Origin of the sequence: Qipengyuania nanhaisediminis, assembly GCF_900115585.1 — a bacterium.
Taxonomy (GTDB): Bacteria; Pseudomonadota; Alphaproteobacteria; order Sphingomonadales; family Sphingomonadaceae; genus Qipengyuania; species Qipengyuania nanhaisediminis.
The window spans coordinates 569,403-625,262 of sequence record NZ_FOWZ01000002.1 but is presented as its reverse complement, the minus strand read 5'-3'; the positions used below and the strand labels follow the sequence as shown (position 1 = coordinate 625,262).

The 55,860-nt window shown below is 60.6% G+C and carries 55 protein-coding genes and 3 tRNA genes (2 of these 58 running past the window's edge); 38 read left to right on the top strand and 20 right to left on the bottom strand.

The genetic code is table 11. From position 1 onward, the window contains the following. Window positions 1–799, top strand: partial view of a trypsin-like peptidase domain-containing protein gene (locus BM173_RS08670; protein ID WP_090480040.1) — the final stretch only. It extends 815 nt beyond the left edge of the window; the window shows 799 of its 1,614 coding nt (coding positions 816–1,614); the start codon falls outside the window, past its left edge; its stop codon occupies window positions 797–799. 418 nt (window positions 800–1,217) lie between these two features. Beyond that, window positions 1,218–4,139 (top strand): MobA/MobL family protein, encoded by a 2,922-nt coding sequence (locus BM173_RS08665; RefSeq protein ID WP_177201847.1) that lies wholly within the window; start codon window positions 1,218–1,220, stop codon window positions 4,137–4,139. A gap of 27 nt (window positions 4,140–4,166) precedes the next feature. Here the strand turns inward: BM173_RS08665 and BM173_RS08660 are convergent, their stop codons facing one another. Next, entirely contained in the window at window positions 4,167–4,748 is a 582-nt protein-coding gene (locus BM173_RS08660; protein WP_090480033.1) for a recombinase family protein, read from the bottom strand. 291 nt (window positions 4,749–5,039) lie between these two features. On the opposite strand from BM173_RS08660, the gene BM173_RS14440 reads away from it, so the two are divergent. From BM173_RS14440 to BM173_RS14435, 3 genes are all read left to right on the top strand, one after another. Continuing rightward, window positions 5,040–5,564: a hypothetical protein gene (locus BM173_RS14440; protein WP_143089607.1), complete on the top strand. Its 525-nt coding sequence runs from the start codon at window positions 5,040–5,042 to the stop codon at window positions 5,562–5,564. A 179-nt stretch (window positions 5,565–5,743) separates the two neighbouring features. Next, window positions 5,744–6,064 (top strand): hypothetical protein, encoded by a 321-nt coding sequence (locus BM173_RS14680; protein WP_218152634.1) that lies wholly within the window; start codon window positions 5,744–5,746, stop codon window positions 6,062–6,064. 114 nt (window positions 6,065–6,178) lie between these two features. Next, complete coding sequence (locus BM173_RS14435; protein ID WP_143089606.1) at window positions 6,179–6,559, top strand: hypothetical protein; 381 nt, start codon at window positions 6,179–6,181, stop codon at window positions 6,557–6,559. A 193-nt stretch (window positions 6,560–6,752) separates the two neighbouring features. Here BM173_RS14435 and BM173_RS08640 read toward each other — a convergent pair whose 3' ends face one another. From BM173_RS08640 to BM173_RS08630, 3 genes are read right to left on the bottom strand one after another with little or no spacing between them, the layout of a single operon-like run. Next, window positions 6,753–7,205, bottom strand: coding sequence for a hypothetical protein (locus tag BM173_RS08640; protein WP_090480021.1), 453 nt, complete (start codon window positions 7,203–7,205; stop codon window positions 6,753–6,755). Next, window positions 7,202–7,744 carry a hypothetical protein gene (locus BM173_RS08635; protein WP_090480018.1) on the bottom strand — a complete coding sequence of 181 codons (543 nt, stop codon included), beginning with the start codon at window positions 7,742–7,744 and terminating at the stop codon, window positions 7,202–7,204. The genes BM173_RS08640 and BM173_RS08635 overlap by 4 nt, the downstream gene beginning before the upstream one ends. Further along, entirely contained in the window at window positions 7,741–8,154 is a 414-nt protein-coding gene (locus tag BM173_RS08630) for a hypothetical protein (RefSeq protein WP_090480015.1), read from the bottom strand. Before BM173_RS08630 ends, BM173_RS08635 begins: the two co-directional genes overlap by 4 nt. A gap of 776 nt (window positions 8,155–8,930) precedes the next feature. On the opposite strand from BM173_RS08630, the gene BM173_RS08625 reads away from it, so the two are divergent. From BM173_RS08625 to BM173_RS08620, 3 genes are all read left to right on the top strand, one after another. Further along, a complete protein-coding gene (locus BM173_RS08625; protein ID WP_177201846.1) occupies window positions 8,931–10,244 on the top strand; it encodes an AAA family ATPase in 1,314 nt (437 codons plus the stop codon). A 62-nt stretch (window positions 10,245–10,306) separates the two neighbouring features. After that, the gene (locus BM173_RS14430) at window positions 10,307–10,687 is read left to right on the top strand and encodes a MerR family transcriptional regulator (protein ID WP_143089604.1); all 381 of its coding nucleotides are present in this window, start codon (window positions 10,307–10,309) and stop codon (window positions 10,685–10,687) included. Continuing rightward, complete coding sequence (locus tag BM173_RS08620) at window positions 10,678–11,667, top strand: tyrosine-type recombinase/integrase (protein ID WP_090480010.1); 990 nt, start codon at window positions 10,678–10,680, stop codon at window positions 11,665–11,667. The genes BM173_RS14430 and BM173_RS08620 overlap by 10 nt, the downstream gene beginning before the upstream one ends. Window positions 11,668–11,763: 96 nt before the next feature. On the opposite strand, the gene BM173_RS08615 is transcribed toward BM173_RS08620, so the two are convergent. Next, a tRNA-Pro gene (locus tag BM173_RS08615) sits at window positions 11,764–11,840 on the bottom strand. 117 nt (window positions 11,841–11,957) lie between these two features. Here BM173_RS08615 and thyA point away from each other — a divergent pair. The 5 genes from thyA to BM173_RS08590 all read left to right on the top strand — a co-directional run bounded on the left by thyA (window position 11,958) and on the right by BM173_RS08590 (window position 17,020). After that, window positions 11,958–12,884 (top strand): thymidylate synthase, encoded by a 927-nt coding sequence (gene thyA, locus BM173_RS08610; RefSeq protein WP_090480008.1) that lies wholly within the window; start codon window positions 11,958–11,960, stop codon window positions 12,882–12,884. Window positions 12,885–12,961: 77 nt separating this feature from the next. Then, on the top strand, window positions 12,962–14,293 hold the full coding sequence (locus BM173_RS08605; protein WP_090480005.1) for a 3-methyl-2-oxobutanoate dehydrogenase (2-methylpropanoyl-transferring) subunit alpha: 1,332 nt from the start codon (window positions 12,962–12,964) through the stop codon (window positions 14,291–14,293). Continuing rightward, window positions 14,290–15,351, top strand: a complete 1,062-nt coding sequence (locus BM173_RS08600; protein ID WP_090480002.1) for an alpha-ketoacid dehydrogenase subunit beta — start codon at window positions 14,290–14,292, stop codon at window positions 15,349–15,351. Before BM173_RS08605 ends, BM173_RS08600 begins: the two co-directional genes overlap by 4 nt. Before the next feature lie 5 nt (window positions 15,352–15,356). Next, entirely contained in the window at window positions 15,357–16,652 is a 1,296-nt protein-coding gene (locus tag BM173_RS08595; RefSeq protein WP_090480000.1) for a dihydrolipoamide acetyltransferase family protein, read from the top strand. A 291-nt stretch (window positions 16,653–16,943) separates the two neighbouring features. Beyond that, window positions 16,944–17,020: transfer RNA gene (locus BM173_RS08590), tRNA-Asp, on the top strand. Window positions 17,021–17,084: 64 nt separating this feature from the next. On the opposite strand, the gene BM173_RS08585 is transcribed toward BM173_RS08590, so the two are convergent. From BM173_RS08585 to BM173_RS08565, 5 genes are all read right to left on the bottom strand, one after another. Further along, window positions 17,085–18,536, bottom strand: a complete 1,452-nt coding sequence (locus tag BM173_RS08585; protein ID WP_245755827.1) for an MFS transporter — start codon at window positions 18,534–18,536, stop codon at window positions 17,085–17,087. A gap of 47 nt (window positions 18,537–18,583) precedes the next feature. Next, window positions 18,584–18,817 carry a DUF2842 domain-containing protein gene (locus tag BM173_RS08580; protein WP_090479997.1) on the bottom strand — a complete coding sequence of 78 codons (234 nt, stop codon included), beginning with the start codon at window positions 18,815–18,817 and terminating at the stop codon, window positions 18,584–18,586. After that, window positions 18,814–19,386: a 5-formyltetrahydrofolate cyclo-ligase gene (locus tag BM173_RS08575; RefSeq protein WP_090479994.1), complete on the bottom strand. Its 573-nt coding sequence runs from the start codon at window positions 19,384–19,386 to the stop codon at window positions 18,814–18,816. Before BM173_RS08575 ends, BM173_RS08580 begins: the two co-directional genes overlap by 4 nt. Window positions 19,387–19,645: 259 nt before the next feature. Continuing rightward, the gene (locus BM173_RS08570; RefSeq protein ID WP_090479991.1) at window positions 19,646–19,987 is read right to left on the bottom strand and encodes a cell division protein ZapA; all 342 of its coding nucleotides are present in this window, start codon (window positions 19,985–19,987) and stop codon (window positions 19,646–19,648) included. Then, window positions 19,984–20,175, bottom strand: coding sequence for a hypothetical protein (locus tag BM173_RS08565; RefSeq protein ID WP_090479988.1), 192 nt, complete (start codon window positions 20,173–20,175; stop codon window positions 19,984–19,986). The genes BM173_RS08570 and BM173_RS08565 overlap by 4 nt, the downstream gene beginning before the upstream one ends. Before the next feature lie 176 nt (window positions 20,176–20,351). Between BM173_RS08565 and tkt the strand changes: the two genes are divergently transcribed. From tkt to BM173_RS08550, 3 genes are read left to right on the top strand one after another with little or no spacing between them, the layout of a single operon-like run. Beyond that, entirely contained in the window at window positions 20,352–22,331 is a 1,980-nt protein-coding gene (gene tkt, locus BM173_RS08560) for a transketolase (protein ID WP_090480338.1), read from the top strand. 15 nt (window positions 22,332–22,346) lie between these two features. After that, a complete protein-coding gene (gene gap / locus BM173_RS08555) occupies window positions 22,347–23,354 on the top strand; it encodes a type I glyceraldehyde-3-phosphate dehydrogenase (RefSeq protein ID WP_090479986.1) in 1,008 nt (335 codons plus the stop codon). Window positions 23,355–23,365: 11 nt separating this feature from the next. After that, complete coding sequence (locus tag BM173_RS08550) at window positions 23,366–24,565, top strand: phosphoglycerate kinase (RefSeq protein WP_090480334.1); 1,200 nt, start codon at window positions 23,366–23,368, stop codon at window positions 24,563–24,565. Here the strand turns inward: BM173_RS08550 and BM173_RS08545 are convergent. Then, a complete protein-coding gene (locus BM173_RS08545) occupies window positions 24,562–25,320 on the bottom strand; it encodes a flavodoxin family protein (RefSeq protein ID WP_090479983.1) in 759 nt (252 codons plus the stop codon). The genes BM173_RS08550 and BM173_RS08545 overlap by 4 nt on opposite strands. A 120-nt stretch (window positions 25,321–25,440) precedes the next feature. On the opposite strand from BM173_RS08545, the gene BM173_RS08540 reads away from it, so the two are divergent. The 4 genes from BM173_RS08540 to BM173_RS08525 are packed head-to-tail and all read left to right on the top strand — an operon-like array spanning window position 25,441 to window position 28,971. After that, window positions 25,441–26,334, top strand: coding sequence for a fructose bisphosphate aldolase (locus BM173_RS08540; RefSeq protein WP_090479980.1), 894 nt, complete (start codon window positions 25,441–25,443; stop codon window positions 26,332–26,334). Window positions 26,335–26,387: 53 nt separating this feature from the next. Beyond that, window positions 26,388–27,017, top strand: a complete 630-nt coding sequence (gene thiE / locus BM173_RS08535; RefSeq protein WP_090479976.1) for a thiamine phosphate synthase — start codon at window positions 26,388–26,390, stop codon at window positions 27,015–27,017. A gap of 50 nt (window positions 27,018–27,067) precedes the next feature. Further along, on the top strand, window positions 27,068–28,279 hold the full coding sequence (locus tag BM173_RS08530) for a L,D-transpeptidase family protein (RefSeq protein ID WP_245755826.1): 1,212 nt from the start codon (window positions 27,068–27,070) through the stop codon (window positions 28,277–28,279). 17 nt (window positions 28,280–28,296) lie between these two features. Next, window positions 28,297–28,971: a M23 family metallopeptidase gene (locus tag BM173_RS08525; RefSeq protein ID WP_090479972.1), complete on the top strand. Its 675-nt coding sequence runs from the start codon at window positions 28,297–28,299 to the stop codon at window positions 28,969–28,971. Between the two features lies 1 nt (window position 28,972). Here BM173_RS08525 and BM173_RS08520 read toward each other — a convergent pair whose 3' ends face one another. Then, on the bottom strand, window positions 28,973–29,344 hold the full coding sequence (locus BM173_RS08520) for an elongation factor P (protein WP_245755825.1): 372 nt from the start codon (window positions 29,342–29,344) through the stop codon (window positions 28,973–28,975). 162 nt (window positions 29,345–29,506) lie between these two features. Between BM173_RS08520 and efp the strand changes: the two genes are divergently transcribed. The 7 genes from efp (at window position 29,507) to BM173_RS08485 (ending at window position 35,432) form a co-directional block, all read left to right on the top strand. Then, window positions 29,507–30,070 carry an elongation factor P gene (efp, locus tag BM173_RS08515; RefSeq protein WP_090480322.1) on the top strand — a complete coding sequence of 188 codons (564 nt, stop codon included), beginning with the start codon at window positions 29,507–29,509 and terminating at the stop codon, window positions 30,068–30,070. 3 nt (window positions 30,071–30,073) lie between these two features. Then, complete coding sequence (locus BM173_RS08510; protein WP_090479969.1) at window positions 30,074–30,427, top strand: hypothetical protein; 354 nt, start codon at window positions 30,074–30,076, stop codon at window positions 30,425–30,427. Between the two features lie 9 nt (window positions 30,428–30,436). After that, window positions 30,437–31,255 (top strand): inositol monophosphatase family protein, encoded by an 819-nt coding sequence (locus BM173_RS08505; protein WP_090479967.1) that lies wholly within the window; start codon window positions 30,437–30,439, stop codon window positions 31,253–31,255. A 59-nt stretch (window positions 31,256–31,314) separates the two neighbouring features. Then, window positions 31,315–31,399: transfer RNA gene (locus tag BM173_RS08500), tRNA-Leu, on the top strand. A gap of 83 nt (window positions 31,400–31,482) precedes the next feature. After that, the gene (locus BM173_RS08495) at window positions 31,483–32,079 is read left to right on the top strand and encodes a hypothetical protein (RefSeq protein WP_090479964.1); all 597 of its coding nucleotides are present in this window, start codon (window positions 31,483–31,485) and stop codon (window positions 32,077–32,079) included. Between the two features lie 63 nt (window positions 32,080–32,142). Continuing rightward, a complete protein-coding gene (locus tag BM173_RS08490; protein WP_177201845.1) occupies window positions 32,143–33,978 on the top strand; it encodes an SLC13 family permease in 1,836 nt (611 codons plus the stop codon). A 119-nt stretch (window positions 33,979–34,097) separates the two neighbouring features. Next, the gene (locus BM173_RS08485) at window positions 34,098–35,432 is read left to right on the top strand and encodes an amidohydrolase (protein WP_090479961.1); all 1,335 of its coding nucleotides are present in this window, start codon (window positions 34,098–34,100) and stop codon (window positions 35,430–35,432) included. Between the two features lie 113 nt (window positions 35,433–35,545). On the opposite strand, the gene BM173_RS08480 is transcribed toward BM173_RS08485, so the two are convergent. Together BM173_RS08480 and BM173_RS08475 are read right to left on the bottom strand one after the other, a co-directional pair. Further along, window positions 35,546–35,728 (bottom strand): hypothetical protein, encoded by a 183-nt coding sequence (locus BM173_RS08480; RefSeq protein ID WP_006832439.1) that lies wholly within the window; start codon window positions 35,726–35,728, stop codon window positions 35,546–35,548. 21 nt (window positions 35,729–35,749) lie between these two features. Continuing rightward, on the bottom strand, window positions 35,750–37,348 hold the full coding sequence (locus tag BM173_RS08475) for an isocitrate lyase (RefSeq protein ID WP_090479957.1): 1,599 nt from the start codon (window positions 37,346–37,348) through the stop codon (window positions 35,750–35,752). Between the two features lie 148 nt (window positions 37,349–37,496). On the opposite strand from BM173_RS08475, the gene BM173_RS08470 reads away from it, so the two are divergent. The 7 genes from BM173_RS08470 (at window position 37,497) to BM173_RS08440 (ending at window position 47,000) form a co-directional block, all read left to right on the top strand. Next, complete coding sequence (locus BM173_RS08470; protein ID WP_090479955.1) at window positions 37,497–38,882, top strand: helix-turn-helix domain-containing protein; 1,386 nt, start codon at window positions 37,497–37,499, stop codon at window positions 38,880–38,882. Between the two features lie 75 nt (window positions 38,883–38,957). Beyond that, window positions 38,958–39,251 (top strand): hypothetical protein, encoded by a 294-nt coding sequence (locus BM173_RS08465; protein ID WP_090479952.1) that lies wholly within the window; start codon window positions 38,958–38,960, stop codon window positions 39,249–39,251. Between the two features lie 135 nt (window positions 39,252–39,386). Then, the gene (locus tag BM173_RS08460; RefSeq protein WP_090479950.1) at window positions 39,387–40,775 is read left to right on the top strand and encodes a TIGR03013 family XrtA/PEP-CTERM system glycosyltransferase; all 1,389 of its coding nucleotides are present in this window, start codon (window positions 39,387–39,389) and stop codon (window positions 40,773–40,775) included. Continuing rightward, entirely contained in the window at window positions 40,775–42,880 is a 2,106-nt protein-coding gene (gene prsK / locus BM173_RS08455) for an XrtA/PEP-CTERM system histidine kinase PrsK (protein ID WP_090479947.1), read from the top strand. Before BM173_RS08460 ends, prsK begins: the two co-directional genes overlap by 1 nt. Continuing rightward, a complete protein-coding gene (gene prsR, locus BM173_RS08450; protein WP_090479945.1) occupies window positions 42,880–44,244 on the top strand; it encodes a PEP-CTERM-box response regulator transcription factor in 1,365 nt (454 codons plus the stop codon). Before prsK ends, prsR begins: the two co-directional genes overlap by 1 nt. 43 nt (window positions 44,245–44,287) lie before the next feature. Further along, window positions 44,288–45,958 (top strand): tetratricopeptide repeat protein, encoded by a 1,671-nt coding sequence (locus tag BM173_RS08445; protein ID WP_177201844.1) that lies wholly within the window; start codon window positions 44,288–44,290, stop codon window positions 45,956–45,958. Between the two features lie 40 nt (window positions 45,959–45,998). Further along, complete coding sequence (locus BM173_RS08440) at window positions 45,999–47,000, top strand: bile acid:sodium symporter family protein (RefSeq protein WP_245755824.1); 1,002 nt, start codon at window positions 45,999–46,001, stop codon at window positions 46,998–47,000. Here BM173_RS08440 and BM173_RS08435 read toward each other — a convergent pair. Further along, window positions 46,927–48,000, bottom strand: a complete 1,074-nt coding sequence (locus BM173_RS08435; protein WP_090479938.1) for a DUF475 domain-containing protein — start codon at window positions 47,998–48,000, stop codon at window positions 46,927–46,929. The two genes, BM173_RS08440 and BM173_RS08435, sit on opposite strands and share 74 nt — an antisense overlap. 16 nt (window positions 48,001–48,016) lie before the next feature. Continuing rightward, complete coding sequence (panB, locus tag BM173_RS08430) at window positions 48,017–48,892, bottom strand: 3-methyl-2-oxobutanoate hydroxymethyltransferase (RefSeq protein ID WP_090479935.1); 876 nt, start codon at window positions 48,890–48,892, stop codon at window positions 48,017–48,019. Window positions 48,893–49,022: 130 nt separating this feature from the next. On the opposite strand from panB, the gene BM173_RS08425 reads away from it, so the two are divergent. Beyond that, on the top strand, window positions 49,023–50,453 hold the full coding sequence (locus BM173_RS08425) for a sodium-dependent transporter (RefSeq protein ID WP_090479933.1): 1,431 nt from the start codon (window positions 49,023–49,025) through the stop codon (window positions 50,451–50,453). A 55-nt stretch (window positions 50,454–50,508) separates the two neighbouring features. On the opposite strand, the gene BM173_RS08420 is transcribed toward BM173_RS08425, so the two are convergent. Further along, complete coding sequence (locus BM173_RS08420; protein ID WP_090479930.1) at window positions 50,509–50,994, bottom strand: pyridoxamine 5'-phosphate oxidase family protein; 486 nt, start codon at window positions 50,992–50,994, stop codon at window positions 50,509–50,511. Between the two features lie 147 nt (window positions 50,995–51,141). Between BM173_RS08420 and BM173_RS08415 the strand changes: the two genes are divergently transcribed. Next, window positions 51,142–51,924 (top strand): hypothetical protein, encoded by a 783-nt coding sequence (locus BM173_RS08415; protein WP_090479927.1) that lies wholly within the window; start codon window positions 51,142–51,144, stop codon window positions 51,922–51,924. Then, window positions 51,921–53,510 carry a Y-family DNA polymerase gene (locus tag BM173_RS08410; RefSeq protein ID WP_090479924.1) on the top strand — a complete coding sequence of 530 codons (1,590 nt, stop codon included), beginning with the start codon at window positions 51,921–51,923 and terminating at the stop codon, window positions 53,508–53,510. The genes BM173_RS08415 and BM173_RS08410 overlap by 4 nt, the downstream gene beginning before the upstream one ends. Here the strand turns inward: BM173_RS08410 and BM173_RS08405 are convergent. The 3 genes from BM173_RS08405 to BM173_RS08395 all read right to left on the bottom strand — a co-directional run bounded on the left by BM173_RS08405 (window position 53,507) and on the right by BM173_RS08395 (window position 55,134). Further along, window positions 53,507–53,824, bottom strand: coding sequence for a hypothetical protein (locus BM173_RS08405; protein WP_090479921.1), 318 nt, complete (start codon window positions 53,822–53,824; stop codon window positions 53,507–53,509). The genes BM173_RS08410 and BM173_RS08405 overlap by 4 nt on opposite strands. Before the next feature lie 55 nt (window positions 53,825–53,879). After that, window positions 53,880–54,278 carry a PilZ domain-containing protein gene (locus BM173_RS08400; protein WP_177201843.1) on the bottom strand — a complete coding sequence of 133 codons (399 nt, stop codon included), beginning with the start codon at window positions 54,276–54,278 and terminating at the stop codon, window positions 53,880–53,882. Between the two features lie 133 nt (window positions 54,279–54,411). Then, the gene (locus BM173_RS08395) at window positions 54,412–55,134 is read right to left on the bottom strand and encodes a carbonic anhydrase (RefSeq protein WP_090479915.1); all 723 of its coding nucleotides are present in this window, start codon (window positions 55,132–55,134) and stop codon (window positions 54,412–54,414) included. A gap of 226 nt (window positions 55,135–55,360) precedes the next feature. Here BM173_RS08395 and BM173_RS08390 point away from each other — a divergent pair, with 226 nt between their 5' ends. Then, a protein-coding gene (locus tag BM173_RS08390) for a putative DNA modification/repair radical SAM protein (RefSeq protein WP_090479912.1) crosses the window boundary here: on the top strand, window positions 55,361–55,860 show its 5' end (the start). 745 nt of this gene lie beyond the right edge of the window; only the first 500 of its 1,245 coding nucleotides appear in the window; it begins with the start codon at window positions 55,361–55,363; its stop codon lies off the right edge, out of view.

Here is a 55,860-nt window from a genome sequence, read left to right as displayed (position 1 = left end):
CGTCCGCAATATTCGCGCGGCACTTTACGAAGTGGAGAAAGACGCAGTTGCGGCTCAAGCTCGCTATGCCGCCGACTTTGGTGGCAAGGCTGACATCAGTTCCCATCTTAAAGGAAAGATTGCGTGGCTTGGCAATGTGAAAGGTCTTGCTGATCCGGTCTATCGCGCACTCGCTCTCCGGTTCAACACCGCCTTCCCCAAACGGGCCATCAAAGTCCAACCGACCCGTCACGAACGACTGGACAGGTCTGTCTGGGTGATTGAGCATCACCTCAACGATATAGAAAAATACGCGCAGGGCAGCGTGTTCTTTCTCGCAGGTGTCGGATTAGTTACAGCGGCGCATTGCGTTGCTGGGGTCAAGGACGCGATCGTTCATCACCCATCGCGGCCCTCGAATAAGTTCAAGGTCTCGGTAGCGCACTATTCAAAGCATCGCGACCTTGCGATCCTGACGCATTCAATTCCCGCAACCGATTTTTACGAGCTGAGCAAGAGTGCGGCCGCCGCTGTGACTGGCGATCCCATTGTCGCGATCGGCTATCCCGACTTCAGTCCAGCTGACAAGGTCAATTTCCGCGAAGGAACCGTCAGCTCCACGACAGTGAAGAGTTTGATCAATCTACTCGAAGTGAACTTCAAGTTCATTCAGGGCATGTCTGGCGGTCCGGTGATCAACTCCAATGATGAGGTCGTCGGGATCGTCCACAAAGGCGGCCCGAAGGAAAAGCGCGACTTTGCGATCGTCATCGAAGAGTTTGATTCTTGGAACGCCGCCGGCCTGCCTTCAGACTATTGACGGCGGCCATTTGGCCAAAGCTGTTTAAGCAAGCTGATGACTAGAATAGCAGCTTTCCTCATTTCGTGAGCTATGACCCCACGATCTCTTCCCGGCCCCCGAGCTGTCATCGTTGAACCAAACTCCGTCATCGCTGAGCCTCCCGCAGTTGGGAAAATGTTGGGCGCTGCAATCTGCGGCGGGCGCTTATCCTAGCTTGTTCCGGTGGCCGCGTGACGTAGGTGCATGAAATAGGCGCACTTACGCAAAGTTGAGGCTCAACTTTGCTGGCGGACATAAAGGGACCGAGGCCGGCGGTGCGGCTACTCTCATTTCTGGCATGAGCCAGGGTCCAATCTTCGATCGAAAATAAATGTGAAACAGGGGTTCCGAGCACTGATTCTCCATGGCTAGACTATTGCCATACAAGGAGAATGTTATGCAGACGGGACGCTTCAAGGTCATCACTGCGAAACTGCGCCGCCTTATCGAGATCGAAGAGGATGAGGCCATCAAGGGAACGATCAAATTCGGTCGCAGGGAGCGCGAACCTGATGAAGCGGGCAATCGCTTTTCCCGAAGTCCCAACTTCCTCATCCCCGTTCCGCCTTCTGAGCGGCCCGTATCTGCAGAAGGCCGAGTGGCGTTCCACTTCAAGCATACGTTCGTCGTCAAGAAGGCTCGGTACTCAAATTCGACTGCGCTCTCGACCGGAACCCTTGTTACGTCTGGCGACAAGGAAAGCTTTACCACCGATGCCGGCAACCATGAGCGATACATCAGTCGCGAAAGCGCCGTCGCTGCCATCACCCCCGGAGACTACGACCAGTATATCGAGGCGGGAGGGATGGAGAAACGGTCTGAGGCCGTATTCACAAATATCCATCCGGACCTCGAAAAACGCGTGGAGTTCTGGAATGCGGTTACCCGCTCCGAGCGAACACCGTCGCCGGATGTCGTGACCTTGCATGTGGAACGACTGCCCGCTCACCGATTGACCGAACTGCTTGACGCCGCAACCTCGGGCTCGCAGCTTTCATCTCTCTCCCGCGTTTACGAAAATGAATGTCTCAATACGAAGAAGCCGGCCAGCCGCGTCAAATGCGAGTTAGAATACTCCGAGTTTGCAAAGCTTCGTAAGTCGCTCCGGGAATCTGACGACTGGATTGAGAACGATCCGCCCATTACGATTAAACGCGGCCGTGGTGGCCGGGTTCAGCGACGTATCGTGTCTGAACTTCCCGTGGGTCTGGATGATGCCGCCCGTATCAGGATTGCGGGACAGTTTCTCGAGTGGCTTGGGTCTCGCGGTGTCATGTATACGGGCGTCATTCACGAACCCGATCACCATAACGATGCGCGCAATCACCATTTTCATGCGGCGCTCTATGACCGGCCGTGCAGATACCTCCCGGCACATGATTGCTGGGACTTCGAATATCGCGAACCTGTAGAGGGGCAGCACAAACGCACCCGGGCGACCAAACGCCAAAAGAAGGTAGCTGCCTTCACTCGCTCTACCGATGGGCGCGACCGGCGAAAGCATGGCTCTGACTTGCTCGTCGAGATGCGAAAGAAGTTTGCAGACCTCTGCAACGTCGAGTTGAAGGCGCTCGGCATCAATCGCCTCTTCGACCATCGATCATTCGCTGAAATGGGCATCAAGCAAATGCCTGGAAAACACCTCGGCACGAGAGCTGCATCGCTGGAAGCTGCTGGTGTCCCTACGTCACAAGGCATCGAGAATGCAGAGAGAAGCTGGCAAGGCTCATTCGATCGGGCTGAAGAAAACCATCTCATTCAAAAGCGAATGCAATCGGACGTCCGCGCGCATGCCAGAGAGATGCTCTCTCGTTTGCTGGAGCAGGGACTGGCCAACCCCGTCGTGGGAGAGCTCGACAGCTTGATCAAAGATTTTGATCGGCGGGTGCAACTTCTTGGAGATGAGGAGCTCGAGCTTGCTCGGCTGCACCTGACTCAGGAAATGGCATACTCCAGGGCAGATAAGACTGCCGAGGTCTGCAACCGTCTTGTCGAGGCAATCGAGAACGGAAGCGCTTCCAAGTCCGAACGCGCACAAGAAGCGAACATCCGCGCTAGGCTTCAACTTGCAGAAGCTCATGCTGAGCGGATCTGGGATGCGACCGCGAAGGACGTGCAACTAGCCCGGGATCTCGCGCAGGAGCTGTTCGAGGAAAAGAGGCAACTCGAAGGCATCATACAGTCGATGCGCAGTTCAATCGAGGTTGCAGAGGAGCTGCTGCTTCAGGATAAGCGTCAGCGTCTCGAAATGGATATGTATGCTCGCGAAGAGCATTCCTACGATTTCGGCAAAAGGTATGATCGCCAGATAGCTGCGTATTTCGAAGCTCCGCAGGATTTCGAAGATAAATGGGACCGTGCGTTTATGCGCATCCAGTACGAAGAACTGGAGATTAGGCCGCCATCCGAGAAGGTCCCCAACTATCACGTGGTCGGAATCTCCAAGGAGGATCTGGAGCGGTTAACGCACCCCTTCTTCAAAAAACGATCACAGGCCCGCTTGCAGGCGCTGCTCGAAATTCGCGAGACGAACCATCGTCGAAAGCTGCAGCGTGGCCAGCGCGCCGAAACTAGGTCTGTCGAGGCTGTTAAGCCGACCAGGAGTGAACCAAAACAAACTGTTTCATCGTCGGACCATTCATCGAAGACGGCCGGTCTGCAAGCCGCTGGGAAACAACCGGTCGTAGACCGCTCATTAGAAGTGCCCCTGACCAACTCGGTAAGTCACTACCGGCAATTGCAGGATGAAGCTGCGCGACGTCACCAGTCGGACCAAGACGAAGCCATCATGGAGTTCAGGTCGTGGTTTGAAGAGGAATACGCCGGACAGCCATTTCCGGTTATGTTCGAGAACGGAAATCTCCACATTGAGATCGAGCAACTGCCAGCCGACCGCCGACAGTTCGCTGATGTATTTTCCGTCACGATAGCCGAATGTATCTCGGAGAAGCTCGATCCTGAGAGGGTGGCATTGCGGCATTTGCTGCTTGGAACAGACTCCCCGCTTGTCGAGCTGGAGGGAAAGCAAGTTATCTACGACGTCCAGGATCGGCGGCTCAACGTTGGTCCAAATGCACACCTCCTTCTTCAGAATGATCCGGAAGTGCGTGAGTATATCACCGAGCACGTCGAGCTCTGCGCTAAGAGGGACACTTCCATGGTCCAGCGGAATGCACCTAAGGATCGCGACCAGGCTGTGCCAGCGGCAGTAGTGGTCCGAAGCCGCGCGAACCGGCCCGAGAAGGCTATTGCTGCGCCGGAAGAAGCGACAATCATCGAACAGGCGTGGCATGCGTCCCAAGGTGGGAAAGGGAGGTGATACTAGCGTCTCCTTTGCCGCATTAACTCACTTGTGGAGACGGCTGGCCCTTTTCACAGTGGAAGCACTTATGTCGAAATGACGTGCCGTGTCGGAAATGCTGGCACGGTTAGCGATCCGCCATTGCGCGACATCCTTAGGGTTGACGATCGGCTGTCGACCTAAGCTCTTCTTGCCACGGTGTGTCGTACCTCGTTCGGCAAGCGACGCTTTCGCTGCCGCGCGTCCTGCATCACAGCGCTCGAGAATTCGGTCACGCTCCATCTGTGCTATCTGAGCAAGCACAGCGACGACGAGTTCTCCAACGCCTTTGGCGATGGGGCCTATTCCGCGAACGTCTACAACAACCCCCTTGCCGATGAGGGCATGAACGTTCTTCTGTACGTCCAGCGCATCACGTCCCAGCCGATCAACCGCCGCAACGCACAAAGTGTCGCCTTCTCGTACATACTCGAGCATTGCCGAGAAACCGGGCCGGTCGGCCGCCAACGTGGCGCCGCTTACCCGCTCATCGGAAAATTCTCGATCAAAGCTTCCCCCCAATACAGCGCGCTGTGCTTCAATTGATTGATCCCGGGTGGACACACGGAAATAGGCAATGCGGCTCACTTACTTTTCCTCTTAGTTCAAAACCTACCTGCTTCCTTCTGGTCCTAGGCCAAAACCGGTACCGCTAGGTACTGACCCGGCCAGGTCTGCCTAACGACAGGTGGGTCAGAATTTGGAAGTTCTGACCTTATAGGACGAAATGCAGAAGCTAAGGCGAGAACGTCCGAAAGAAAGGATTTTTACCCAAAAGCCGACATTCCGCTAACGACCCGATTGCGGACATCTTGATAGGCTGGCTATTACAGCAAGGCCGTGTCTATAAATTAATTTATGAAGGCCTAAATTCGGCGGATGAGCACCACTTCTCGCCGCACATTTCTCGCGTCAGGCCTCGGGGCCTTAGCCCTAATACCGTTTTCGGGTTTGCGCGCATGTCTGTGGGCGGGAGATCACGCGACAATTCTTTTTCACGATCTGCCTGAAAACATACCGGCAGAACTGACTGCCACACACTTTCATCTAACTAATCAAGTCAAAGCATTTGAAGAGTGGCGAGCGCCTCGCGAATTAGACTTCAAAGAGAAGGTCAATATGCGCCACTTCAGCTTCATCGGTGTTGGCGCCGAGATCAACCCTTGGACGAATTGGCTAATCAACCTGCTGCCGGATTGGATGACCCCGAAGCGCGATTATGTTCCGGTTTTTGCCCCTACCAGCTCGTGCACAAGCAATATCCAACCGTTCGAATACGAGGTCGATATGGACATCCTGCTCGTAGGGAGAACTCTCCATTTGATCACGGGAGAGAAAGCGTTCTGCGCGGCGAGCTATCGGCCAAGGGATGGCCGATGGGATGCAGGTTTGCCGCGCACCTGACTTCTAATCTTGGGTTCGAGTTTTGGCGGTCGGATCTCGAAATATCTCAGTGTCTCCTGACCACCCACTTTGTGACAGCTTCACCCAGTTAGCGATGTGCCAGGAGCGGACCGTCGGCTAACGACCCGATTGCGGAATTTTCAGGGCCTCACTAATCAGCCCAGTACCTGAGAGAGTGATTGGCTTTGCAAAATAGTCCAAACGATAATCAACCTGCGTTCGAAACCTTTATGGAAGGCTATTGGAACCAGATGGCCGATGAGCTTTATCCAGATTTTGACGCTGGTCTATCCGACTTCAAAGACACAGAGGGTGAACGAGCATTCCGTTCTTTGAAGTTGGAGTTGCTCGCAATGCACAGAACCGGACGGTTCCCCCCACAATCCGAGATCAAAGCACATTATTCGGACTCATTCTGGAAGCGTTTTGATCGCATCGTTACCGCTGATCAAATTGAGAAGAGTCGTCTCTTGTCAGGTGGTAAATGCGCTGTCCGCTAACCACCCATCTGACGACAGTTTCACCGAGATAGCGATCTGCCAGAAGCGGACGGCCTGCTAACGAACCAATTGCGGACGTTCGAGTGGCGAACTAATGTCAGACAGGAGGCATGAATGTCGCAAGACGACCGTATGAATTCCGCTGCAAACGCTTGGGAAGCTGACCCATGGGATGCTTCCGACGAAATAGCGGACGCCCAACTCGCCGGTTTTCTAGAAAGAGCGACCAAGCCCATTCGCTGGGCATCTATAAGACAAGCTGGATCGTCGGTGTTTGGTATCGAAAGAGAAAAGCTGACGGGATACGATGTCGAGTATTATGCCACGGAGAATGGCGAAGACCTGTTGCTGATGCAGCTGGCGTGGCATGGCTTTCCCGACCCGCCAGAGTGGCGGTTGTCGAGCCGACCATCCGGCAGCGAAAATTCCTGGCAATCATGGGGTTATTTCGCCGATCTACCAGAAAACTGGCGGCTTAAACCGAACGGCAGCTGACCACCCCAGTTTATGACTGAATTGCCGAGCTTGCGCAGTGCCAGGAGCGTACGGTCAGCTAGCGACCCGATCTCCGTCATAAGTGCGGAACACTTTGATTGCTAAGAGCAGACGCTATTGGGCTGGGTCGTAATGTCGTAGAATGGGGTGAAAACGGAAATTTTTGAGAGCCAGGTTTTGCCTCCAAAATCGGTCAGCGCCTTTTGATGTGGAGCAAGGCACCATGGCCAACATCGACAACCTTCTCTTCTCCGCGCTCTAGATCAACGTGGCCATGAAAGCTGTGGTTGACGTCCTTCGGCCGCTGCCATTCGCATGGATCATTGTTGTGATCGTCGACTTCCCTTCGCTCTTCGATATTGAAATAGAGACCAGCCCTTTCCTCCGGGCGTCCATTTTCCCTCACATAAAGCGTGATCTTCCGATACCCGAATTCAACCGCCCCCTTGTCACAAGCCGGAGGAAAAACGCGGGTACGTGTCTCGGTTGCGTAAACGCCCGTGCGGACCTCTTTGCTACCCTCGACGATGGTCTCACCGTCGAGTGTGACCGTGAAATCGACCAGATAAAACGGCTGCTGCTCAGGGCTCGGAACAGGAGGAGGCGGAGCAGAAGCGGCAAGCACGAATGCAAGAAAACCGATCATTTGCGCTCCAATGTGATTTGAAAGCCCGAATAAGGCGGAAGGATCACACGCTCACCTGACTTGATGTAAAGCCTGTTGCTCATTGTCGTGATCCGGACATCAGATCGACCGTGGCAAGGGTTCCCGTTCAGCACTGAACGTTCATATTCAAAGGAAAAATCAAAGCGTTCGGGATTGGCCGCTCTAGAGTTATACGGCCGGATGTTGATCTTGAGCTTGGGCACACCAGCGTCAGCAAGAGTGTGCGATGGCGTGATCCCACCAAGGGCAGTCAGAATGATAATGCAGCCTGGATTTTCGCTGAAGCCCGACGATATCTCAATGCTATCTTGTCTTCCGTCGACTTGCCCTCTCCAGAAAAACTCCCCGTCTTTCTCGATCGTAACGCCAATTTGAATGGGTTCTTGACCCGGGTTAGTCTGTCCCCACGGCCTATGCCCAAAAGGAGCTGCTCTCATCTCTGCCTCGCTATCTTGCGCGGTCGCAGTGAAAGGTGCTGTGCAACTAAGCGCTACAAAGAGGACAAGATATCGCATCATTTGGGCGTAACCTTAAGATAAAGACCTTCATCGCCAAAGAGCGTCACTGATTGCTGCAAATCGATAGGGACCTCGCGCGCGAACGAAGTCGAATATCCCACGGTCGGAAAGCGCTTGCACGATGGAGTATCCAACCCGGTACCTTCCGGCATCCCTTTATTGGTGCGCCAGGATGCTCTTACGCTCATTAACCGCGAACGCTCGGTTTCCTCGTGTTTGCGGCGCAGAGGTGTCAGGCTCACTCTCACGCTCTGCGTTTCCGCCATACGCCGGACGTCGCGTGGCAAATCAGCTCGCCTTGCGATGCAAAATTCTTCAGCGATCAGCGGCCAAGTTCGATCATAAGTGGCATCCTCTTTGCCTGCGATTTGCAGATCAACGCGTGCAAGAATTTCGTCATCTTTGCCCATCTCAATCTGGTACGTCTTGACGTCGTTCCAAGTAAGAGATGAAGAGCCGGAATCCGATTGGAGCGACGCGCAGCTGGCTGCGAATACAGAAATACAAGAGATGAAGATTAGTCGATGCTGCAATTCGGCCTTTCCTCGCCTTGATGGGTTGTTTCCCATCGCGTTACACGCCGATGAATACCAGAGCCTTAATCAACAACAAAGTCTGAGAAATGGAGCCAATAACATTATCGGCTTCTCGCCGCAGTCCTTGCCAGCAAATGGATGAAACTGGGCCGTTTGCAGTCATGCCAGTTTGATGGCGAACGCGTCTTCTTTCTCGGGTTTCGTTTCCAGAACCGGACTTTCCGCTTCCCACCCTAGTTCTTGACGTAATCGCGGAACGCGAAAAGCACCAAAAGCGGACCGGCGGTCGCCAATCTATGTAAGGCCAATAGGCCTGAAGTTGGAATTGGGGCTCGTAAGGTCGAGCTGGTGTGAAGTGAGGGTTGTCGAACAAATGGCGCTATTGGGATAAGCGACGTACTCTGCTCTAACACCCTGTTGCCGTTCTGCCGTTTGAACCATCAAAACGCCAGATACGCCAACTAGGCTGTTATCGGAATGAGCAGAGCCCAAGGGCAGTTCGATTGGAACCGGCGAGGCCCCGACCAGCGACAAACCTTCTTTGCAATAAATTTTCGACAAAATGTGTCGTAAATCAGTCGAATAGAAATTTGCAGGCAATAGAGAGGGTTGCTAAGTCCCGCGCCCCTAGCTGGTCGCGGAGGTAAATATTGACTGATAATAGCCGAAACCTTTGGATATCAAAGGCGAAGAGCGGCGCGTTCCGTGCGGGAGCCGCTGCATCCGCTGACGAATGCCCAAATTTTGCAATCGATGGTCTTCTACCTGCGACTGGTGTCTCAATGTGGTTTGGCCCCGGGTCCACCGGGAAAACGCAACTCCTGCTTTGGATGGCCGCTAATCTTGCTTCTCCAAGCGACACCGGTCCAACGGCATGGCTCGAGAGGCCCATAAGAAAGCGAGGACACATACTTGTGCTCTCTGCGGAAGATTTGCGTGAGCACTTGTTCTCTCGCATCGGCGGGATTGCGCGGCGACTGAAATCCGAGTTCCCTCAAATTGACTGTCAGAAACTTTGCGACCGTCTTCATGTAATACCCTTCCTGAGTTTGTCAGAAGAGGAATTCTGCGAGAAGAATCCATCGCTTTACCAAGGGAAGACATCACAATGGCAAGGGTCCATGACGTTGAGCGGTATCGAAGAGTTCATCGAAGATTGGAACTCCGAAGCACCAGAAGATGACAAGATTATCGGCGTCATCATGGACTCCGCCGTATCGATGGCTGGCTTCGAGTTATCCAATAGCGAGGCTACCACGAACTTTCTATTCCGCCTCAACCGAGTCTCTGAGCGCCAAAGTGTATTCTGGGCGATTGTAGGTCACAGTCCAAAGGCAGCCGTGATCAGGGAGGGCGATCCTCTTGAGGGCGCGGTGGATCGGTTAAGAGGTGCGGCCATGTGGTCGACAAGCCCTCGCACCGTTGTTGAGTTACGATTAGCTGGCGAGACTGAGCAGCTGGGCGATCTGCAATTCTTATACCCGGATCTAGGTCGGAGAGACATCGTCATCGCTAACGTCGTCAAATCTAACTCCAAAGACGCGGATTTTAAACCGAGAGTGCTCCGACGCCTACGGGAAGGAGCCTTTGAGGATCTTACAGGCAGATTTCCCAACGTATGCGCTTCGTGGGATCCTACATTGCCCAGGGGCCAGAAGCCCCAAACATTCACATCAGCGGATAGTCAGGATGCCGTACTGACTATAATTTCAGAAATGTCTGGCGGGGGCCCCGAAGAGGAAACCATCAAGAGCCAGGATCTGGTGGCCGAATTTAAGCGGAGACAGGCTGAGTTCCCAGCTCTGCAGGACATCATCCCAGCAACAGGGGGAGAATTTAAGACGAGGCGCGGTCATCTGGCGTTCTTGTTGAAGGCTCTCGCTAATGAGGGACACATTAAGATCAATCGAGCAGGGAATCTGGAAAAGGCGAAACCCGCCGCAGCTCTAGTCCGCACTGCATAGATCAAGAGAAGAAAGAGAAATGATTTCCTGGGGGTGTGTGAAGTCACTCCCAGGAGGAAAAATTGAGTTTTCACGACAACCTACTCAGTCGCAAAAATAGATCTCGTCCGGTCGAAGCTGAAATTCAGCCAGCCACAAACGACAACGCCACTTGCGGTTCGAACGTAAAAGGGGCCGGCGCGATCGGAGAGAAGCTTTCAAGCGACAGAAATGTTTCACTCGACAGAGAGAGGCAAGAGTGGAGAAGCCAAATCGATGGACCTCCGCAGGACGCAGGCCTCGAAGATGCCCGCCCGTATAGCGTGCCAGCTTTGGCTGCCCGTTGGGAATGTTCAGAAGGGATCATTCGCGGCTTAATTCGCAACGAAACCCTCGGGCATTTTCGGATCGGAACCTTGGTTCGGATCCGGGCTAGTGAAGTGGAGCGGTTCGAATGTCGGTGAAACTTCCTTATGCGATTCAGAAACTCAGAGGCGGTTTTGCACTGGTTTGGTACGAAGGCTCGCAACGCCACCGACGCAAGCTGGATTCTCGCGACCGTAAAAGTGCAGAAGCTGAAGCCAGGCAATTATGGGCCAATGCCGACACCTCACCTTGGACAGTCGGTCGCGCCGTTACTGGTTATATTGAAGCGTTGGCAGAGGATTCGCCTCCCTCCCTGCAAAGGAGAATTGATGCGTGGAAGGCCATGAAGCCATTTTGGGAAAAAGTGCACCCAGCGCTCATCGATAAGAAAATGTGCAAGGAGTATTACGAACAACGCGGAGTCAGCGCTGCAACAGCTCGCTATGAACTTCAGCTGATATCCACTTCATTGAATTTTGCTCCCAAAGAAGCTCGCTTAGCCTCTCAAGCCGAGATTTGGATGCCTCCAAGTCCACCGCGTAAGGTGCGCCACCTGACACAAGATGAGTTCGAGCTGTTCTATAGCTCTATTAAAGCTCCGCATGTGCAGCTTTATGCACTGATCGGCCTCTACACTATGGCGCGACCATCGGCGATTTTGGAGTTGCGCTGGAAGCAGGTGAAATTCGATATGGAACAGATCGAATTCAACCAAGACGGTCGCGTACAAACCGCCAAAATTCGTCCGACAGTTCCCATCAATCCCGAACTTCTGGACGCATTGCTAGCTGCGTTTAAAGCTCGTCAGAGCGACTATGTAATTGATTATGCGGGCAAACCCATTCGAACGGTCAAGAAAGCCTTTCAAGCGGCTAGCAAACGGTATGGCAAGAAGGTTACGCCATATATGCTGCGGCATACGGGCGCTGTATGGGCAGCTGAGTCAGGCACCCCGATGTCGGAATTGGCTCAGTACATGGGCCATGATGACGATAAAACGACGCAAAAACATTATGCGCGATACTCGCCCCACTATCTGAAAAAGGTATCGAACGCAGTCCGTAGGCGGCCTCGTTAACGGTCGGAGGTTCAGAATGAACCTCCGACCCCTGTCTCAAAAGAGAGAATTTCAGGGCGAAAACCTTGGATTCCTGCTGTTTCTCGTGACGAAAATTGGTCGGGGAGAGAGGATTCGAACCTCCGGCCCCTGCCTCCCGAAGACAGTGCTCTACCAGGCTGAGCTACTCCCCGACCGGATCGGCCCGCAGTGAACAATCGCTGCGGGTGCGAAGCAGGCGCGCCCTATAGGTGTGGATTGCGGCACACGCAAGCAGGCATTTTGCCGAAAATCGGGATAGGGCTTCCGCCGTGTCACATCAGCATTACGAACAGCAATATCTCGACCTCATGCGCCGCATCTGGCGCGAAGGCGACGAACGTCGCGATCGCACGGGCGTCGGCACGCGATCCGTGTTCGGTGCGATGCTGCGCTTCGACCTTGCCGATGGCGCGATGCCGCTGATTACCACCAAGCGCGTTTACTGGAAAACTGCCACGCGCGAGATGCTGTGGTTCCTCACCGGGGACACCAACATCCGCCCCCTGGTGCAGCAGGGCGTGAAGATCTGGAACGAGTGGCCGCACGCCAAATATGTGAAGGCCACCGGGCAGGATATTCCGGTAGAGGACTTTGCCCAGCGCATTGCGGACGATGAGGACTTTGCCGCGAAATGGGGCGATCTTGGCCCGGTCTATGGCAAGCAATGGGTCGACTGGCCGGTCTACACTCCCACGGGCGATGGCAGCTATGCCCGCACCGGCAGCGTCAACCAGGTCGCCGAGGTCGTCGAATCGCTTAAGGCAAATCCGGGCAGCCGACGCCACATCATCGAAGGATGGAACGTCGCCGAACTCGATTCGATGGCGCTGCCACCCTGTCACAAAACCTACCAGTTCCATGTCGCAGGCGACCGGCTGAACTGCCTGCTGTATCAGCGCAGCTGCGACGTCGCGCTGGGCCTCCCGTTCAACCTGTGGTCGGCGGCCCTGTTACAGCGAATGATCGCGCAGCAGGTCGACCTCGAACCAGGCGAACTCGTCTGGACCGGAGGGGATACGCACCTTTACCTCAATCACGAGCACCTGGTGGAAGAGCAGCTGTCGCGGGAACCGCAAGGGCATCCGACCTTTGAGATTCTGCGGCGTCCGGCCTCGATCTTCGACTATCGCATTGAGGATTTCGCGGTTCACGACTACACGCCGCACGGGCCCATCAAGGCGCCCGTCGCAGTGTGATCCGGCTCTCACTTGACCGTTTCACTCCTGTGAAATAAAATAACGCGCAAGCGTAAGATTGCGTCTGGAGAGAGTTTATGGCCGAACGGCCCCCCGCCGAGGGAGATCGGAATGCCGCGAGCGCGGGCGACAACCGCCCTGCGCTTTCGCTCCATGTCCCCGAACCCAAGTACCGCCCCGGCGATGCGGTCGATTTTTCGCACATCCAGGTGCCCGAGGCGGGTGCCCAGGCACGGCCGGACGAAACCGTTGATCCGAAGGACATGCTCGACCTCGCGCATGACCTGATCCGCGTGCTGGGAGACGATAACAAGGCGCACGGTCCCTGGGATCCCAAGCTCGATCCCGAGACCTTGCGCACGATGCTTGGCCACATGGCCATGACACGCGCATTCGACGAGCGCATGTTCCGCGGCCAGCGCCAGGGCAAGACCAGCTTCTATATGAAGTGCACCGGCGAGGAGGCGACCAGCGTGTCTGCCTCGATGGCGCTTGCCGCGGACGACATGATCTTCCCCAGCTATCGTCAGCAGGGCATCCTGATCCAGCGCGGCTATCCGATGATCGAGATGATCAACCAGATCTACTCGAACCGGGGCGACAAGCTGAAAGGCCGCCAGCTGCCGATCATGTATTCCAGCCGCGAACACAGTTTCTTCTCGATCTCGGGCAATCTCGCAACGCAGACCCCGCAGGCGGTCGGCTGGGCGATGGCTAGCGCGATCAAGGGCGACAGCCGCATCGCCGCCACTTGGGTGGGCGAGGGGAGTACGGCGGAAGGCGATTTCCATTCCGCCTGCCTGTTCGCGACCGTCTATAACGCGCCGGTCATCCTCAACGTCGTCAACAACCAGTGGGCGATTTCCAGCTTCAGCGGCTTTGCCGGGGCAGAGCGTTCGACCTTCGCAGCGCGCGGGGTGGGCTATGGCATCGCATCGCTGCGCGTGGACGGTAATGACCCGCTCGCCTGCTATGCGGCGGAGCAATGGGCCGCCAATCGCGCCCGCGCCAATGCCGGGCCGACGCTGATCGAGTTCTTCTCCTATCGCGCGGAAGGCCATTCGACCTCCGACGATCCGAGCGGCTATCGCAGCGCGCAGGAGCGCGAGGAATGGCCGCTGGGCGATCCTGTCATGCGCCTCAAGAACCACCTCATCGCCATCGGCGAGTGGGACGAGGAGCGTCAGGAAAAGATGGACCTCGAGGCGGCGGAATACGTCAAGAAGGTCACCAAGGAAGCGGAAGCCAACGGCATCCTCGGCCATGGCCTGCACCATCCGTTCCGCACCATGTTCGAAGACGTCTTCGAAGAGCTGCCCTGGCACCTCCAGGAACAGAGCGAACAGGCGATCCGCGAACGCGAGGCCAAATTCCCCGAAGGACTCCCGAACGGAGGGAAGGGCGCATGAGCGACACGCAAACCAAGACTGCGCCTGCTTCGGAAGAGGGCACTGAACGCCGCCTCAACATGATCGAGGCGATCAACGAAGCGCTCGACGTGACCATGTCGCGCGACGACAATATCGTCGTGATGGGCGAGGATGTCGGCTATTTCGGCGGGGTTTTCCGCTGTACCGCCGGCCTCCAGGAGAAATACGGCAAGAGCCGGGTCTTCGACACGCCGATTTCCGAATGCGGCATCATCGCTGCTGCCGTCGGTATGGGCGCATACGGCCTGCGCCCCGTGCCCGAAATCCAGTTCGCCGATTATATCTACCCCGGTCTCGACCAGCTGATCTCCGAAGCGGCGCGCCTGCGCTATCGTTCGGCAGGCGAATATACTTCGCCGATGACGGTCCGCAGTCCTTTCGGCGGCGGCATCTTCGGCGGTCAGACTCACAGCCAGAGCCCGGAAGCGATTTTCGCCCACGTGTCAGGCCTGAAAACGGTCATCCCGGCCACGCCTTACGATGCGAAGGGCCTATTGATATCCTGCATCGAGGACAATGACCCTGTCATCTTCTTCGAGCCGAAGCGCATCTATAACGGCCCGTTTTCCGGCTATTACGACAAGCCCGTGCAGCCGTGGAAGAAGTTCGATGCGAGCATCGTGCCCGAAGGCCGCTACACAATCCCGCTGGGCAAGGCGCGGCACGCGACAGAGGGCGAGGAACTCACCATCCTCGCCTACGGCACGATGGTTCACGTGGTCGAAGCGGTCTGCGCAGAGAAGGGCATCGAGGCCGACATCCTCGACCTTCGCACGATCGTCCCGCTCGACATCGAAGCGATCGAGGAAAGCGTGAAGAAGACCGGCCGCTGCCTGATCGTCCACGAGGCGACCCGCACCGCCGGTTTCGGCGCGGAACTCTCGGCGCTGGTGACCGAACGCTGCTTCTACCATCTCGAAGCCCCTGTCGAACGCGTGACCGGCTTCGACACACCCTATCCCCACAGCCTCGAATGGGCCTATTTCCCCGGCCCGATCCGCATCGGCGAGGCCCTCGACAAGATTCTGGCGGAGTAACCGCAATGGCAAAGTTCGTATTCAACATGCCCGACATCGGCGAAGGCATTGCCGAGGCGGAAATCGTCCAGTGGCACAAGAAGGTCGGCGACACGGTTCGTGAGGACGAGGAATTCGTCGACATGATGACCGACAAGGCGACCGTCCCGATGGAAAGCCCAGTAGACGGCAAGATCGTGGAGATCGCCGGTGAAGAAGGCGACATGGTTTCGATCGGCTCGATGCTCGTCGTGATCGAGGTCGAAGGCGAAGTGCCCGAAGATGTTGCTGAAGACGTCGAACCTGCGCCTGCTCCGAAGGCTGAGAAGGTCGAAGAGCGCATCGAGGTGGAAACCTCCGACGCGAGCGATGCCGACGATGCGATGGCGGCCGATCCCAGCCCGCCGCCGGCTCCGACACCGACGCCCGCGCCCGAACCTGCTCCGGCACCTTCGGCGAAGGTTCTCGCCACGCCTGCCGTGCGCAAGCGCGCAAAGGACCTCGGCGTCGACCTCTCGCAGGTGAAGCCTGCCGAAGATGGCCGCGTGCGTCACGGCGATCTCGACCAGTTCCTGTCCTATAACTCCGGCTATTCTGCCGCAGCGCCGACCCGCGAGGACGAGGAAAAGAAGGTCATCGGGATGCGCCGCCGCATCGCCGAGAACATGGCGGCTTCCAAGCGCAACATCCCGCACTTCTCTTATGTCGAGGAAGTGGACGTCACCGATCTGGAAGTCCTGCGTGCGCAGCTGAACACCAATCGCGGTGACAAGCCGAAACTCACGATCCTGCCGCTGCTGATCACGGCTATCTGCAAGACCTTGCCGCAATTCCCGATGATCAACGCCCGCTATGACGACGAAGCGGGTGTGGTGACGCGGTTCGGTGCGGTCAACATGGGCATGGCGGCACAGACCGACGGGGGCCTCATGGTGCCGGTCATCAAGAATGCCCAGGGCATGAACCTGTGGCAGCTCGCCAACGAAATTTCGCGGCTTGCAGAGGCGGCCCGCAACGGCACGGCCAAGAAGGAAGAGATGGAGGACGGCACGCTCACCGTGACGTCTCTCGGCCCGCTTGGCGGCGTGGCGACCACACCGGTCATCAACCGGCCGCAGGTCGCGATCATCGGACCGAACCGGATCATCGAACGCCCGATGTATGTCAGCGACGGTGCGGGCGGCGAACGGATCGAGAAGCGCAAGCTGATGAACATTTCGATCAGCTGCGATCACCGGGTCGTCGATGGTTACGATGCGGCGAGTTTCGTCCAGGAGCTCAAGAAGCTCCTCGAAACGCCTGCATTAATCCTGGTCGACTGATCAGGGCGCGGGCGCCTGGTAACAGTCGTACTGGATATCGATCGCCGATTTCGCGACCAGCGCGCCGCTTCCAAGCAGCGCCAGCGATGCGGCGAGTAATGCGCCCTGCAACATGCGACTTCCCCCGTTACCCCACGTGGAAATGCGTGGGTCACTGTCGCGCGCGAGTGGTTACTTTCGGGTAAATTGCACCGCGGGAAAAAGAAGCGAAAAAAGGCGAGAAAACTGCATTGACAGGAATCGGACCGCCGCCTAGATGCGCGGCTCCCAAGAGGCACAGCGCCTAGATGCGCGGGTGTAGCTCAGTTGGTTAGAGTATCGGCCTGTCACGCCGAGGGTCGCGGGTTCGAGTCCCGTCACTCGCGCCACTTGGGACATTCTTCGAATGATGAATGCGAAAGCGGGGCTTCGGCCTCGCTTTTTCGTTTGGGCCTATCGAGCCGCTGCGCCTTCGCGAAGGCGGCGCAGGTTCTCCTCGTGCCCGCGCTTGTCGATCTTGTAGCGCGTGACGAAGAACAAGGCCCCGAGATAGAGCACCAGCAAGGATGGGGCGTACCAGGCGCCCAATTGCCACACGGTATCCGTGTCGACAGTGCCGGGGTCCGCACCTTCGGGGAAGCCGATACCGGACAGGATCAGACCCGCGGCCAGCACGCCGAGGCCTTGCGTGGTTTTCCGCGTGAAGGTCATCGCGGCGTAATAGACGCCCTCCGACCGCCGGCCGGTTTTCACCTGGTTCGCCTCGACCAGGTCGGCGATCATTGAGAAGGATACCGCCTGGACGGCAATGATCAGCGCCAGATCGATGACATTGACGCCAAGGACGATCGGGAACAGCAGCGGATCGCCGTTTTCGGGCATCATTCCCACGAGACGCAACAGGACGGGGGCGGGCTGGATTGTGAAAGCAAGCAGGCCGAGCACGATGACCGCCGGCTTCTTGCCAATTTTGCGCGTGGCCCAGGGTGCCAGCAGGAAGCCGAACAGGGCCGACAGGACCACCGTGCAGGTCCACAGGAAGATCTGGTAGGACGAGAATTCCCAGAAATAGGTCAGCAGCAGGTAGTTCAGCGAGGCCGCAAGTCCCGTCGCGATGGCGAAAAGCACGGTCGCGAAAAACAGTGCGATGAAGCTCTTCTCGCTCAGCGTCTCGATCATCTCGCGGAAGATCCGGCCGACGCTGTATCTCTCGGACCGGGTTACGGGGCGATGCAGGTGCGGGATGCGGCTGTGCGTGCCGACTGTGGAGATCATGATGAAGATAAAGATCATCGCACTGCCGATCATGCCGTAGGTGGCGTAGGCATCCCGATCGAGGAGCCCTTGCGGGCCCGTCAGCAGCGCACCGAACATGATCACGCTCATCAAGGCGCCGAAGGTCCAGCCGAAGAACAGGCGATAGGATTGGAGGCTCGTGCGTTCTTCGTAATCGGTCGTGAGCTCTGGGATCAGCGCCGAACTCGGCGTCTCGTAAAAGGTGATGAAGGTGCGGATCAGGATCGCGAGGCTGGTGAGGTAAAGGAACAGCGAGGTCTGGCCCATTTCGGGCGGGTTCCACAGCAGGAAATAGCTCAGCGCCACCGGTATCGCGGCCGCATACATGAACGGGTGTCGCCGTCCCCAGCGCGATTGCAGATTGTCGGACCAGTAGCCGACCAGCGGGTCCGATATTGCGTCGAATACCAATGCGATGAGGATGGCGAGGCCGACCAGTGAAGGCTCCAGCCCGATGACCGTGCCGTAAAAAATCAGCAGGAAATAGTCGAAGCCGTTATTCTTGATGCCGAATGCCGCGGCTCCGGAACCATGCGCCAGCTTCAGCCAGACCGGCATCTTCTCGCTCGCGTCGACGGGCACTGCCGTCGCCGTTGTCTCTTGCGTCAAGGGGCTCTCCTCCCGTTACGGGGAGGGTAGGGCACTCGGGCGTGAGGTCAATCTTTCTCGGGCGGGACCGTCCAGCGGCCGGTTTCCATCCAGATGAGGAAACGTCGCAAGGGCATCAGCCAGATCAGGCCGAGGAAGAGATATATCGCGGTCTGTACCAGCGCGTTCCAGTCACCGATCAGGCCGGGCAGGTAGCGCGCGATCAGGATGCCGTAGACTAGCAGGGCAAGCAGAAGGCCGAGCAATCCGACAGAGATGCGCCAGGTGGGTTCGTCTCTCATGCGAAGGGTCCGTAGAAGCGAGTCGTGGTGACGATAGCGTCGAGGCGTGCGTCGTGTTCCTCGACAGGCAGGCTGTCGACGCGCTGGCAGTCCCAGGCGAGGCCGATCGTGCGGGTGTCCGGATGTGCCGCCAACCAGCGGTCGTAATGGCCACCGCCCTGGCCGAGCCGCTCACCGGTTTCGGTGAAGCCTATGAGGGGCACGATCAATACGTCGGGCTGCAGAACAGGTGCGTCGGCGAAGGGCTGGAGCAGGCCAAAGGGGCCGACTTCCAGGTCTTCTTCGTCGAACGGGTCGGAATGGCGGGCAAATTCCATCGGTGCATTGCTGCTGGCAAACCGCGGCAACGCGATTTCGTGGCCCCTGTCGAGAAAGAACTTGGCGTAGGATGCCGCAGGTGCCTCGCACGGGTTTGCCCGGTACAGGCCGATCGTCGCACCTTCGGGGAGGAGTTCCAGCAAAGGGGCGGGCGGACGGTGGAAGACAAGCGCACGCATGCTGTCGGGCAACGCGGCGACCTGATCGCGGCGCGCGGTCCGCAAATGCTTGCGAAGTTCGTCTTTGGTCAAATACCCACCTGCTTTCCCGGACCAGTATTTTTAGCGCCCATCCGCGCTCAAGCAGCGAAGCGGTAGCGCAACAAATCAGGTGACGGGACCGCCATGGGTCGTTGCCGGAAAATCCTCTGACGCCTTCACGTCAGGTGGGCGCCATATATCCAGATCGCCAGGACGAACCCGCCAATCCGGTAGGGACGGCTCCCTTGGATTGCTTATAGCCTCAGGGATGTTCATGCGGCTCGTGCCGGGCAGCCCCGTCGCCGCCTATTTAGGAGGCCGCAGGTCCACCCTCAAGGGCCGATGCAGCGTTTTCGAATGCAGTGGCCAGGCGCTCCAGGCGCGCGGCAATGGCATCGCCCTGTCCGGCATCGGTATTCGCCGAAGCAGGCGAAGCTTCCACGGGTGCTTTCTTGCCCGCCTCGTCCACTTCGTCCGCCAGCATCAGTGCAGCGAACAGGAGATTCTTCGCCTCGTTCGCGGTGAGGTTTCCGCCCATGGCCTTGAGCTTGGCGTCGACCATGCCGGCGAGATGTTCAACATGCTGTTCCTGCCCGTCTGCGCAGGAGACGGTGTAGGAGCGTTCGCCGACGGTCAGCTTGACGTCGCTCATCGCTCCATCTCCGCGATCAGCGTGTCGAGTTCGGCAAGGCTGGCGCTTACTTGGTTGCGCAGTGCGTCATGCTTCGCGGCGAGATCGCCGGATTGCCCCGGACTGCCTGCAAGAGCGGCCTGCGTCTCGATTCGCGCGAGCGCTTTTTCAATCCTGTCGATGGCAGATAAGATGCGCGCTTCGCTCATGGCGGGAAGAAATACCAAGATTGGCGTTGCAGCGCAAAGGTTTGCACCGTGCTGTTGATAAATCGCTCCAAAACCGGGCGGCGGGGCATCTCTGGCGCACCGAGGTTGACCTCGCGCGCGGCGTTCGCGAAGGGTGCGCGCGCGTCGAATCGACCCCTCTCGCGGAGATACAAAGCATGACAATCGACACTGCCCGCATGGTCCAGATGGCCAACGCCATCAGGGCTCTTTCGATGGATGCGGTGCAGGCGGCGAATTCGGGACACCCCGGCATGCCGATGGGCATGGCCGATGCCGCCACCGTGCTGTGGTCGGAATACCTCCGCCACGATCCCAAGGCGCCCGACTGGGCAGACCGCGACCGTTTCGTGCTGTCGGCGGGTCACGGGTCGATGCTGATCTACTCGCTGCTCCACCTTGCCGGGTACGAACAGCCCAAGATCGAAGACATCCGCAATTTCCGCCAGATCGGCAGCCCCTGCGCCGGACACCCGGAAAACTTCCTGCTGCCGGGCGTGGAATGCACCACCGGCCCGCTGGGCCAGGGCCTGGCGATGGCAGTCGGCATGGCCATTGCCGAGCGTCACCTCAACTCCGCCTTCGGCAATGCGCTGGTCGATCACAAAACCTGGGTGATCGCGGGCGACGGCTGCCTCATGGAAGGCATCAACCACGAAGCGATCGGTATCGCCGGCCATCTCAAGCTGGGCCGGATGAACGTGCTGTGGGACGACAACAATATCACCATCGACGGTTCGACCGACCTGTCGACCAGCGAAGACATCAAGGCCCGCTACGAAGCGACCGGCTGGCACGTCACCACCTGTAATGGCCACGATTTCGACGATATCCGCCGCGCGCTGGACGAAGCGCAGGCCGACGAACGCCCCTCGCTGATCGCCTGCAAGACGGTCATCGGCAAGGGTGCTCCGACCAAGCAGGGCACCAGCGCAACGCATGGTGCGCCGCTTGGCGATGAAGAGATTGCAGCTGCGCGCGAAGTGCTGGGCTGGGATGCCAAGGCCTTCGAAATTCCCGAGCAGGTCTATGCCGACTGGCGTGCGAAGAACGCCGACCATGCCAAGGCCCGCGACGAATGGCAGGATCGCCTCAATGCGAGCGGCCAGCGCAAGGAATTCGAACGCCGCATGGCTGGCGACCTGCCCGAAAGCTTCAGCCTCGATAATTACATCCAGAAGCTGATGGCCGAACCGCAGAAGGTCGCCACCCGCAAGGCCAGCGAAATGGCGCTGGCGCAGATCAACGGAAAGCTTACCGAAACCATCGGCGGCAGCGCCGACCTCACCGGTTCGAACAACACCAAGGCAGGCGGGATCGGCCCGCTCACGGCTGACGATTACTCGGGCCGCTACATCTATTACGGCATTCGCGAATTCGGCATGGCCGCAGCGATGAACGGCATGGCGCTGCATGGCGGCGTGATTCCTTACGGCGGCACCTTCTTGGTCTTCACCGATTATTGTCGCGCAGCGATCCGCCTGTCGGCCCTGCAGCAGACCCGCGCGATCTATGTCATGACCCATGACAGTATCGGCCTTGGCGAAGACGGCCCGACGCACCAGCCGATCGAGCATGTGCAGAGCCTTCGCATGATCCCGAACCTGCTCGTCATGCGTCCGGCGGACGTCGTCGAAACGGCGGAGTGCTGGGAAATCGCGCTGCGCGAAAAGGACCGCCCGACGGTCCTGGCACTGACGCGTCAAGGCCTGCCGCAGCTACGCAATGCACCCGATGAAACGGACATGTGTTCGAAGGGCGCATATCGCCTCAAGAAATCGAGCAACGCCCACAAGGTCACGCTGGTGGCCAGCGGTTCGGAAGTGCACGTCGCTCTCGAATGCGCAGAGCGGCTTGAGAAGGAAGGCATCGGCGCCAGCGTGGTTTCAATTGTCTGCACCCAGCTCTTCGACGAGCAGTCCGCAGACTATCGCGCCGACATGATCCCGGCGAACACGCTGCGCGTCAGCGTCGAGGCGGGCACCACCTTCGGGTGGGAACGCTACACCGGGACGGACGGCCTCAACATCGGCATCGACCGCTTCGGCGCATCGGCACCGGCTGGCGATCTCTTCAAGAAATTCGGTCTCACGGCGGACGATATCGTTCCGCAAATCATGAACAAATTAAACGGTTAAGCAGGAGCTTTTCGCATGGCTACCAAGGTTGCAATCAACGGTTTCGGACGCATCGGTCGCCTGGTGGCGCGCGCTATCCTGGAGCGTGACGATCACGATCTCGACCTCGTGTCGATCAACGATCTGGCCGACACCAAGTCGAATGCCCTGCTGTTCCAGTACGACAGCACGCACGGCCGTTTCCCCGGCACGGTGGAAGTCGGCGACAATGCCATCATCGTGAACGGCAAGTCGATTGCCGTTACTTCCGAGCGCGAACCCGGCAAGCTGCCGCATGGCGAACAGGGCGTCGACATCGTCCTCGAATGCACCGGCTTCTTCCAGTCCGACGAAGCCTGCCGTCCGCACCTCGACGCAGGCGCGAAGCGTGTCCTGATTTCGGCCCCGGCGAAGGGCGTTTCGGCAACCATTGTCTACGGCGTGAACCACGATGTCCTGACCGCCGAAGACGTGATCGTCTCGAACGCCAGCTGCACCACCAACTGTCTCTCGCCGATGGCCAAGGTGCTGCACGATACCGTCGGCATCGAGCGCGGTTTCATGACCACGATCCACAGCTACACCAATGACCAGCGCATGCTCGACCAGATGCATGGCGACATGCGCCGTGCCCGCGGCGGTGCGCAGAACATGATCCCGACCACCACCGGCGCTGCCCGCGCGGTCGGCCTGGTCCTGCCGGAACTCGCCGGCAAGCTCGACGGCAGCTCGGTCCGTGTGCCGACGCCGAACGTCAGCCTTGTCGACCTCGTCTTCACGCCGGGCCGCGACACCAGCGCGGAAGAACTGAACGCAGCCCTCAAGGCCGCTGCCGAAGGTCCGATGAAAGGCGTTCTCGACTACACCGACCAGCCGCTCGTCTCGAGCGACTTCAACCACTATCCCGCAAGCTCGACTATCGACAGCCTCGAAACCAGCGTCATGGAAGGCAAGCTGGCCCGCGTGGTTTCGTGGTATGACAACGAGTGGGGCTTCTCCAATCGCATGATCGACACCGCCGGTGTCATGGCGAAGTTCCTCTAAGGAACGCGATGATGGCCAGCTTCAGGACCCTCGACGACCTCGGCGACATTGCAGGCAAGGTCGCGCTCGTGCGCGTCGATCTCAACCTGCCGATGAAGGACGGCTCCGCTACCGACGTGACGCGCGTCGAGGCGGTCAAGCCGACCATTCTCGAACTGACCGAGAAGGGCGCGAAGGTCCTGCTGCTGGCTCATTACGGCCGTCCCAAGGGGCAGCGCCATTCGACCATGTCGACCAGCTTCGTGCAAGGCGACGTGGAAGAAGTGCTGGGCAAGGAGATCATGTTCATCCCCGAGGTCATGGGCCCGGTGGTCGAACAGTCGATCGGCATCTTGCGCAATGGCGATATCGGCCTGCTGGACAATGTCCGATTCTGGCCGGGCGAAGAAGCCAACGATTCCGAATTTGCCAAGGGCATTGCCGCCCACGGCGACTTCTACGTCAACGACGCTTTTTCTGCCGCGCACCGCGCCCATGCCTCGACCGAGGGACTGGCGCATCATCTTCCGGCCTATGCGGGACGCGCGATGGAGGCCGAACTCAAGGCCCTCGACGCCGCGCTCGGCAACCCGGAAACGCCGGTCGCAGCAGTGGTGGGCGGGGCCAAGGTCTCGACCAAGCTCGACGTTCTCGAAAATCTGGTCGGCCGCGTCCAGCACCTGATCATCGGCGGCGGCATGGCCAATACTTTCCTCGCCGCGCGCGGTGTGGATGTCGGCAAGTCGCTGTGCGAACATGATCTGACGGCTACCGCGAACAAGATCATGGACACGGCCGATCACGCCGGTTGCACCGTGCACCTGCCCTACGATGTCGTGGTGGCGAAGGAATTTGCGGCGAACCCCGCATCGCTGCGGACCTGCAACGTCCACGAGGTCGGCCCGGACGAGATGATCCTCGATGTCGGCCCGCAGGCGGTCGAAGCCTTGGGCGATGTGCTCAAGACCTGCCGCACGCTGGTGTGGAACGGCCCGCTTGGGGCCTTCGAGACTGAGCCTTTCGATGCAGCGACCGTTGCGCTCGCGCGCACCGCTGCTGCACTGACGCAGGACGGTTCGCTCACCTCGGTCGCAGGCGGGGGCGACACCGTCGCAGCGCTTGCCCATGCCGGGGTGAAGGACGATTTTACCTTCGTTTCGACCGCAGGCGGCGCTTTCCTCGAATGGATGGAAGGCAAGGACCTTCCCGGCGTCGCTGCGCTGACGGCCTAGCGGTATTCGGGGTTTGGCGCGTCGAAGCGGCGGCCCTCGTTCCACAGATCGACCGAATTGCCGTGGCAGGGGACGCCGCCTGCGTCCTTCAGCATGCGCGCCATGTGCATCAGGTTCCAGGTCATGAAGGTCGTGTTGCGCTTGGTGAAGTCGTTGTCGAAACCGACATAGCCCGATCCGTCTTCCTTCGCGTCGCCATAGCTCGGACCGGGCCCTGCCTCGCCGATCCAGCCCGCATCGGCTTGCGGCGGGATAGTGTAGCCGACGTGCTGCAATGAATAGAGCACGCCCATGCCGACGTGCTTGATCCCGTCTTCATTGCCGGTGACGATGCAGCCCCCGACCTTGCCGTAGAAGATATACTGACCCCGATCGTTGCGCTGGCCGGAGTGGGCATAAAGCCTTTCGATGAGGCGCTGGCAGACGGATGATTTCTCGCCCAGCCAGATCGGCGTGCCGATCACCAGAATATCGGCGGCCTCGACCTTCTCCCAGATTGCCGGCCAGTCGTCATTCGGTGCGCCATGCTCCGTCATGTCGGGATAGACGCCCGGCGCGATGTCATGATCGACCAGTCTTACCTGCTCGAGCGAGACGTCGTTTCGCACCAGGATCGTCTCGACCACGCCAAGCAGCTTCTCCGTGTGCGAGCCGTCGGGCGATCGCTTCAGCGTACAGTTGATCGTCAGCGCCTTGAGATCGGAAAAGTCCGTCTTGTTCTCGGCGCACAGGCGCTCTTGCGTATCGTCCAGCATTGTCTCTCCTTTGCCACTATTACGAACGAGGGCGGGTAAAGTTACCGGCAGGGCGTTGCGGCAGGGCGAAGCCCTTTGTATGGGCCGCGCATACCTATGCATGCACCAGCGAGGACGGACATGAATTTCGAGGAAATGACGGCGAAAATGCGCGACGGACAGGGCTTTATCGCGGCTCTCGACCAGTCGGGCGGTTCCACTCCCAAGGCGCTCCGGGCCTATGGCGTGGAAGACGGCGAGTGGGACGGCGATGACGAGATGTTCGCCAAGATCCACGAAATGCGCTGCCGGATCGTCGATTCCCCGTCCTTCTCGAATGGCAAGGTGATCGGTGCGATCCTGTTCGAAAAGACCATGGAAGGCTGCAACGCCGAAGGTTCGCCCATTCCCGAACTTTTGAGCCGCCGCGGCGTGGTCCCTTTCCTCAAGGTCGACAAGGGCATGCACGACGTCGAGAACGGCGCGCAGCTGATGAAGCCGATCCCCGAACTCGAAGCGATGTGCAAGCGCGCCAAGGAACTGGGCGTCTTCGGCACGAAAATGCGTTCGGTCATCCACGAAGCGAACCGCGAAGGCGTCGCTGCCAACGTCGCGCAGCAGATGGATTACGGCCTCGAAATCCTGTCCTTCGGTCTCGTTCCGATCCTCGAGCCGGAAGTCAGCCTCGACAGCGTCAGCCGTCCGCAGGCCGAAGCCCTGCTGCTGTCCAACATGCTCGACCAGCTGGAGCGCGTTCCGGAAGGCAAGCAGGTCATGCTCAAGCTCACCATCCCGAGCGAGCCGAACCTCTACAAGCCGCTGATCGACCATCCCAAGGTGCTGCGCGTGGTGGCACTGTCGGGCGGTTACAGCCGCGAGGACGCCTGCCGTGAACTGGCGAAGAACGACGGCATGATCGCCAGTTTCAGCCGCGCGCTTCTCGAAGTGCTTCAGGCCAAGATGGACGACCAGCAGTTCGACCAGGCGCTGGGCAATGCGATAGACGAGATCGCCTGCGCCAGCACCGGCGCCTGATCCGATAGACGATCTGCTTGGCCTATCGGTCATGCGGCGATAGAGCGCGTTGGATGACCGAAACACCGTGCCAGCTTTACCTGATCTCCCCGCTCGAAACGGGCGGGGATTTTCCCCAGCGTCTCGAACGGGCGCTCGATGCCGGCAAGGGCGTCGTGACCGCGTTCCAGTTCCGCGTGAAGGGACTGGACCAGCACGATGCCGCCGCATTGGCAGAGCCGCTGCAGGAAATCTGCGCGGCGCGTGAAGTCGCGTTCATCGTCAATGACGACATAGCGCTCGCCAAGCGGCTCCGCGTCGATGGCGTCCATTTGGGGCAGGGCGATGGCGACCCGCGCGAGGCGCGCGAAGAATTGGGCCGCGACGCGCAGATCGGCGTGACCTGCCATGGCTCTCGCCACCTTGCCTTGGAAGCGGGCGAAGCCGGTGCAGACTACGTCGCATTCGGAGCCTTCTTCCCCAGCACGACCAAGGAAACCGAGCACACGGCGGGCACGGACCTGCTCGAATGGTGGCACGAGATGGTCGAAATCCCCTCGGTCGCGATCGGCGGCATCACGCCTGCCAATTGCAAGCCCCTGATCGAGGCCGGCGCAGACTTCCTGGCCGTGTCGGGCGCGGTCTGGTCGGGCGATGAAGTCGAGGCAGTTCAAGCCTTTGCGGAGCAAATCGCCGCTGCGTGAGTTGTAACTTCCGAAAGGGGCGGTCTGCGCCCCGTTTTTGGGGAGCACTCATGCGCCAATTCCTGTTTATCGCCGCCTCGTCCCTCGCTCTTGCCGCCTGCGGCATGGATGGTGCGGAGGACGACACCGATACGAACACCGCTTCGGCAGAGACCCGGTCCGCGCCCGACCAGGGCTACGAGACCTATAGCGACGACAATTACGCCGACAGCATGGCATCGAACGACGATGCGAGCGACACGTCAGGCAATTCCGACGCGCAGATCGAAGATCCCGAAGATCGTCCCGTAATGCAGGCACAGGTCGTGCTCGACCGGATCGGTTTCGGTCCCGGCGTGATCGACGGCAAGATGGGCATGAGCACCGAGAACGCTCTGACCGGCTTCCAGGAAGCGAACGACCTCGAAGTGACCGGCAAGCTCGACGAAAAGACCAAGAGCGCCCTTGCCGAATGGGACCGCATTCCCGCTACGCGTGTCGTGACGATCCCGGCCAGCTGGGGCGATATCGAATTCAAGGAAATTCCCGAAGACACGGCCAAGAAGGCCGAGATGGAAAACCTCGGTTACACCTCGCTCGACGAGAAGCTGGCCGAGCGTTTCCACACCACGGTCGAGGTGCTGCGCCAGCTTAACCCCAACGGTCGTCCTGCGGGTGCTTCGGATACGGACCAGTCGAACACGAATGATGCAGAGGCCGATGCGCCCCCGACCAAGCGTCCCGGCGATGGCTATTTCCGCGCAGGCCAGCAAATCCGCGTTCCGAATATCGGCGGCGACGCGATCGAGCCGGGTGCGATCACCGACAAGGGCTGGCAGCAGACGCTGGCCGCGCTCGGCGTCGGTAGCGACCAGCCCGAGGTCGATCGCATTGTCGTGAGCAAGTCCGAAGATACGCTCAAGGCGTACCAGGGCGACAAGCTGGTCGCCATGTTCACCGTCAGCTCCGGCTCCAGCCAGTTCCCTCTGCCGATCGGCGAATGGGATATCCTGGGTGAAGCCTATAACCCGCCATATTCCTACGATCCCGAGGTGCTTGGCGAAGGTGAGGGCGAAACCTTCCAGCTTCCCCCCGGTCCCAATGGCCCGGTGGGTGTCGTGTGGATCGACCTGTCGAAGGAACACTATGGCATCCACGGCACGCCGGAGCCGGAAACCATCGGCCGCGCGCAGAGCAGCGGCTGTGTTCGCCTGACCAATTGGGACGCTGCTCGGCTTGCGCGAATGGTGTCGCCGTCGACACAGGTGATATTCGAAGCCTGATCGGCTAGGGAGGGGACATGAATATCGTCGACCGCATTCTCACCATCGTCGTCACCGCCACGATTACCAGCATCGTCTGGATCGTGGCGGGGGGGAGCCTGATCGAAAACGCGACCAGCGAAAGCCAGCGCAAGAACACCCGCCCTGCCGAAGTCGCGCCGAGCCCGGAGGCCACTCCCACCGGCGATGAAACTGCGGAAGAAGCCGCCGGCCTCGATACGGCAATGCCGACATCACCGGCGCAGAATGCCAGCAACAGGCTGCTGATCCCGGTCAAGAACATCCGCATATCCGACCTGACCGATACCTTCAGCGATTCGCGCGGGGAAGGCGTGCGCCTGCACGAAGCGATCGACATCATGGCCCCGACAGGGACCAGTGTCGTGGCGGCAGCCCCCGGTACGGTGGAAAAGCTGTTCCGCTCGGATGCGGGCGGAAATACGATCTACGTACGCTCGAACGATGGCGAGACGATCCATTACTACGCCCATCTCGATGAATATGCGGAAGGGCTGAAAGAGGGCCAGCGCGTGCGCCGCGGTCAGCGGCTCGGCACGGTCGGCTCCAGCGGCAATGCCTCGGAAGAGGCGCCGCATCTGCATTTCGCGGTATTGCAGACGACAGCCGATGCGGAGTGGTGGGAGCCCGCCAACGCGGTGAACCCCTATCCGCTGCTCACCGGACAGCAGTAGGTCAGTCTACGAGCGGGCCGGAGCGGTGACAGCGCAGGCGGCCCAGCTTTCCGTCGCGTTCCAGTTCCTGCAGCAGGCCGGATGAAAGCAGCATCATGCGATGCCCCTTCATCGGGCCGCGGGTAAAGGTGACGCGCTTGCCTTCGAGCAGGTAGGTGCCGACGCCCTTGTCGGTGCGATAGCTGGAGGCCCCGGTTATCGCGAAATTATGCGCTTCCATCTCCTGCCAGGCAGGCCCGGTCGCGCTTCCGGGCAGGGCGCAGACATATTCGCCCTGTTCGAGCAGGCCCAGGCGGCCCTGCGCCTGTCCCGTGGCGGGGACGAGCGTGCAAAGCGAAGCAGTAGCGATGCCGATAGCGATGCGGCGTATCATGACCAATTCCTCCGCCAACCCATATAGGGCGGACAAGCTGAATTTTCCATTGCCTTGCCCCTTGGCCCCGGCTCGGGTAAGGCGCGCGGCGCACGACCGCCCCGCACGAATCCGCGTGTCATCCAAGGGGCGGCGCTCTTTCACATCGAAGGCAGGTTCCTCATGAAGATCAGCGGCGTGGACATCCGTCCGGGCAACATCATCGAATACGAAGGCGGCATCTGGAAGGTCGCCAAGATCCAGCACACCCAGCCCGGCAAGGGCGGCGCCTACATGCAGGTCGAGATGAAGAACCTGCAGGATGGCCGCAAGACCAACGTCCGCTTCCGCAGCGCCGACACGGTCGAGAAGGTGCGCCTCGATACGCAGGAATACCAGTTCCTCTATGAAGACGGCGACATGCTCGTCTTCATGGACCAGAACACCTACGAGCAGATCAACCTGCCGAGCGACCTCCTGGGCGATGCCCGCCCGTTCCTTCAGGACGGCATGCAGGTGAAGCTGGAGCTGTGGGAAGAAAAGCCGATCTCGGTCGAACTGCCCGCACAGATCGAAGCCGAAATCGTCGAGGCCGATGCCGTGGTGAAGGGCCAGACCGCTTCGTCCAGCTACAAGCCCGCCGTGCTCGACAATGGCGTTCGCATCATGGTCCCGCCGCACATCGAAAGCGGCACGCGCATCATCGTCGACGTCTACGAACAGAGCTACGTCGGCAAGGCGTCCTGATCCGTGGGCAAGTCCATCGCCAGCCGGTTCGACAATGTCGATATCGCCAGGAGCACCCTGCGTGCAGTCATCATCAACGATGACGAACTGACGCTGGAGATGGATTTCTGCCTCGAGCCCGAGCACCCCGAATACGAGGCGCCGGGTGAGGGCGAGGAATGCTGCTTCCACCCCGGAATGCTCAAATTCGCGGGCATTTCCAAGCTTAGCCTCGACCGCCGCGAAACCGGTAGCGAGGCCAAGCAACGCCGCTTCGCAATCGACAAATTCAACATTGAAGGCACCAAATTCGACATGGCCTGCGAGTGGGGAGACATCCACCTGCAAGCCCGTTCGATCCGCGTGCTCACCGAGTAAGAGATACCCATGGCCGCAATTTCCGGACTGATCCGCGTGATGGAGAAAGCCGCGCGCAAGGCGGGTGGCCGCCTGCGCCGCGATTTCGGCGAGATCGAACACCTCCAGGTAAGCCGCAAGGGCCCCGCCGACTTCGTGTCGAAGGCCGACATGCGCGCCGAGCGTACGATCTACGACGAACTGCTCCAGGCGCGTCCCGACTGGGGCTTCGAAATGGAAGAAGCCGGCACCATCGAAGGTGCAGACGGCATGCCGCGCTGGATCGTTGATCCGCTCGACGGCACCAGCAACTTCCTTCACGGCATTCCGCATTTCGCGATCAGCATCGCGGTGCAGGAACGCAAGCTGGGCAGCGACGACTGGGGCGATGTGACCGCTGCCGTCGTCTACAACCCCGTCACCGACGAAACCTTCTGGGCGGAAAAGAGCCGCGGTGCATGGCTGCACGACGGCCGCCTGCGCGTTTCTTCGCGCCGCAGCCCGTCGGAAGCCCTGATCGCCACCGGCATTCCCTTCCAGGGCCATGGCGACTTCTCCGAATGGTCGCGCATTTTCGGTGCGATCGGCCCCAATGTCGCAGGCATCCGCCGCTTCGGCGCTGCCTCGCTCGACCTTGCATGGCTTGCCGCAGGCCGGTTCGACGGCTTCTGGGAAAGCGGCCTCAACGATTGGGACACTGCAGCCGGTTGCCTGATCGTGCGCGAAGCGGGCGGCTTCGTCTCCGACTTCCGCGGCCGTTCGCAGCCGATCCATTCGAAGCAGGTGCTCGCCGCGAACGACGTGCTGCACTCCAAATTGCACAAGATGCTGGCAGGCGCGCTCAAATAGAGCGAAAACAGCGCTTGATGGCATGGGCGAGCGGGGCTAATCCCCGCCGTCCATCATGGGCCTCCGTGGCGGAATTGGTAGACGCGCTCGACTCAAAATCGAGTTTCTTACGAAGTGCCGGTTCGAGTCCGGCCGGGGGTACCACTCTCTCTTTGCTGTAACTTTCTTGCCTGCCGGCACGAACGGTGGTGCATGAAAGCCCTCAAGGGGCGGCGAAGGGACCGATCATGAAAACACCATCACTGGTAGGCGCTGTCGGCGCAGCGCTTCTGCTCACCGTGGCGAGCCAGATATTCTACATCACCGTCGTGTCGGGATCCGAGAACGAGATGCTGCGGCCGCTCACGTGGTTCACCGAGCTTTTCGCCTTTGCCGCAGTCTCAATCCTCGCGCTTTCGCTGGGGGTGCGCAGACCAGAGCAATCGGTGTTGTGGGCCGCCATCGGTGTTTCGGGCATTCTCAACCTGCTGCAAGTGGGCATGGGCCTGTCCATGTTCGCACCGGCAATGGAAGCCAACGAGAGCGAACCGCAATTGTTTGCGGCCATCCTGGCAGGCGCGTTCTTCCTCTATTTCCTCGCCAAGCTCATTATCGGTGCGGCGGCATTGGGCGTAGGGGCAAGCCTCGCGCGCAGCGGATCGGGATGGGGCAAGGGCCTTGGCGTACTGGCGGCAATCGCGGGGTTTGGGGCGATAGGCCTCAACCTTCTCGCGCTGGTGGATGCGAAGGCGTGGACTTTCCCGGCAGGCGGGGCAGGCACTGCGGCAACAGCCTTGCTGGCACTGACCCTGCTATGGGCGGAAAGGTCGCACAGCCAGGCCTGAGAAGCGCGCCAAAGCGCGAAAACCCTTGATATTCCTGCGTAGCGGTGGAATTCATCGCGGCGAATGATCGGCATGCCGTCCTATCACGCGATTGCCGCAATGGCGGTTACCCTCGCCATGTTCGTCGCCTTTGCGCGCGGGCGAATGTCTATTGAAATCATCTCGCTGCTGACAATCGCGGTCATTGCGGTCGGCCTCTATTTCTTCCCGCTCGAAGGCAATGCGCCGACCGACGGGCTGCAGCTCGCATTCTCGGGCTTTGGCCATTACGCCCTGATCACGATCTGTGCGCTCATGGTCATGGGGCGCGGACTTGTCGTTACAGGCGCACTTGAGCCCGCAGCGCGCTTTCTCGAGCGGGTGTTCAAGGTAAACCTGCAGCTGGGACTGCTGTTCTCGCTGGTAGTGTGCTTCGTCCTTTCGATGGGCGTCAACAACACGCCTGTCCTGGTCCTGCTCATCCCGATTTTCGTCGCCTTGGCGGAACGTGGGCTGATGCCTGCATCGAAAACGCTGATCCCGCTCAACGCGGCATCGCTGCTCGGCGGTCTTGCGACCACCATCGGGACATCGACCAACATCCTCGTCGTTTCCATCGCGGTCGACCTGGGGATGGAGCGCATGGGCGTGTTCCACTTCACCCCGATCGTCATCGTCGCCTGCCTGGTCGCTTTGCCATATGTCTGGCTGGTCATGCCGCGCATGCTGAAGAGCAACCGGATCGAGCAGGTCCACGCCCTGCGCAAGTTCGAGACGCGCCTGCGTATTACCGAGAATTCTGTCCTGAACGGACGCGAATTGTCCGAAGTGGCTTCGCGCCTTCCCGACGGGATCGAGTTCCATGATGTTCCGCCTGGCCTTCTGAGGCCGCAGCATCGCTTGCTGATGACCGGCACCCACGAAGCGATCGAAGAAGCTATGTCTGTCCTTCGCGGCGACGCGGCGCCCAGCTGGGTGATCGACCGTATCCGTCGCAATTCGCACGAGAAGGGCGTCGACATCGCGGTCGTTGAAATGACCGTGACTGCGGATTCGCGCCTCATCGGCCGGACGCTGCCGAGCTCCGGGATTGCAGACCTTTACGGGGTTGCCGTGATCGGCACGCACAGGCCCGAACGGTTGATGGGCGAAAAGGACCAGTATTCGGAAGGCGGCGACATGCGCCTGATCGAAGGCGACGTCCTGCTCGTGATGGGTCTGCCTGCGGATATCGAGCACTTCGAACGCGCCGACGGCCTGCTTACCCTCGAAGGCCGGCGGGAATTACCGCGTCGTTCGAAAGCCGTGCTGGCTGCCACGATCATGGGCGCTGCAGTGGCTCTCGCATCGGTGGGCCTGCCCTTCTACGGCGCGCAGGGGTTTTACCTGCTGAAGGTTCCGATCGCGATTTCGGCGCTGCTCGGCGCGATCCTGATGTTCGTGACCGGATGCGTAAAGTTCGACCGCGTGGGTCGCGCATTGTCGGCCTCGGTCATCGTTCTGGTCGCGGCCAGTATCGCGCTTGGCCGTGTGATTCTCGAAAGCGGGGCAGCGGACTGGATCGGCCTCGTGATGGCCAGCGGGTTGCAATATCTGAGCCCGGCGGCGGCGCTTGCCGTGATCATGCTGACGATGACAGTGATTACCAACTTCGCGTCCAATGCCACGGCGGCCACGGTCGGGACGCCCATCGCCTTTGCGATTGCGACCCAGCTGGGCCTGCCGCCGGAACCGATGGTGCTGGCCGTGCTGTTCGGCTGCAACCTTTGCTACGCTACGCCGATTGCCTACCAGACGAACATGCTGATCATGTCGGAAGGCAGCTACGAATTCTTCGATTACGTGCGCACCGGTGTGCCCTTGGTGATCATCATGGTCGTCGCGCTCTCGGGCGCGCTGGTCTTCACTTACGGGCTGTAGGCCTTCCCTACCGACGCCCGGCGTGCCAGACAGGCGCGCAACCGAACGCCGGATGCGGACCGAGGGATTCCTTTCCCAGGACCGTGTTCCACATGTTCCACTCTGTGGGGGAGATACCAATGAAGTCCAACTCGCGTCCAACACTCGCCGCGCTCGCCGTGATGGCTTTCGCAACGCCCGCCTCGGCGCAGGATCTGCGCGCTTCGCTGGCCGAGGATATGCCCGGCCTGATGGAGCTTTACCGCGACCTGCATGCGCATCCGGAATTGAGCTTCGAAGAGCACAAGACCGCCGCCAAGCTGGCCAAGCGGATGCGCGATCTCGGCTTCGAAGTGACCGAAGGCGTCGGCCAGACCGGCGTCGTATCGGTGATGAAGAACGGGGACGGTCCGGTGGTCATGCTGCGCGCGGACATGGACGGGCTGCCGGTGATCGAACAGACCGGGCTTCCTTTCGCCAGCAAGGAAACGGCAACGCCTGCCAGCGGCGTGACGACCGGCGTCATGCACGCCTGCGGCCACGATACGCACATGGCCGGCTTCATCGGCGCCGCGCAGCTGCTGGTGGAGCATAAGGACGAATGGCAGGGCACGCTGGTGATGATCCTGCAGCCGGCGGAGGAGCTGGGCCTTGGCGCGATCGCGATGATCGAGGACGGGCTCTACACGCGCTTTCCCAAGCCGGACTACGTGCTGGCCTTCCACGACGCCGCCGCGCCCGCTCCGGCAGGTACCATCGGCTATACGCCGGGCTATGCGCTGGCCAATGTCGACAGTGTCGACATCACGGTGAAGGGCATCGGCGGACATGGCGCCTATCCGCACACCACGGTCGATCCGATCGTGCTCGGCAGCGCCATCGTGATGAAGGTCCAGACGGTGGTGAGCCGCAATTCCTCGCCGCTCGATCCGGCGGTGATCACGGTGGGCAGCTTCCATGCAGGCGCCAAGCACAACATCATCTCGGATGAAGCCAAGCTGCAGCTGACCGTGCGCAGCTATTCGGATGAAAGCCGCCAGCTGCTGCTCGATGGCATTCGCCGCGTCGCGAAGGGCGAGGCGATTACTGCGGGCCTGCCCGAAGAACTGCACCCGGTGGTGACGGTGGAAGATCCGTATACGCCCTCGACCTTCAACGATCCGGAGTTCTCCGAAGAACGCGCCGCATCCTTCCGTGCCCGTTTCGGCGAGGAGCGCGTGATGCAGTGGCCGGCGGTTATGGGGGGCGAGGACTTCAGCCAGTTCCGCCGCGCTTCGCCCGAAGACGTGAAGAGCATGATCTTCTGGATCAGCGGCACGACTGACGAAATGCTGACCGCGCTCAACGAGGAAGGCAAACCGCTTCCCTCGCTGCATTCGCCGTTCTGGGCACCCGATGCAGAGAAGGTGGTGGCGACGGGGGCCGAAGCGCTGGCCGGTGCCGCGCTCGACCTGATGCCACGCAGCGGAGGCTGACTCATAAATTGACGGCCGCCGCAGCATTGGGGGTGCTGCGACGGCCGTTTCTCCTCCCCAGGAGAAAGTATGGTCCGCGCTATCGCATCGCTGCTTGAGCGCGGACGATCGGTTTAACCGTCCGAGGGAACGTAGGTCCCCAGACGATGGTGCAGGGCGTTTATCTTCGCCAGCTCCTCGCGGTCTTCGGTCTGGCGCGCGTAACTCGTGAGAGCGGTGCGCAGGAGACGGAAATCGGCGGTCGAGAACAGGGCGCGTGCGCGGCCCGGCTCGGTCTTGGGAGTGTCTTCGGTCATCGTAGTCATCCTTCCTCTCCGTTAGGCTGCAGCGAACTGGTTCATGGTGTTGTCCTTGCCGCCGGCCTTCAGGGCCGCTTCGCCGGCAAAGTATTCCTTGTGGTCATCGCCGATGTCCGAACCAGCCATGTTCTGGTGCTTCACGCAAGCGATACCCTGGCGGATTTCCTCGCGCTGCACGTTCTTGACGTACCCGAGCATCGCCTGTTCGCCGAAGTATTCCTTCGCGAGGTTGTCGGTGCTCAGCGCAGCCGTGTGGTAAGTCGGCAGCGTGATGAGGTGGTGGAAGATACCGGCACGCTTCGCGGCATCGGCCTGGAAGGTGCGGATCTTCTCGTCGGCTTCGGCGGCCAGTTCGGTGCCGTCGTAGTCGATGCTCATGAGCTTGGTGCGGTCGTAACCCGACACGTCCTTGCCCTCTGCTTCCCACTTGTCGAAGATCTGCTGGCGGAAGTTGAGCGTCCAGTTGAAGCTGGGCGAGTTGTTGTAGACCAGCTTGGCGTTGGGAATCACTTCGCGAACACGATCGACCATGCCGGCGATCTGTTCGACATGCGGCTTCTCGGTTTCGATCCACAGCAGGTCTGCGCCCGCTTCCAGCGCGGTGATGCAGTCAAGCACGCAGCGGTCTTCACCGGTTCCGGGGCGGAACTGGTAGAGGTTGCTGGGCAGGCGCTTGGGCGCGAGCAGCTTGCCGTCGCGGCTGATGAAAACCTGGCCGTTCTTGATGTCGGCTGCGTCCACTTCGTCGCAATCGAGGAAGCTGTTGTACTGGTCACCCAGATCGCCCGGTTCCTTCGAATAGGCGATGGACTTGGTCAGGCCTGCGCCGAGGCTGTCGGTGCGGGCAACAATGATCCCGTCGGGAACGCCGAGTTCGAGGAAGGCGTAGCGGATCGCACGGATCTTCTGGTGGAATTCCTCGTGCGGAACCGTGACCTTGCCGTCCTGGTGGCCGCACTGCTTTTCGTCCGACACCTGGTTTTCGATCTGCAGGGCGCAGGCACCCGCTTCGATCATCTTCTTTGCGAGCAGGTAGGTCGCCTCGGCATTACCGAAACCTGCGTCGATGTCCGCGATGATCGGAACGACATGCGTTTCATGCTCGTCGATTTCCTTGAGCAGGCGGTGCGTGTTGACCGCGTCGCCCTTGGCCTTTGCTTCGTCGAGTTCGCGGAACATGCCGCCCAGCTCGCGAGCGTCGGCCTGGCGCAGGAAGGTGTAGAGTTCCTCGATCAACGCCGGAACGCTGGTCTTCTCGTGCATCGACTGGTCGGGCAGGGGACCGAATTCGCTGCGCAGAGCGGCAACCATCCAGCCCGAAAGGTAGAGGTAACGACGCTTCGTGCTGCCGAAATGTTTCTTGATTGAAATCATCTTCTGCTGCGCGATGAACCCGTGCCAGCAGCCGAGCGACTGGGTGTAGTTCGCCGGGTCGGCGTCATAGGCTTCCATGTCTTCGCGCATGATCTTGGCGGTGTAACGCGCAATGTCGAGACCGGTCGGGAAGCGGTTCTGGACGGCCATGCGTGCAGCGCTGGCAGCGTCGATCGCGCCCCACGGCGCGCCGTTTTCCGAGATGGTCTGGCCGAGTTCGGCGATGCGGCTTTGATAGGTCATGGCGAATCTCCTGTAAGTTCTGGCGCGGTGGCCTTGCTCATGAACTTGGGGCGATTTGACGCTCCGCGACAGGAAAATTTACAGAATTTGTTGTCTAAACCGTGCTGATCTGCCAGATCGATGTGTAATGATGTAAAGGAATTTACAAATGGCGGACGCCGCTCTCATGGCAGGACCGGCTATTCGCCGACTGCGTAAACGCGAAAACCTGACCCAGGCGGCCATGGCGACGCGGCTGGCAATCTCGCCGAGCTATCTCAACCTGATCGAACGCAACCAGCGTCCGGTGAGTGCCCGTGTTGTTATGGCATTGGTCGAGAAATTCGACTTCGATCCCCGCTCTCTTAGGGAGGATGAGGCGGTCGGTGGCCTCGATGGCCTTATGCGCCGGCTTGCCGATGAACGCTTCTCCGATCTCGATATCGACCGCGACGAGGCAGAAGAGTTCCTGTCCACTGCGCCCCAGGTCGCGGCGGCCTTCGCCCGGCTGTACGACAAGGCCGGTCCCGGTGCCGATATACATGACGATGCCTTGGCGGCGTCGCGCCGGGAAATCGAACGGTGGCGCAACCACTTCGCCGACCTCGACCATTCGGCGGAAGGACTGGCGGATGAAATGCGGTTGTCGCGCGGAGACATCGGGCTGGCCTTGACCGAGCGACTGCGTGAGCGCCACCAGCTTTCGGTTCGTATCCTGCCTCGCGATGTGCTCCCGGAAAGCCTCAGCCGCTTGGACCTTCACGCAAGACAGATCCAGCTGTCGGAAATGCTCGGTCCAGCATCGCGCAATTTCCAGCTCGCACTAAAGGTGGCGCAGTTGGAAAAACGCGACGAGATCGAAGCGGTGGCTCAGGGCGCGGAGTTCGAGGACGAGGCCGCTCGCGCCCTGTTCAGGCGCCATCTCGAAGGCTACTTCGCGGCGGCCCTGCTGATGCCTTACGGCCGCTTCCTGCGCGCCTGCGAGGCGACAGGATATGATCTTCCCGTCCTGGAGCGGCGCTTTTCGGTGAGCTTCGAGCAATTGGCGCATCGTCTCACTACTCTCCAGCGAGTAGGGCAGCGGGGCTTGCCGTTCTTCATGGTCCGCATCGACCGGGCGGGACAATTCTCCAAGAGCTTCATCGGCGCGAGCACGGCGCATTTCGCCAGTGCGGACGTATCGTGTCCTTTGTGGGATGCGCATCGCGCGTTCGAAACCGGCGGCGAACTCGTCACGCAATTCGTCGCTCTGGAACAGGCCGGAGAGGGACAGGCGGGCGGATGGCTGACGATGATGCGTAGCGTGGAGGGCAGCGGAGCGCCGGGTGAGGCGCGCTTTGTGGTCGCAGTGGGGATCGAGGCAGTGCTGGCCGCGGACCTTGCGCAGGCGAGGGGATTGTCGCTCAATCCCGCCGATGCGCAGCCGATCGGGCCCGGGTGCGCGGCCTGTCAGAGGCAGAATTGTCGCCAGCGTTCGCTGCCCCCGCGCGGCAGGAAATTGCAGTTCGACCGGATGCGTCGCGGTAACACCCCGTTCGAATTCGGCGAGCGGTAACCATGATGCCGGGAACGCTGCGGAACCATCGCGCGTTTGCGCCGCAGTAAGACATGGATGGGAAAGGATTTTTCCATGGCAGAAGAACGTATTACCGAAACGCGCACGCCCGACGGCAACACGCATACCACTCACACGGTCGTCACTGACGAACCGCGTCGCAGCGGCGGCTCCGGCTGGGTTATGGCTATCATTCTCCTGGTTGCCGCAATCGCAGCAATCGTGGTTTTCACGCAGATGGGCGGTGCGGAAGTTGCCAAGGACGAGGCGATCACCGATGCCGCCAACCAGGTAGGCGAAGCGGCCGGGCAGGTCGGCGATGCTGCCCAGGACGCTGGCGAAGCGGTTGGCGACGCCGTCAACAACTGATCCCGGCTCCTATCGATTCAAGGCGGCGCTCCGGTAATTCGGGGCGCCGTTTTCTTTGCTGTAAAGTTTACCGACAGTTCACCAATCGCATGGTAAGGAAAGGCTTAACCAACCTTCGGGGTATCGCCGCCTGCCATGATCAGAGTCTTCAAGCACTACATCCCCAAGGAGGTGATGCTGCTTTGCCTGTTCGACCTGCTCTTGCTTGGTCTGGCGGGGGAAGCAGGCTGGCAGCTGCGGACTTTCCAGCTTTCGATCGGTCCGGGACCTTTCTCGGAACGGGCCGTGGCGATCTGTGGTTTCGCCGTGATTGTCTGGCTCGCAGTGATTGCGGTCGGTACCTATACGCCGCTTGCCTTGCGCTCGATCCGGTTCGCGACCGCGCGGTTGTTCGTGGCCTTTGGCCTCGGCATCCTGACGATCTCTTTCGTCAATCTGGTCATGCCGGGTACGGCGCTGTGGCGTTCGATCCTGCTTTACGCGATGGCCCTGGGTCTGGCGTTTCTGGTCCTGAACCGCTTCATCGCGACGCGAATGCTCGATGCGAAGGTCTTTCGCCGGCGGGTACTGGTGCTCGGGGCTGGACCGCGCGCCCAGCGCCTGCTCGACCTTTCCAACCGGCCTGACAGCGGCTTTCGCGTCCTGACCTTCGTCGCCATGGGCGGCGCCGTCACAGAACGGGTGCCGGGGGCAGTCGAGCGCGAAGAGATCGGCGATCTCGGCAAATATGTCGAGCGGATTCGAGCGCAGGAAGTCGTCCTCGCCATGCAGGAGAGGCGCAATTCCCTGCCGCTGACAGACCTGGTCCGGGTCAAGACCAAGGGCGTCGATGTCAGCGATCTGTCCGGCTTCCTGGAACGCGAAACCGGCAAGCTCGATCTCGACACGCTCAATCCGAGCTGGTTGATCTTCTCCGACGGTTTCATCGCCGGGCAGCGTATCTCTACGGTCGCGAAACGTATCTTCGACGTCGTGGTAAGCCTGGCCGTGTTGTTGCTCACCCTTCCACTTATCGGTTTCTTTGCCTTGCTGGTGAAGCTGGAGAGCAAGGGACCGGTATTCTACCGGCAAGAACGGGTCGGCCTCTACGGGCAGACCTTCCAGATACCCAAGCTGCGCTCGATGCGTCAGGACGCCGAGGCGGATGGGATCAAATGGGCGGAAAAAGACGATCCGCGTATCACCCGCGTGGGCCGCTTCATCCGTCTCGTCCGGATCGATGAATTGCCCCAACTGTGGAGCGTGTTGAAGGGCGAAATGAGCTTCGTCGGCCCGCGTCCGGAGCGTCCGCAATTCGTGGCCGAACTCGATGAAAAACTTCCGTTCTATGCCGAACGCCATATGGTCAAACCGGGCATCACCGGTTGGGCGCAAATCAACTACCCCTATGGTGCGAGCATCGAGGACGCCCGTGGCAAGCTGGAATACGACCTCTACTACGCGAAAAATTACTCGCCATTTCTCGACCTGCTGATCCTGCTGCAAACGGCTCGGGTCATCATCTGGCCGGAGGGCGCGCGCTGATGACGTGGCTGGCAAACATCGGCTCGGTCAGCTTCCTGCTCGGCGCTCTGGTGAGCGGACTTGCTGCCTTGTGGATCGCGCGTTCCGGCGCGGCCGAGCGTTCCGATCGCTGGGCTGCAGTGGCAGCCTTGGCCCTTACAGCAAACTGGTGCTTTGCCGCCGCCAGCTTCGGGGCGGAGCAGCCAATCGTCGCATTGACCGAAGTCGCAAAGAACCTGGCCTGGATTTACGTCTTGCTGCGGCTGTTCGCAAACGACGGGCGCGATGAGACCCTGCGGCTCGTGCGACCGGCAGCGATTGTCCTGGCGCTGGTGGAATCCTTCCAGATCGTCCTTGTCATGCTGGCCTTGCGCAATGCGAACGCTCCGGGCGCAGCGACGCTGATATTCGAAACTTCCGCGATCCTGAGAGCGCTGACGGTGGTCGGTGCTCTGGTTCTCCTGCATAACCTTTATGTCGGCGCTGCGCTGTCTTCCCGGCGCATCCTGCGCTGGAATGCTGCGGCTCTGGCGGGGATGTGGGCGTTTTCGCTGAACTTCTACACGCTGAGCTACCTCACCGGAGAGATTCCGGTGGAATTGCAGGCCATTCGCGGACTGGCTGCGGCAATTATCGCGGTGCCATTCGCTGTCGGCTTCAACTCAAACGCAGCCGGCCTCGAGTTTCGCCCCTCCCGGACGCTGACCTTCCGTTCGCTCTCGCTGCTGGTCATCGGCGCCTATTTCATCCTTATGCTGCTGCTGGCGAATTCGCTCGACATGCTGCGCGGCGATATCCGCGCGCTTACGCAGGTGGGGCTGATCTTGGCGGCAGGGGCTCTGGCGCTGATCTGGCTTCCGTCCCAACGCGTGCGCGGCTGGTTGCGGGTGACCGCGGTGAAGCATCTGTTCAAGCACCGCTATGACTATCGCAACGAATGGATCCGTTTCACCAATACTATCGGTCGTTCGGGATTTGACGAAACCACCCTGCAGGAGCGGGCGATCAAGGCGCTCGCGGATATTACCGACAGTCCGTGCGGCCTGCTGCTGTTGCCTGAAGATGACGGTGCGCTTGCCCTCGGAGCACAATGGAATTGGCCCACTGCGGATTTGCCCTCGAGTGCGATGAATTCGGATCTCGCGGCGATCCTTGAGCGAGAGGCGCTGATAATCGATTTCGACGAAGTCCGTGCGGGAAAGGAACATCACGGCGAACTGGCGCATATGCCCGACTGGCCCTTCGAAGAACTGCGTGTCTGGGCGGCCGTGCCCCTCCTTCACTTCGATCGGCTCGTCGGCGTAGTCATCCTTGCCCGGCCCGCGATCGAGCGCGAACTGGACTGGGAAGATTTCGACCTTCTGGGCATCGTTGGCCGCCAGTTGGCCAGCTATCTCGCCGAGCAAAGCGGTCAGGCAGCGCTGTCCGAAGCAAGCCGCTTCGATGAATTCAATCGTCGCATGGCGTTTGTCATGCACGACATAAAGAACCTGTCGAGCCAGATGTCTCTGCTTCTCAGGAACGCCGAGAAGCACGCCGACAAACCGGAATTTCGCAAGGATATGCTGGTCACGCTCAAGAACAGCGCTGACAAGCTCAATCTCTTGCTTGCCCGACTTGGACGGTATGGCACCGGGGCCCGCGAAGAGATGCAGCATTTCGACCTGGCAGAGATTTCGCGCGAGGTCGCGGCCCGCTTCGAAGGCAGCCACCCGGTCAGACTGGCGCGGTGCGAAGCTGTCGAAGTGGTGGGCGATCGGGAAGGGCTGGAGCAGGCCCTTGTACACCTCGTCCAGAACGCGATCGATGCCAGCGAGGCGGACATCCCTGTCATGATCGAAACCTTCAGCAACGGTATCAGTGGGCAATGCCAGGTCATCGACAACGGCAAGGGTATGAGCCCTGCCTTCGTTCGCAACGGGCTGTTCAAGCCGTTCGTGTCGTCGAAGGAGGGCGGCTTCGGCATTGGCGCTTATGAAGCGCGCGAAATCATCCGGGCGATGGACGGGCGCCTCGACGTGGAATCGCGCGAGGGGCTTGGAACGCGCTTCGCTGTCAGCCTGCCCTTGCGCTCTGCCAAGGCAATTTACTCCGGCCCGAAAGATCTAATCGAGGAGACGGTCTGATGGCCGAGGACAAACGCAAGCTTCTGGTGGTGGAAGACGACGAGGGTCTCCAGGCACAGCTGAAATGGGCTTACGAAGACTATGAAGTCCTGATCGCCGGCAACCGCGACCAGGCGCTCGCATTGCTGCGCGCGGAAGAGCCCGCAGTCGTTACGCTGGACCTGGGCCTGCCGCCGGATCCCGACGGTACGAGTGAGGGCTTTGCCGTGCTCGACGCGATCATGGAAATGAAGCCTGATACCAAGGTTGTCGTAGCCAGTGGCCATGGCGCACGCGAGAGCGCCCTGCAGGCTATCGAGCGCGGGGCCTATGATTTCTACCAGAAGCCGGTCGACATCGAACAGTTGGGCATGATCGTGGATCGGGCTCACCGGCTACATACGATCGAGGCAGAAAACCGCCGCCTTGCCGAGAAAGTGGGTGAAGAGAAAACGGTGCTCGGCTCCATGATCACTGCGGCGCCCGAAATGGCCAAGGTCGCACGCACGATCGAGCGGGTCGCGCCGACGAACGTGTCGGTCATGTTGCTGGGTGCCAGCGGGACCGGCAAGGAATTGCTCGCAAAAGGCCTGCACGAGTCCAGCGATCGCAAGCATGGCGCTTTTGTCGCCATCAACTGCGCTGCCATTCCCGAAAACCTGCTGGAGAGTGAGCTTTTCGGACATGAGAAGGGTGCCTTCACCGGTGCCGTGAAGACGAACGAAGGCAAGATCGAGCTCGCCGATGGCGGCACGTTGTTCCTCGATGAAGTCGGCGATATCCCGCTTCCGCTGCAGGTCAAACTGCTGCGCTTCCTGCAAGAACGCGTCATCGAGCGGATCGGCGGACGCAAGGCAATTTCGGTCGATACAAGGATCGTCTGCGCGACGCACCAGAACCTGGAAGCCATGATTGCCGAGGGCAGTTTTCGCGAAGACCTGTTCTACCGTTTGGCAGAGATCGTCGTGAAGATCCCCTCGCTGACCGAGCGTCCCGGGGATGCTGTGCTCCTGGCCAAGCATTTCCTCGCGAAATTCGCGGGCGAGATGAATTCGCGAGTGAAGGGCTTCACGCCCGACGCATTGGCAGCGATCGACAATTGGGGCTGGCCGGGCAATGTCCGCGAGCTTGAAAACCGGGTCAAACGCGCCGTCATCATGGCCGACGACAAGCTGGTAAGCGCCGAAGACCTGGATATGGATGCAGACGAAGAGGGCGGCGAACTGGCGCTAAACCTGAAGCAGGCGCGAGAGGAAGCGGACCGCAGGATGATCCGTAAGGCCCTGGCGAGGACACAGGGCAACATTTCCAACAGCGCCAAGATCCTCGGGATAAGCCGTCCCACGCTCTACGATCTCCTCAAGCAGTATGACCTTCAGGCGTAGCTTTCCGTTGCGCCTTGCCCTGGGGCTGACGGCGGCGTCCGCCATGCTAGTCTCATGCGTGGACGAGGCGACGCCTGCCAATGATTTGCAACAGCTGCGAACGCAGATTGCCCGCGGGGATGCCGCCGCTGCTGAGCTCACCATCGATCGCTTGGTCGAAAACAAGGTGGAACGCGGCTCGTTCTCCACATTCGCGGGAGAGGCAGCCCTGCTGCGCGGCGATTTGGTCGAGGCCCGCAAATGGCTAATCGAAGGCAATTTCGACAGAGAAACCGCGCCGCTTGGTTTCAGGATGCTCGCCGAACTGGAGCTGCGCGAGGGTAACCTGGAAGCAAGTGCCCGAGCCCTGGCCAAAGCGCGCGCGATAGCTCCCAACGACCCGCGAGTGTGGGTGGATATCGGGCGGCTACGGTATCGCCTCGGCAATCATCGCACTGCAATCGAAGCAGCCGAGCGAGCGGTTGAATTGGGACCGGACGATGTCGAGGCATTGCGTTTTCGCGGGCAGCTTGTGCGTGACATCGAGGGAATGATCCCCGCGGCGAAATGGTTTGCAGCGGCGATCGAGAAATCCGGCGGCGATACGGCGTTGGAACTCGAATATGCAGCGAGCCTCCTCGACGCGGGAAACTTCGAGCAGGCCCAGGCTATCCTGTCACGGACCGATGATCCATATTTGAAGGCGGTTGCTCTGGCGCGCACTTCCGATTTCTTCGCGGCCCGCGAAGCGCTGGAGCGGGCTGACAAGAACGATCGCCAGACTGCCGCCGCACGGTTGCTCTCTGCCATAATCGATGTGCAACTGGGCAACCTCGAAAGCGCCGCACAAAATCTCGACCAACTCTCTCGTGAACACCCCGCAAACAGGCGCGTTCGCGACCTGCTTGCCTATGTTCTCTCACGCAACGGCAACGAGGACGAGCTGATCTATCGTTTCGCCGATCAAGCGCGTGGACCGCAAGGCTCGCCATGGCTTCGCACTCTGGTCGGGCGCGCATACGAGACGCAGGACAACCGTGAGGAAGCGGCCGAATTTCTCGACCTTGCTGCCTCGGACCAGTCGGCGCTCAGCCTGATCGACGGAGACGACGCAAGAGCAGCAGGAAAAGATGCTTTCGCGAGGCGTAACAGCATTCGCGCAGCCTTGTCGGCAGGCAATGTCGATCGGGCAGTCCAAGAGGCGCGGCGCTTTTCGGAAGAGTATCCGCAATCCGTCGACGCTGCATCGCTCTTGGGAGATGCGCTTCTGATGCGTTCCGATCTGGTTGAGGCGCGCAAGACATATCAGCGCGCCGCGCAAATGCGCCGCAACTGGCCTCTCGTGCTGAGAATGGCTGCTACTCTCGACCGGCCCGAGGCAGCCAGGCTCGTGGCCGAATATGCCGCAGCGAATCCGCTAGATGCAGAGGCCGCAGCAATGGCTGCCGATGGCTACGCGGCGGCTGGCCAATGGCGTGAGGCCGCGGCTTCGCTCGATCGCGCGATGGAGAACGGGATGCGGGATGTCCCATGGGTCCTTGCCGCGCGTAGCGTGGCTGCGCGGGAACTGGGCGAGGGCGATGGGGTCGATCAACTGGATTGGGCAATCGAGGCCTACGAAACCCAGCGGATGAGCCAGCCGGCGACTGCGGCGCTGCTTGCGGCGCTGCCGGAAGAGGACGTCCAGTTGCGCTCGGAGCTGGCCGCCAAGCTGCAAGCGCTGGCTGGGAACTAGACAGGATTGCCGCAGCGCGGCAGTGCGACAGGCAATGGCCATGCGCACCATCACCAAAGATCCGATGTTACGCCTTCTGCTCCTGGCAATGGTGCTTGCAGCGCTCTTGCCGGCGACAGGCCAGTGGCGCGGGGTGGCCCAGATGGCTGCAAACGCGGGTATCTTCGCGCTCTTCCTCGCCAACGGGATGCGTATTCCGCGCGCAGAGATAGCTTCTGGCATCGCAAACTGGCGCTTCTTCCTGCCGCTGGCCTTGTGGATGTTCGGCGCGATGGCACTCGTCGGACTTGGGTTATCGCATGGAGGCCAAGCGATGGTACCTCCGTTAGTGGCGATCGGCTTTCTCTACCTTGGGGTCCTGCCCACGACCGTGCAATCCTCCACTTCCTACAGCTCGCTCGCCCACGGAAACGTAGCACTCTCGGTGATTGCCGCGGCTTCCATGAGTATTCTCGGCGTGTTCATATCCGTACCAATTTTCCTGGCGCTTGGCGGCAGCGGAGAGGGGATGGTGGGGAGCGATGCGCTGATAAAGATCATCCTGATCCTGATCCTGCCCTTCGCAATCGGGCAAATCTTGCAGCGCCGGACGGCGACCTTCATCGCGCGCCAGAAGGCAAGGATCGTCTGGCTCGACCGGTTCGTGATCGCCTTTGCTGTTTATGTCGCTTTCTCGGGCGCAGTCGAACAGGGCATCTGGGAAAGGATCGACGCGGCAGAATGGGCAGCCACTCTCGCTCTTGTCGCAATTTTCCTCGTGGTTGGCCATGCCGGAGCCTGGCTGGCATCCGGAGCGCTGTCTCTGGCGCGCCAGGACCGGGTCGCTTTTCTTTTCGCAGGTGCGCAGAAATCCGCAGCGATCGGAGCGCCGCTCGCAACCGTTTTGTTCGAGCCCGCAGCAGCAGGCTTCATCGTCCTGCCGCTGCTGCTCTACCATTTCTTCCAGCTGGTGCTGGCCGCGCCGCTCGCTACTCGGCTGGCAGCTCGGTCCGCTCTTCGCCCGGATGCTTCCGGTTATGACGCACCGACCACCAGAAGCTGAGCCCGATCAGCACTGCGCCAAGCAGACCCGTAATCGTCTCCGGAATATGCCAGCGCGCTGACAGCAGCATGATGATGCCGAGCACGATGATGGCCCAGAACGCGCCGTGTTCGAGGTAGCGGTACTGGGCGAGTGTACCCGTGCGCACGAGATGGATCGTCATTGAACGCACGAACATCGCGCCGACCGACAGGCCGAGCGCAATGATGATCATGTTGTTCGACAGGGCGAATGCACCGATTACGCCGTCGAAGCTGAAACTGGCGTCCAGCACTTCGAGGTAGAGGAATCCGCCAAGGCCCGATTTCACGATCTCGCCAGCGGCTTTCTTGCGGGCCTCGCGTGCCTCGATGATGGCGGCAATGGCGTGGACTGCGATAAAGGTGACGAGGCCGAGGATCGCCGCCGTCAGGAACACGATCGCATCGTCCGGTGCCAGCATCGTGGAGACGAAATAGACGAGGATGAGGACGAGGCCGATCTCCACTGCGGGCACGTTGGAGAATTTGTTGATCGTACGCTCCAGCACCGCGATCCAGTGAATCTCCTTGTCCTCTTCGAAGAAGAAGGTCAGGCCGACCATGGCAAGGAACGCGCCGCCGAAGCCGGCGATGCCGATGTGGGCATCGGAGACCAGCCGTTCGTATTCCTTCGGATCGTTCAACGACAGGTTGATCGCCTCCATGGGGCCGATCTTGGCTGCAATTGCCACGATCGCGATCGGAAAGACGATCCGCATGCCGAAGACGGCGATCAATATGCCGATGGTCAGGAAGCGCTGCTGCCAGACCGGGTCCATGTCACGCAGTACGGTGGCGTTCACGACCGCGTTATCGAAGCTGAGCGACACCTCCAGTATCGAGAGGACGAGCACGATCCACAGGATGCCGAGCGTCGCGGAGATCGAGCCTGTGCTGGTCCATCCGTACCATCCCGCGAGAGCGAAACAGATTGCCGTGAAGACGAGCGAGAACGTGTAGTACTTGCGGAGCGTTTCCATCGATTTTTTGAGGTCCTTAGCCCTTCTTGGGCTGGTAAGTCTGATCTGCGGAGGGGAAGCTGCGTGCGCGCACTTCCTCTGCATACTGTGCGACCGTGCGGTCGATCACTTCGGCGATGTTTTCGTATTTCTTCACGAAGCGCGGGACACGTTCGAACATACCGAGCATGTCTTCGGTTACCAGCACCTGTCCATCGCACTGCGCCGAGGCGCCGATCCCGATGGTGGGGCAGGAGACTGCCTTGGTAGCCTCGATGGCGATGGGTTCAAGCACCCCTTCGAGGACGATGGCGAACGCGCCAGCCTCATCCAGCGCCTTGGCGTCTCCGACGATCTTCCTGGCCTCCGCATCGTCACGTCCACGGGCCATATAGCCGCCAAGGACGTTGACCGCTTGCGGGGTGAGGCCGACATGGCCCATCACGGGAATGCCGCGCTGGTTCAGGAAAGCGACCGTTTCCGCCATCTGCTCGCCGCCTTCCAGCTTCACCGCTGCCGCACCGCTTTCCTTGAGCAGGCGAGAGGCGCTTTCGAATGCCTGTTCCTTCGATGCTTCGTAGGATCCGAATGGCATGTCGACTACCACTACCGCGTGATAGCTGCCACGAACCACCGCGGCGGCATGGTTGGCCATCATGTCGAGCGTAACGGGAATGGTCGAAGGCAGGCCGTAGATCACCTGCGCCAGCGAATCTCCCACCAAAAGGATGTCGCAATGCGCATCGAGCAATTGTGCCTGACGGGCCGTGTAAGCTGTCAGCATGACCAGCGGTTGCTTGGTTTCACCGTCGGCCTTGTGCGCGCGAATCTTCGGCACCGTGAGCCGTTTCATCGGCTGCGGGGTAGGGTTCGCGCGGCTGGTGCTCGTATCGAGCTGGAAAGTGGTCGACATATGCGTCCCGTAGCAAGTGCTGGGAAGAAGGCAAAGCAACGCTTGGACAGCGACGGGTTTCCGTGCTTTAAGCCCACCCCGAGGAGCGGCACGGGAGAGCGCCGCTGGACACAAGGGAATCTAACGACACATGGTCGCTACTTCGCAAACTACGGGCGAGGGTTGGTCCTCGCGCAGCGCATTCATTCTGGCAGCCGTGGGTGCGGCCGTCGGTCTCGGCAATATCTGGCGTTTCCCGACGCTAGCCGGCGAAAGCGGGGGCGGGGCCTTCGTCATATTCTACATCGCCTGCGTTTTCCTGCTCGGCCTGCCGCTGGTGCTGGCTGAAATCTTCATCGGACGCGTCGGCCAGACCGATGCCGTAGGTTCGATCCGCAAGGTTTCGCAGGAATCGAAAGCTTCGCCGAGCTGGTCGATCTTCGGCGGTGTGGGCGCGATTGCAGCTTTCCTCATCGTTTCGTTCTACTCGGTCGTGGCTGGGTGGGTCCTTTATTACGCGGGCGTAATGGGCCTCGACCTCATCCAGGCAATCGGCGCTGGTGAGCCGTTCCGCGGTGCGCTGGCGGGCGAAAGCCAGGAGCAGATCCAGCAGCGCCTCGGCGATATGTTCGCCAGCCCGAGCCTGCTTCTGGCCATGCACTTCGCCTTCATGGGCCTGACCCTCTACATCGTCGCACGCGGCGTAAGCTCGGGTATCGAGAAGGCGGCGACCTACCTCATGCCGATGTTCTTCGTGCTGCTTGTCGGCCTCGTGGTCTACGGGGCGATCGAGGGCGACATCGGCGATGCCATGGCCTTCCTGTTCACCCCCGATTGGTCGAAACTGACCCCGCAGGTGATGAATAGCGCACTTGGGCAGGCCCTCTTCTCGCTATCACTGGGTGTCGCAGGTCTCATCACCTACGGTTCCTACATCAAGGAAAAGAGCAATCTGGGCAGTACTGCAGCGATGATTGCGGTCGCCGACACCAGCGTGGCGCTCCTGGCCGGCCTGATGATCTTCCCGATCGTCTTTGCCGTCGGCCTCGATCCTGCTGCCGGTCCGACGCTGGTTTTCCAGACGCTGCCTTTCGCATTCCAGACGATGCCGGGCGGTGCTCTCTTTGGCTTCCTGTTCTTCGTCCTGATCCTCGTCGCGGCAGTGACGAGCTCTATCTCTCTGCTCGAGGTGCCGACCGCATGGGGTATCGGCGAGCGTGGGTGGAGCCGCACGAAATCGGCGCTGATCTTCGGCATCGGCGCGTTCCTCATCGGTATCCTTTGCCTGCTCGGTTACAACGTCTTGTCGGACGTCCGCCCGCTCGGTTTCTGGTCGCTGTTCGAGAATACCGACATCCTCGACACGGTCGACGGCTTCACCGGCAAGGTGATGCTGCCGGTCGGCGCACTGCTGACCTCGCTCTTCATCGGCTGGAAGGCGGATACCAACCTGCTGCGCACGACCACGGGTCTGTCGCCGCTGGCATTCAATGTTTGGCGCTTCCTGCTTGCGTGGCTGTGCCCGCTCGCAGTGACGGTTATCCTGGTGACCGGCTTGTTCCCCGGCATTCTGGGGGCCTGATGCAAGAAGGGCCGCCTTTGCGGGCGGCCCTTCTACGTTTTCGATATAGTCCGACTTAGAGGTCGACCTTGTCGGCGTGGCGTTCTTCCGCCTCGTCATGGACGTTCATGCCCAGCGCCATCTTGGCGGTGTTGAGGAGGCCAAGGTCTCCGCTCCAGATTTCGGCATCGCCGAGATCCATGCGCAGGAACAGGATGTCCGGATCGTCCTTGCCGCCATCGTACCAGGCTTCGACGAAATTGTTCCAGAACTGGTCGAAGCGTTCCTTGCTGGTTTCGACCGAGAGTGTGCCGTCGAAGCGGGCGAACATGTCGTGGTCCTTGCCGGCAAAGCTTGCCGTGACCTTGCCGAGCTGGGCGAAGGTCGAGTTCTTCTGGGTGAAGAACCAGATCGAGCTGTCGGCGTCCTTGTCGAGCTGGGCGGTCATCGGCACCGCAGTGTCGGAACGACCGTCGAGTTCGAGGAAGACGAACGGCGAATCGGACATGGCGAGCCAGAACTTCTTCTTGAGCGCGTCGGGATTACCTTCGGAATATTTCATGAGTGACCTCTCGTGTTTGCGTTTGCCTATTCTACGCTCGGGGGAGGTCCTGCGTTCCGCGAAGCGCGTCGGAACGAAGCCGTGAAGGGATGAATTGCGCAAGCGGCGATATTGGAACATAATGAGAACTAACGAGTCGATTCTCTCATGTCCCATGCCGATCTTTCCTCCCTGCCGATAACGGCCTTCGAAGACGTTGCGGCGCTGTCCGCGCGGCGCAGCGTGCGTTGGCGCCCGGGCCTTGCAGCAGTGCAGGGGGCCGCTCACCACACTGAAGTGTTCACCGCTTCGGGCGATGCGGCCGGGGCAGGGGTGGCGCTGGCGCTGGCGCTCGACGACTTGCAGCACCTGCCGCGCGCCGATGGCAGCGAAGCCGACGACCGGCGCAACGTGCTGTGGGTGCAGACCCGCGATGCGGCGCGCCTGAACGGGCGGCCCTATCGCGCAGGCCTGCCTCAAGGGCTGCAATCGCGGCTCATCCATGTCATGGCCGAAAAGGCCGAGGATGCGCTCTTCGCCTTAGAAGAAGGGCTGCGCTGCCGTGATTTCGCCTTCGTGATCGGCGAGATGGCAGGCAATGCCAAGGCGCTCGATTTCACCGCCTCGCGCCGTTTGACGCTGACGAGCGAGCGACATGGTATCCCGCTGTTCCTCGTGCGGATCGATGCCGCGCACGACCTGTCGTCTGCCCGGATGCGCTGGGAAGTGGCCAGCGCGCCGTCTGCTCCGCCTGAATGGAATGCGCAGGCTCCCGGCGATCCGGCTTGGAAGGCGGAGCTTTTCCGCGCGCGCTCCCATGCCCCGGGCACATGGACGCTGAGTGGCGGAGAAACTTCGCTAACCGCCAGCAAGGCGCGTGAAGACACCGATCGCGCGGTGGCGGATTGGACGGCCGGGTTGCAGCATCGCCGCTCGCCCCGTGCCCGATGAGCGCGAAGACGCCGGATGCCGTGTCTTCCCGCCGCATCCTCTCGATCTGGTTGCCCGCAATGGCGATGGATCGCTGGCGCAATGCGGGGGGCGATGACCGCCGTGCACTAGACAGCCGGCCGCTGGTCCTGATCGCCGATACCGCACACGGACCGCGGATCGAGGCGGCAAACAGCGCAGGCATGGCGGCAGGCGCCCGTCGCGGTATGATGCTGGCCGATGCGCGGACCCTGTGCCCCGACATCGTCACCGCGCCGAGCGATCCGGCAGGCGATCTCGCCTTTCTCGAAAAGCTGGCGATCTGGGCGCGGCGCTGGGGGCCGTGGTCCGCCATGGACGCGCCCGACGGCCTGCTGGTCGACGTTACCGCCGTCCCGCACCTGTTCGGCGGCGAGGAGAAGCTGGTCGCCGACGTCGAGGCGGCATTCGCGCGGCGCGAACTTGGCCTGCGCTGTGCCATTGCCCCAACGGCGGGTGCGGCCTGGGCGCTGTCGCATTTCGGCCCGCAAGGCGCGATCCTGGAAGGGCAGGGCGATTTCGAGGCCCGGCTGGCGGACCTGCCTGTCGCAGCGCTACGGCTCGACGACGATGTGCTCACGGTCCTGCGGCGGCTCGGCCTCAAGCGGCTGGGTGACCTGACCGGCATCGAGAACGGAGGCAGCGGGCGCGATGCCATCCAGCGCCGCTTTCGCAACCGCAAGTCGCCTGCCGCCAACCCGCTTATCCGTCTCGACCAGATCCTCGGCCGGGTGCCGGAGCCCTTGCTGCCCGTGGTCCCGCAGCACATGCCGCTGGTGCAGCGCCGCCTGATGGAGCCGATCCGCCACCGCCAGCTGCTGGACAAGGTCGTCGAAGACCTCGCGCAGGACATGGCGCGCGAACTGGAAGGGCGCGGCGAGGGGGCAAGGCGGCTCGAACTGGGCATGTGGCGTGTCGATGGCGAAGTCGTCGTGCGCCGCCTGGAAATGGCCTCTGCCTCGCGCGAAGCGGCGCATATATGTCGCCTCTTCGCCGCGCGGCTGGACGACGTCGATGCGGGTTTCGGGATCGAGATGCTGCGCCTGCGCGCCAGCTGGTCCGAACCGCTCGCGCTGGAGCAGGGCGATATCGAGGCGGCGGTCGAAACGCATGGCACATCGCTGTCGGCCTGCATCGACCGGCTGACCGTGCGGCTCGGGGCGAAGGCGGTCAGCCGTCCCGTCGCTTTTGCCAGTCATATCCCCGAACGCGCACAGCGCTGGCAGCCCCCGCTGGACCCGGAACCCGCTTCACAAGGAGAGTTGGCTTTCCACAAGAGGCCATTGAAAATGCTAGACAAACCGGAAAGGATTTCGGTGCTCTACGCAACGCCCGACGGCTATCCCAAGCGCTTTCGCTGGCGCGGCGGCGTGCATGAGGTGACGCGCGTCGAAGGGCCCGAACGGATCGCGCCGGAATGGTGGCGCGAACGCGGCAGCACGCGGCTGCGGGACTATTACCGGATCGAGGACGACCGCGGCCGCCGGTACTGGATATACAGGCTCGGCATCGTGGGGGACGGGCGCGGCGGCGCACCCGACTGGTATTTGCAGGGGTTGTGCGCCTAGGCGGGCTCGGCTGCGGCTTCTTCGCCAGCTTCTTCCTCGTCCGGGAGCAGGGCCTCTTCAGGCCCGTGCTGGAGTTCCGAAAGTTCGGGATTGAGCGCACTGGTCTTGCACACCAGGTCGCCCGCCAACATCGTCGCCGCGATGCGCGACTGTTCCATCGCTTCGGGCGTGTTGTTGAAGGTCGGCACGATCACTTGCGGCGCGATGCACTTGCGCACTTCGCGGCTGTCTTCCTCGACCGGGGCATCGGCATCCTGGGCAAGCGACGGGGTAGCCAAGACGGCAAGGGACGACACGAAAAGGGCAGCACGCATGGAAATCTCCTACGCGCGGTCTTCTACCGCCGCGCGCTTTCGCGTGCCTGAACCGTCAACCTTCGGAAACCAGCGAAGCCCTGCGCGAGCGCTTCTGGCCAAGCGGGATCTTGCCGAAATTGGCCACGGGGCCGGTCTGGACTTCCACCTGTTCGACGGTCTCTTCCACGATATGCATGGGGATGGGGCGTTCGAAGATGATGCCGCAGCTCTTGTCGTTGGCCCAGACGATCTTGCCGAAATGTTCGTGACCGTTCCACGAAAGCAGGCCCGACACGCCTTCGCTCGGAGGATTATTCGTTTCCAGTCGCGCACCTGCATCCGATAGATCGGACAGCCGCCCGACCCGGTCACCGCCCAACATCTTGAGAGTAGCAGGACAATCGACGGCATAGCGGGCTGTCGTGCGCCGTTCCTGTGGCGCTACGGCCTGGTTCCTGCGGAATAGCCCCACACGTTTTCTCCCCTTGGTCCCGCCTTGTGCGCTGCGAAGGGTAAATGCCGCGCTTCCCGAAAGGATTACCGCGCCATTAGGAAACGGGCCGAAAGCGGCAAGCTTCCGACCCGTTTCAAGAGTTTATTCGCTGTTACTCGGGCGCGACGAGGAGGCGCGTTCCCAGCGGCTGGATCGACCGAGCGGAGGGGCCGAGATTGGCTTCCATAGCGGCGATCTGGTCCGCGCTGGCTGTCATGACCTCGTCGGCCACATGCCAGTTCACGCCTTCGCTGCACGGCGGCGTGGTGAGCGAGCCCATGTAGCGATAGATGCCGGTGTCTTCGGGCACCATGTCGTTCACGTCGAATTCGACGGCGGCACCCGTGCCGGCACCGACACCGGCTACGATCGTCTCAAGCGCGGGGTTGGCGTCGCCTTCTTCGAACATGACGCCGAGAACGCCCAGTTCGCCACTTTCGGTGGCGTGGACGAAGTGCGCGACGAGGGGATAGCGCTTGCCGCTGATCGCGTGTTCGGACGGTGTGTGGAAGTGAACCTGGATCAGGGCGAATTCCTTGCCACCGGAATTCATGCCTAGGCCGGCGGGAAAGTTCACCTGGACCTGTTCCTTGCCGAGCACGATCGTGCCTTCGGTTTCTCCGAAATTCGTCTCCAGTTCGAGATCGCCGCGGGCATTGGCGGCACTGAGATCGATCGGCGACTGGTTCAGGCCTGCATCGCACATGCCATAGGCCGCGTTCACGGTAGCCCAGCGCTCAGGTGTTACGCCGTCGCTGAAGCTCCAGTCTTTGTCCTGCGCAGCGAGAGGCGTCGCAGCAAGGCCGATCAGGGCGAGGGAAGCGAGATATTTCATTGCATACTCCAGACTGGCGACCAGAGGGTCGCTGAATGTAGGTATGCCGACGATGTCGTAGTTTCGTATCTGACAGGCCGTCGGCGTTACTTACGTCCGACATCACGTGCGGATGCACGCCAGAGGGGCCCGGTCCGTGGTGAAATTACGAGGATAATGCGCGAAGGTTCCCGCTCGGTTATCTTTTGATATTTGCGAATCCTACAGCGGAACGTATAGTGAACATATGGCCGCGCAAACGATCCTCCAGAAGCTCGAGATTCTCGCCGATGCGGCGAAATACGATGCTTCCTGTGCGTCGTCCGGAACGGCGAAGAAGAACAGCCTCGGCGGGAAGGGTATCGGCTCGACCGAAGGGATGGGCATCTGCCATGCCTATGCGCCCGACGGCCGCTGTATCTCGTTGCTCAAGATCCTGCTGACCAATCACTGCGTGTTCGACTGCCATTACTGCGTCAACCGCAAGAGCTCGAACGTGGCGCGGGCGCGCTTCACGCCGCAGGAGGTGGTGGACCTGACGCTCGCCTTCTACCGCCGCAATTATATCGAGGGGCTGTTCCTCTCTTCGGGCATCGTGAAGAATTCCAATCACACGATGGAGCAGATCGTCGAAGTCGCGCGCATCCTGCGCGAAGAGCACGATTTTCGCGGCTATATCCACCTGAAGACCATCCCCGAGGCGGATGCGGAAATCGTTCACCAGGCGGGGCTCTATGCCGATCGCGT

Excerpts from the sequence above, each read along its gene's own strand:
- BM173_RS08595 (WP_090480000.1), top strand. The coding sequence starts at position 15,357 with ATGGCAAAGTTCGTATTCAACATGCCCGACATCGGCGAAGGCATTGCC.
- BM173_RS08630 (WP_090480015.1), bottom strand. The coding sequence starts at position 8,154 with ATGGGCAAAGATGACGAAATTCTTGCACGCGTTGATCTGCAAATCGCA.
- prsR (WP_090479945.1), top strand. The coding sequence starts at position 42,880 with ATGGCCGAGGACAAACGCAAGCTTCTGGTGGTGGAAGACGACGAGGGT.
- BM173_RS08425 (WP_090479933.1), top strand. The coding sequence starts at position 49,023 with ATGGTCGCTACTTCGCAAACTACGGGCGAGGGTTGGTCCTCGCGCAGC.
- BM173_RS08605 (WP_090480005.1), top strand. The coding sequence starts at position 12,962 with ATGGCCGAACGGCCCCCCGCCGAGGGAGATCGGAATGCCGCGAGCGCG.
- BM173_RS08395 (WP_090479915.1), bottom strand. The coding sequence starts at position 55,134 with ATGAAATATCTCGCTTCCCTCGCCCTGATCGGCCTTGCTGCGACGCCT.
- BM173_RS08475 (WP_090479957.1), bottom strand. The coding sequence starts at position 37,348 with ATGACCTATCAAAGCCGCATCGCCGAACTCGGCCAGACCATCTCGGAA.
- efp (WP_090480322.1), top strand. The coding sequence starts at position 29,507 with ATGAAGATCAGCGGCGTGGACATCCGTCCGGGCAACATCATCGAATAC.
- BM173_RS08465 (WP_090479952.1), top strand. The coding sequence starts at position 38,958 with ATGGCAGAAGAACGTATTACCGAAACGCGCACGCCCGACGGCAACACG.
- BM173_RS08435 (WP_090479938.1), bottom strand. The coding sequence starts at position 48,000 with ATGGAAACGCTCCGCAAGTACTACACGTTCTCGCTCGTCTTCACGGCA.
- BM173_RS08485 (WP_090479961.1), top strand. The coding sequence starts at position 34,098 with ATGAAGTCCAACTCGCGTCCAACACTCGCCGCGCTCGCCGTGATGGCT.
- thiE (WP_090479976.1), top strand. The coding sequence starts at position 26,388 with ATGACCGAAACACCGTGCCAGCTTTACCTGATCTCCCCGCTCGAAACG.
- BM173_RS08540 (WP_090479980.1), top strand. The coding sequence starts at position 25,441 with ATGAATTTCGAGGAAATGACGGCGAAAATGCGCGACGGACAGGGCTTT.
- BM173_RS08620 (WP_090480010.1), top strand. The coding sequence starts at position 10,678 with ATGTCGGTGAAACTTCCTTATGCGATTCAGAAACTCAGAGGCGGTTTT.
- BM173_RS08600 (WP_090480002.1), top strand. The coding sequence starts at position 14,290 with ATGAGCGACACGCAAACCAAGACTGCGCCTGCTTCGGAAGAGGGCACT.
- BM173_RS14440 (WP_143089607.1), top strand. The coding sequence starts at position 5,040 with ATGAGCACCACTTCTCGCCGCACATTTCTCGCGTCAGGCCTCGGGGCC.
- BM173_RS08460 (WP_090479950.1), top strand. The coding sequence starts at position 39,387 with ATGATCAGAGTCTTCAAGCACTACATCCCCAAGGAGGTGATGCTGCTT.
- BM173_RS08505 (WP_090479967.1), top strand. The coding sequence starts at position 30,437 with ATGGCCGCAATTTCCGGACTGATCCGCGTGATGGAGAAAGCCGCGCGC.
- BM173_RS08415 (WP_090479927.1), top strand. The coding sequence starts at position 51,142 with ATGTCCCATGCCGATCTTTCCTCCCTGCCGATAACGGCCTTCGAAGAC.
- BM173_RS08580 (WP_090479997.1), bottom strand. The coding sequence starts at position 18,817 with ATGAGAGACGAACCCACCTGGCGCATCTCTGTCGGATTGCTCGGCCTT.
- BM173_RS08490 (WP_177201845.1), top strand. The coding sequence starts at position 32,143 with ATGATCGGCATGCCGTCCTATCACGCGATTGCCGCAATGGCGGTTACC.
- BM173_RS08565 (WP_090479988.1), bottom strand. The coding sequence starts at position 20,175 with ATGAGCGAAGCGCGCATCTTATCTGCCATCGACAGGATTGAAAAAGCG.
- BM173_RS08525 (WP_090479972.1), top strand. The coding sequence starts at position 28,297 with ATGAATATCGTCGACCGCATTCTCACCATCGTCGTCACCGCCACGATT.
- BM173_RS08470 (WP_090479955.1), top strand. The coding sequence starts at position 37,497 with ATGGCGGACGCCGCTCTCATGGCAGGACCGGCTATTCGCCGACTGCGT.
- BM173_RS08420 (WP_090479930.1), bottom strand. The coding sequence starts at position 50,994 with ATGAAATATTCCGAAGGTAATCCCGACGCGCTCAAGAAGAAGTTCTGG.
- BM173_RS08445 (WP_177201844.1), top strand. The coding sequence starts at position 44,288 with ATGCTAGTCTCATGCGTGGACGAGGCGACGCCTGCCAATGATTTGCAA.
- BM173_RS08520 (WP_245755825.1), bottom strand. The coding sequence starts at position 29,344 with ATGATACGCCGCATCGCTATCGGCATCGCTACTGCTTCGCTTTGCACG.
- gap (WP_090479986.1), top strand. The coding sequence starts at position 22,347 with ATGGCTACCAAGGTTGCAATCAACGGTTTCGGACGCATCGGTCGCCTG.
- panB (WP_090479935.1), bottom strand. The coding sequence starts at position 48,892 with ATGTCGACCACTTTCCAGCTCGATACGAGCACCAGCCGCGCGAACCCT.
- BM173_RS08550 (WP_090480334.1), top strand. The coding sequence starts at position 23,366 with ATGGCCAGCTTCAGGACCCTCGACGACCTCGGCGACATTGCAGGCAAG.
- BM173_RS08635 (WP_090480018.1), bottom strand. The coding sequence starts at position 7,744 with ATGATGCGATATCTTGTCCTCTTTGTAGCGCTTAGTTGCACAGCACCT.
- BM173_RS08410 (WP_090479924.1), top strand. The coding sequence starts at position 51,921 with ATGAGCGCGAAGACGCCGGATGCCGTGTCTTCCCGCCGCATCCTCTCG.
- BM173_RS08570 (WP_090479991.1), bottom strand. The coding sequence starts at position 19,987 with ATGAGCGACGTCAAGCTGACCGTCGGCGAACGCTCCTACACCGTCTCC.
- BM173_RS08495 (WP_090479964.1), top strand. The coding sequence starts at position 31,483 with ATGAAAACACCATCACTGGTAGGCGCTGTCGGCGCAGCGCTTCTGCTC.
- tkt (WP_090480338.1), top strand. The coding sequence starts at position 20,352 with ATGACAATCGACACTGCCCGCATGGTCCAGATGGCCAACGCCATCAGG.
- BM173_RS08530 (WP_245755826.1), top strand. The coding sequence starts at position 27,068 with ATGCGCCAATTCCTGTTTATCGCCGCCTCGTCCCTCGCTCTTGCCGCC.
- prsK (WP_090479947.1), top strand. The coding sequence starts at position 40,775 with ATGACGTGGCTGGCAAACATCGGCTCGGTCAGCTTCCTGCTCGGCGCT.
- BM173_RS08545 (WP_090479983.1), bottom strand. The coding sequence starts at position 25,320 with ATGCTGGACGATACGCAAGAGCGCCTGTGCGCCGAGAACAAGACGGAC.
- BM173_RS08440 (WP_245755824.1), top strand. The coding sequence starts at position 45,999 with ATGCGCACCATCACCAAAGATCCGATGTTACGCCTTCTGCTCCTGGCA.
- BM173_RS14435 (WP_143089606.1), top strand. The coding sequence starts at position 6,179 with ATGTCGCAAGACGACCGTATGAATTCCGCTGCAAACGCTTGGGAAGCT.
- BM173_RS08665 (WP_177201847.1), top strand. The coding sequence starts at position 1,218 with ATGCAGACGGGACGCTTCAAGGTCATCACTGCGAAACTGCGCCGCCTT.
- BM173_RS08480 (WP_006832439.1), bottom strand. The coding sequence starts at position 35,728 with ATGACCGAAGACACTCCCAAGACCGAGCCGGGCCGCGCACGCGCCCTG.
- BM173_RS08640 (WP_090480021.1), bottom strand. The coding sequence starts at position 7,205 with ATGATCGGTTTTCTTGCATTCGTGCTTGCCGCTTCTGCTCCGCCTCCT.
- BM173_RS08405 (WP_090479921.1), bottom strand. The coding sequence starts at position 53,824 with ATGCGTGCTGCCCTTTTCGTGTCGTCCCTTGCCGTCTTGGCTACCCCG.